Origin of the sequence: Desulfovibrio piger (genome assembly GCF_012843875.1) — a bacterium.
Taxonomy (GTDB): Bacteria; Desulfobacterota; Desulfovibrionia; order Desulfovibrionales; family Desulfovibrionaceae; genus Desulfovibrio.
On record NZ_JABAFY010000018.1, the window covers coordinates 1 to 46748 of the forward strand.

Annotated in this window: 39 protein-coding genes and 1 tRNA gene; 31 read left to right on the plus strand and 9 right to left on the minus strand. The window is 66.0% G+C overall.

Annotated elements, in window-relative coordinates; translation table 11 throughout:
- Nucleotides 1–150: 150 nt before the first annotated feature.
- The 3 genes from HF854_RS06265 to dut form a co-directional block, all read right to left on the minus strand.
- Nucleotides 151–369, minus strand: coding sequence for a TraR/DksA family transcriptional regulator (locus tag HF854_RS06265; RefSeq protein ID WP_040369802.1), 219 nt, complete (start codon nt 367–369; stop codon nt 151–153).
- Between the two features lie 239 nt (nt 370–608).
- Nucleotides 609–1811, minus strand: coding sequence for an aspartate aminotransferase family protein (locus tag HF854_RS06270; RefSeq protein WP_168935526.1), 1203 nt, complete (start codon nt 1809–1811; stop codon nt 609–611).
- A gap of 189 nt (nt 1812–2000) precedes the next feature.
- Nucleotides 2001–2501, minus strand: coding sequence for a dUTP diphosphatase (gene dut / locus HF854_RS06275; protein ID WP_239463900.1), 501 nt, complete (start codon nt 2499–2501; stop codon nt 2001–2003).
- Between the two features lie 846 nt (nt 2502–3347).
- Between dut and trmFO the strand changes: the two genes are divergently transcribed.
- The 14 genes from trmFO to HF854_RS06345 all read left to right on the plus strand — a co-directional run bounded on the left by trmFO (nt 3348) and on the right by HF854_RS06345 (nt 18879).
- Nucleotides 3348–4709, plus strand: coding sequence for a methylenetetrahydrofolate--tRNA-(uracil(54)-C(5))-methyltransferase (FADH(2)-oxidizing) TrmFO (gene trmFO / locus HF854_RS06280; RefSeq protein ID WP_168935527.1), 1362 nt, complete (start codon nt 3348–3350; stop codon nt 4707–4709).
- A gap of 238 nt (nt 4710–4947) precedes the next feature.
- A tRNA-Val gene (locus tag HF854_RS06285) sits at nt 4948–5024 on the plus strand.
- Nucleotides 5025–5183: 159 nt separating this feature from the next.
- Nucleotides 5184–7130 carry a threonine--tRNA ligase gene (thrS, locus tag HF854_RS06290; protein WP_168935528.1) on the plus strand — a complete coding sequence of 649 codons (1947 nt, stop codon included), beginning with the start codon at nt 5184–5186 and terminating at the stop codon, nt 7128–7130.
- Nucleotide 7131: 1 nt separating this feature from the next.
- The gene (gene infC, locus HF854_RS06295) at nt 7132–7662 is read left to right on the plus strand and encodes a translation initiation factor IF-3 (protein WP_006008106.1); all 531 of its coding nucleotides are present in this window, start codon (nt 7132–7134) and stop codon (nt 7660–7662) included.
- A gap of 160 nt (nt 7663–7822) precedes the next feature.
- Nucleotides 7823–8020 (plus strand): 50S ribosomal protein L35, encoded by a 198-nt coding sequence (gene rpmI / locus HF854_RS06300; RefSeq protein WP_006008104.1) that lies wholly within the window; start codon nt 7823–7825, stop codon nt 8018–8020.
- A 272-nt stretch (nt 8021–8292) separates the two neighbouring features.
- Complete coding sequence (gene rplT, locus HF854_RS06305) at nt 8293–8643, plus strand: 50S ribosomal protein L20 (protein WP_006008100.1); 351 nt, start codon at nt 8293–8295, stop codon at nt 8641–8643.
- A 262-nt stretch (nt 8644–8905) separates the two neighbouring features.
- A complete protein-coding gene (gene pheS, locus HF854_RS06310) occupies nt 8906–9949 on the plus strand; it encodes a phenylalanine--tRNA ligase subunit alpha (protein ID WP_168935529.1) in 1044 nt (347 codons plus the stop codon).
- Nucleotides 9950–9959: 10 nt separating this feature from the next.
- Nucleotides 9960–10343 (plus strand): translation initiation factor IF-2, encoded by a 384-nt coding sequence (locus HF854_RS06315; RefSeq protein ID WP_204674539.1) that lies wholly within the window; start codon nt 9960–9962, stop codon nt 10341–10343.
- A 41-nt stretch (nt 10344–10384) separates the two neighbouring features.
- Nucleotides 10385–12787 carry a phenylalanine--tRNA ligase subunit beta gene (gene pheT / locus HF854_RS06320; RefSeq protein ID WP_168935530.1) on the plus strand — a complete coding sequence of 801 codons (2403 nt, stop codon included), beginning with the start codon at nt 10385–10387 and terminating at the stop codon, nt 12785–12787.
- Between the two features lie 156 nt (nt 12788–12943).
- Nucleotides 12944–13285, plus strand: a complete 342-nt coding sequence (locus HF854_RS06325; protein ID WP_168935531.1) for a MerR family transcriptional regulator — start codon at nt 12944–12946, stop codon at nt 13283–13285.
- A 72-nt stretch (nt 13286–13357) separates the two neighbouring features.
- Entirely contained in the window at nt 13358–14089 is a 732-nt protein-coding gene (rpe, locus tag HF854_RS06330) for a ribulose-phosphate 3-epimerase (RefSeq protein ID WP_168935532.1), read from the plus strand.
- Between the two features lie 19 nt (nt 14090–14108).
- Entirely contained in the window at nt 14109–16103 is a 1995-nt protein-coding gene (gene tkt / locus HF854_RS06335) for a transketolase (protein ID WP_168935533.1), read from the plus strand.
- 460 nt (nt 16104–16563) lie between these two features.
- The gene (locus HF854_RS06340) at nt 16564–17736 is read left to right on the plus strand and encodes a phosphoglycerate kinase (RefSeq protein WP_168935534.1); all 1173 of its coding nucleotides are present in this window, start codon (nt 16564–16566) and stop codon (nt 17734–17736) included.
- Between the two features lie 369 nt (nt 17737–18105).
- Nucleotides 18106–18879 carry a class I SAM-dependent methyltransferase gene (locus HF854_RS06345; RefSeq protein ID WP_168935535.1) on the plus strand — a complete coding sequence of 258 codons (774 nt, stop codon included), beginning with the start codon at nt 18106–18108 and terminating at the stop codon, nt 18877–18879.
- 21 nt (nt 18880–18900) lie between these two features.
- On the opposite strand, the gene HF854_RS06350 is transcribed toward HF854_RS06345, so the two are convergent.
- The gene (locus HF854_RS06350) at nt 18901–19605 is read right to left on the minus strand and encodes a hypothetical protein (protein ID WP_168935536.1); all 705 of its coding nucleotides are present in this window, start codon (nt 19603–19605) and stop codon (nt 18901–18903) included.
- A 104-nt stretch (nt 19606–19709) separates the two neighbouring features.
- Between HF854_RS06350 and HF854_RS06355 the strand changes: the two genes are divergently transcribed.
- The 4 genes from HF854_RS06355 to HF854_RS06370 all read left to right on the plus strand — a co-directional run bounded on the left by HF854_RS06355 (nt 19710) and on the right by HF854_RS06370 (nt 27059).
- The gene (locus HF854_RS06355) at nt 19710–21380 is read left to right on the plus strand and encodes an ASKHA domain-containing protein (RefSeq protein WP_168935537.1); all 1671 of its coding nucleotides are present in this window, start codon (nt 19710–19712) and stop codon (nt 21378–21380) included.
- The gene (locus HF854_RS06360; RefSeq protein ID WP_168935538.1) at nt 21381–23423 is read left to right on the plus strand and encodes a small ribosomal subunit Rsm22 family protein; all 2043 of its coding nucleotides are present in this window, start codon (nt 21381–21383) and stop codon (nt 23421–23423) included.
- Between the two features lie 611 nt (nt 23424–24034).
- Complete coding sequence (locus tag HF854_RS06365; RefSeq protein WP_240937677.1) at nt 24035–26293, plus strand: vitamin B12-dependent ribonucleotide reductase; 2259 nt, start codon at nt 24035–24037, stop codon at nt 26291–26293.
- A gap of 265 nt (nt 26294–26558) precedes the next feature.
- Nucleotides 26559–27059: a metal-dependent hydrolase gene (locus HF854_RS06370; RefSeq protein ID WP_006008068.1), complete on the plus strand. Its 501-nt coding sequence runs from the start codon at nt 26559–26561 to the stop codon at nt 27057–27059.
- 123 nt (nt 27060–27182) lie between these two features.
- Here HF854_RS06370 and HF854_RS06375 read toward each other — a convergent pair whose 3' ends face one another.
- The 3 genes from HF854_RS06375 to HF854_RS06385 all read right to left on the minus strand — a co-directional run bounded on the left by HF854_RS06375 (nt 27183) and on the right by HF854_RS06385 (nt 29623).
- Nucleotides 27183–27911: an aspartate/glutamate racemase family protein gene (locus HF854_RS06375; protein WP_168935539.1), complete on the minus strand. Its 729-nt coding sequence runs from the start codon at nt 27909–27911 to the stop codon at nt 27183–27185.
- A 132-nt stretch (nt 27912–28043) separates the two neighbouring features.
- Nucleotides 28044–28736, minus strand: a complete 693-nt coding sequence (locus tag HF854_RS06380) for a hypothetical protein (protein ID WP_168935540.1) — start codon at nt 28734–28736, stop codon at nt 28044–28046.
- Between the two features lie 77 nt (nt 28737–28813).
- Complete coding sequence (locus HF854_RS06385; protein ID WP_168935541.1) at nt 28814–29623, minus strand: exodeoxyribonuclease III; 810 nt, start codon at nt 29621–29623, stop codon at nt 28814–28816.
- Between the two features lie 123 nt (nt 29624–29746).
- Here HF854_RS06385 and HF854_RS06390 point away from each other — a divergent pair, with 123 nt between their 5' ends.
- Together HF854_RS06390 and hflX are read left to right on the plus strand one after the other, a co-directional pair.
- Nucleotides 29747–30343: an IMP cyclohydrolase gene (locus HF854_RS06390; protein ID WP_006008060.1), complete on the plus strand. Its 597-nt coding sequence runs from the start codon at nt 29747–29749 to the stop codon at nt 30341–30343.
- A 47-nt stretch (nt 30344–30390) separates the two neighbouring features.
- On the plus strand, nt 30391–32025 hold the full coding sequence (hflX, locus tag HF854_RS06395) for a GTPase HflX (RefSeq protein ID WP_240937678.1): 1635 nt from the start codon (nt 30391–30393) through the stop codon (nt 32023–32025).
- Nucleotides 32026–32291: 266 nt separating this feature from the next.
- Here the strand turns inward: hflX and HF854_RS06400 are convergent, their stop codons facing one another.
- On the minus strand, nt 32292–32957 hold the full coding sequence (locus tag HF854_RS06400; RefSeq protein ID WP_239463887.1) for a hypothetical protein: 666 nt from the start codon (nt 32955–32957) through the stop codon (nt 32292–32294).
- Nucleotides 32958–33181: 224 nt separating this feature from the next.
- Between HF854_RS06400 and rfbF the strand changes: the two genes are divergently transcribed.
- The 4 genes from rfbF to HF854_RS06420 all read left to right on the plus strand — a co-directional run bounded on the left by rfbF (nt 33182) and on the right by HF854_RS06420 (nt 36385).
- The gene (gene rfbF / locus HF854_RS06405) at nt 33182–33946 is read left to right on the plus strand and encodes a glucose-1-phosphate cytidylyltransferase (protein ID WP_168935543.1); all 765 of its coding nucleotides are present in this window, start codon (nt 33182–33184) and stop codon (nt 33944–33946) included.
- A 106-nt stretch (nt 33947–34052) separates the two neighbouring features.
- Nucleotides 34053–35162, plus strand: coding sequence for a CDP-glucose 4,6-dehydratase (rfbG, locus tag HF854_RS06410; RefSeq protein WP_168935544.1), 1110 nt, complete (start codon nt 34053–34055; stop codon nt 35160–35162).
- A gap of 82 nt (nt 35163–35244) precedes the next feature.
- Nucleotides 35245–35715 (plus strand): dTDP-4-dehydrorhamnose 3,5-epimerase family protein, encoded by a 471-nt coding sequence (locus tag HF854_RS06415; RefSeq protein ID WP_168935556.1) that lies wholly within the window; start codon nt 35245–35247, stop codon nt 35713–35715.
- A gap of 280 nt (nt 35716–35995) precedes the next feature.
- A complete protein-coding gene (locus HF854_RS06420) occupies nt 35996–36385 on the plus strand; it encodes a YbjN domain-containing protein (RefSeq protein ID WP_168935545.1) in 390 nt (129 codons plus the stop codon).
- 472 nt (nt 36386–36857) lie between these two features.
- Here the strand turns inward: HF854_RS06420 and HF854_RS06425 are convergent, their stop codons facing one another.
- Nucleotides 36858–37679, minus strand: coding sequence for a TatD family hydrolase (locus HF854_RS06425; protein WP_168935546.1), 822 nt, complete (start codon nt 37677–37679; stop codon nt 36858–36860).
- A 227-nt stretch (nt 37680–37906) separates the two neighbouring features.
- On the opposite strand from HF854_RS06425, the gene HF854_RS06430 reads away from it, so the two are divergent.
- The 7 genes from HF854_RS06430 to HF854_RS06460 all read left to right on the plus strand — a co-directional run bounded on the left by HF854_RS06430 (nt 37907) and on the right by HF854_RS06460 (nt 46677).
- Complete coding sequence (locus HF854_RS06430; RefSeq protein WP_168935547.1) at nt 37907–38863, plus strand: UDP-glucuronic acid decarboxylase family protein; 957 nt, start codon at nt 37907–37909, stop codon at nt 38861–38863.
- 325 nt (nt 38864–39188) lie between these two features.
- The gene (locus HF854_RS06435) at nt 39189–41201 is read left to right on the plus strand and encodes a proton-conducting transporter transmembrane domain-containing protein (protein WP_168935548.1); all 2013 of its coding nucleotides are present in this window, start codon (nt 39189–39191) and stop codon (nt 41199–41201) included.
- On the plus strand, nt 41198–42130 hold the full coding sequence (locus HF854_RS06440) for a respiratory chain complex I subunit 1 family protein (protein ID WP_006008038.1): 933 nt from the start codon (nt 41198–41200) through the stop codon (nt 42128–42130). Before HF854_RS06435 ends, HF854_RS06440 begins: the two co-directional genes overlap by 4 nt.
- Nucleotides 42131–42133: 3 nt before the next feature.
- Nucleotides 42134–42754, plus strand: a complete 621-nt coding sequence (locus HF854_RS06445) for a hydrogenase-4 component E (RefSeq protein WP_168935549.1) — start codon at nt 42134–42136, stop codon at nt 42752–42754.
- Between the two features lie 9 nt (nt 42755–42763).
- Nucleotides 42764–44299, plus strand: a complete 1536-nt coding sequence (locus tag HF854_RS06450) for a proton-conducting transporter transmembrane domain-containing protein (protein WP_168935550.1) — start codon at nt 42764–42766, stop codon at nt 44297–44299.
- Between the two features lie 3 nt (nt 44300–44302).
- On the plus strand, nt 44303–45865 hold the full coding sequence (locus HF854_RS06455; protein WP_168935551.1) for a hydrogenase large subunit: 1563 nt from the start codon (nt 44303–44305) through the stop codon (nt 45863–45865).
- Between the two features lie 14 nt (nt 45866–45879).
- A complete protein-coding gene (locus HF854_RS06460; RefSeq protein ID WP_168935552.1) occupies nt 45880–46677 on the plus strand; it encodes an NADH-quinone oxidoreductase subunit B family protein in 798 nt (265 codons plus the stop codon).
- The last annotated feature ends 71 nt before the right edge of the window (nt 46678–46748 follow it).

Consider the following 46748-nt stretch of genomic DNA (forward strand, 5'->3'; position numbering starts at 1 on the left):
ATTGTCTCCACCCGCATAGCGGGTGGTTTTTTGTTTCGCGCCTGTCAGGCGCTCAACAGGCTAAAGCCCATAAAAAAGAGGCCGCGGGCATAAACAAAAAGGCCGGAGCCTCAAGGGCCCCGGCCTCCGGTTGTCCGTTATCAAAAAATGCTAGCGTCCGCTTTCGCGTTCTTCCTGGCAGGCACGGCACAGGCCGACACCGGGCAGGGCCTCCAGACGCTTCTGGGGGATGGGCTCGCCGCATTCGCGGCAGCAGGCCACGCCGTCGATCCAGTCGGGACCGCCCTGGTCCATGGCAGCGCGGGCGCGGGAGAGGGCAGCTTCACGGTCCAGACGTTCAAGTTCAGTGGCCTGGTCAAAAACATCCATGCATCTGTCTCCTTAAAGCAAGCGGCAATCCCGTATGAGCCGGGATTGCCGTAGTGGATTGGTGCGGGCCTGTGTAGCACAGGCGCCCCATCCTGTAAAGAGTCCGCCCGCAGCCACCAGGAAAAAATCAGGGCCGGCAGGCTCCTGGGCGACCGTGATGGCCGCCCTGAAAAACGCTAAAAAGAGGCTCCCGCACCGGAGCGGCACGGGAGCCTGGATATGTACCGGGAAACGCCGCCTTACTTCGCCGTACGCAGGATGTCTTCCAGCGTATCGATGAAGGCGTCGAGGTCGGCCTTGTCGATGGTCAGGGCAGGCAGCAGGCGCAGGGTCACGCCGTGGCTCAGGTTGCAGATGAAGCCGCGGGCGATGAGTTCGCGCCACACGGCGGCGGCATCCACAGCCAGCTCGATGCCGATCATCAGGCCCAGGCCGCGCACTTCACGCACGGTACCGGGCAGCTTGTCCTGGATGGCACGGACGCGATCCATCACATGTTTGCCCAGCTCGGCGGCACGGTCGGCCAGCTTGTCGCGGAGCATGATCTCCACGCACTTGGCCGCCACACCGGAGGCCAGCGCGCCGCCGCCAAAGGTGGTGGCGTGGCTGCCGGCCTCGAAGCCCTTGGCCATCTCGTCGGTGGCCAGCATGGCGCCCATGGGCAGGCCGTTGGCCAGGGACTTGGCCATGCTGATGGCGTCCGGGGTCAGGCCGTGCTGCTGGAAGGCCCAGAAGGTACCGGTGCGGCACAGACCGGCCTGCACTTCGTCACAGATGAAGAGGATGTCGTGCTTGCGGCACAAGTCTTCCACACCGCGCAGGTAATCGCCCGGCAGGGGCACGATGCCGCCTTCGCCCTGCACCACTTCCACCAGCACCGCCGCCGTGGCGGGCGTGATGGCGGCTTCCAGCGCGGCCAGGTCATTGGCGGGCACCTGCTTGAAGCCTTCGGGCAGCGGCGTGAAACCGTCGCTCAGGCTCTCGCGGCCCGTGGCGGCCAGCGCGCCGAACGTGCGGCCGTGGAAGCAGCCGCCCAGGGTGATGATCTCGTAGGCGTCGCGCTGCTTGACCTTGCGCATGTAGCGGCGGGCCAGCTTGATGCAGGCCTCGTTGGCCTCGGCGCCGGAATTGCAGAAGAAGGCCTTGCCGTGATGGCTGGTGCTCAGCAGCAGGCGGGCCAGTTCCAGCTGTTCTTCCTGATAGAAAAGGTTGCTGACGTGCCAGAGCTTGTGGGCCTGGGCTTCCAGGGCGGCACAGACCTCGTCGTTGCAGTGGCCCAGGGCGGTCACCGCGATGCCGGCCAGCAGGTCCACATATTCCTTACCGTCCACGTCCCACAACCGCGAGCCCTTGCCTCGGACCACAGCCACGGGATATCGGCTGTAGGAACGGCAAAGCAGTGCTTCTTCCTGGGCTTTGACGGCGGAAAATGTGTCGGACATGGTCAACTCCTTTGCTGGGAGGCCTTGCGCCATCCCACGGGGCACGCGCCCCGGCAATCGTGAAACAGAAAAGGCTTTGGAAAAAACGGGAGACCTGCCGGGAAAACAGACGTCCCGGCCCGACGGCGGATATGCCCGCGGCACACGCGGCAACGCACGGCCCCGGCCGGCGGCATCCCCTGGCGGAGACTAGCGCCCCGTATGTCCGAAGCCGCCCGCACCGCGCTCCGTGGCAGAAAGGCTCTCCACCTCCTGCCAGACAGGGCGGACAAAGGGCTGGAAAACAAGCTGGGCCATGCGCTCCCCACGCTTGAGGATGCGCTCCTCGCCCGAGGTGTTGAGCAGCATGACGAGGATCTCGCCCGTATAGTCGGGGTCGATGACCCCCACTCCCTGGGCCACGGTCAGGCCCTCACGCGCACCAAGGCCGCTGCGGGAATAGAGGAAACCCGCGAAACCGGCCTCGCAAGGCTGCACGCTGATGCCCGCAGGCACGCAAAAGCGGCCTCCGGCAGGGATGCGCACACAGTCCTCGTCCAGACAGGCGCGCAGGTCGATACCGGCCGAGAAAGCCGTGGCCGGTTCAAGCTGACCGGCGTACAGGGAACGGGCCCCTTCGCGCACGAAAGCGAGGCGCACGGGGCAGGTGGGTACGGAAAAATTGCTCATGGCGTGAGATGTAGCGCACATGCGGACAGCGGGCAAGAGGCTCAAAGCCTTGCGGGCCCGCAGGATACGGCCACAGGACCGCCGCTTTGTGCCCGTGCTCATGGACAGGTCCCCGCCGGCCCGGCAGCCAGCTCCACGCAGTGGTCTTCCCCTTCCTCCATCAGCGAGCGTACAGGCCAGTTGCGGGGATTTTCAGGAAACATTGCCAGCAAGTTCCCAGCCGGGACATCTGCAAAAAATTTTTTTCAATCCCTCCGGACATTCCCTTGCCCGGCATACGCCCCTCCACCCCTGCAAGAGAAGAGTACAGGCCACCAGCAAACGTGCCTTCCCTTCCCGTCCGGATACGGCGGCCCGTCCTCCGCGCATCGAGCCCCGTCTCCCCCTCTCATCTCCTCTAGTAAAACAGCGTGGCGCTGCCCCGCCCGCCTCCTGCAGACAAACCCCTCATGAGCTGAGGCCCCTGCCCCAACGACAGATTCCACAAAACGCCCTCCCCCTCCGGCAATACCCAAGCCCGCAGCACAATCCCCGCCAATATCAAGACCTCATCCGCATCACGACCGGCAATGGAGCCACGCGAGGGCCCCCATGCGCTCCGGGATGCCCGGGTATGGTCGACGAACGGGAGCAGCAGCTCCTCCGGGGACCGTCGCGCTCGGGAGGCTCACCGCCCGCAAATTCCCTGGCACTGACCAGAACAAAAGTTTTCGCGGGGATGGGGGCACGGGGGAAGGGGAGCCTTTTCCAAAAGGCATCCCTTCCCCCGGACGGCCCACTTTCCTCCAATAACAAAACGGGGCCCTCTTCCCTTCCGCCGCCTCCGCTCCTGCGCCCCCTTGCCTTCCGGGCCCAGATTGGGCAAAGATGCGGCCAACAAAAGGAGATGGCGTGACTGAACACAGCTATGCGGTTATTGGTGGCGGCCTGGCCGGTTGCGAATGTGCCCTGCGTCTGGCGCGGGCCGGTCTGCAAGTGACCCTGTTCGAACAGAAGCCGGAGTTCCGTTCCCCGGCCCATGTCAATGACGGGCTGGCGGAGCTGGTCTGTTCCAATTCCCTGCGCTCGGACGAGCTGACCTCCGGCATCGGCCTGCTCAAGGCCGAGATGCGCGAACTGGGCAGCGACTTCATGGAGCTGGCCGACGCCCACCGCGTGCCTGCGGGCAAGGCCCTGGCCGTGGACCGCGAGGCCTTCTCGGCGGCCATGACGCAGCGCGTCATGTCCACGCCCGGCATCACGCTGGTGCACCGGCAGATCACGTCCCTGGACGATCCCGCGCTGGACGGCTTCGAGACCGTGGTGCTGGCGGCCGGGCCCATGGCTTCGGAGAATCTTTCCGCCTCGCTGGCCGAAGTGGTGGGCGGCGACCACTGCTATTTTTATGATGCCATCGCGCCCATCGTCTGGACGCATTCCCTGAATATGGACATCGTGTTCCGTGCCTCGCGCTACGGGCAGGAAAAGGGCGAAACGGGCGGCGACTATCTCAACTGCCCCATGAACAAGGAAGAATACGAAGCCTTCTATAATGCCCTGCTGGAAGCGCAAAAGGTGGGCGCACGGGAATTCGAGAAGGAAAAGCATTTCGAAGGCTGCATGCCGGTGGAGGCCCTGGCCGAACGCGGCCCGCGCACCCTGACCTTCGGCCCGCTGAAGCCCGTGGGCTTCGTGGACCCGCGTACCGGCCGCCGCCCCTGGGCCATCCTGCAGCTGCGGGCCGAGACCCTCAACGGCGAGACCTGCAATCTGGTGGGCTGCCAGACCAAGCTGACCTACGGCGAGCAGGCGCGCGTGTTCCGCATGGTGCCCGGTCTGGAAAAGGCGGAATTCGCCCGCTTCGGCAGCATGCACCGCAACACCTATGTGAACGCGCCCGTGGCCCTGAACGAGGACCTGTCGCTCAAGGCGCGGCCCCGCGTCTTCCTGGCCGGACAGATCACCGGTGTGGAAGGCTATCTGGAATCCGCCGCCTGCGGCATGTGGCTGGGCATGCTGCTGGCCGCCCGCGCCCAGGGCAGGGAGCTGGCCCTGCCGCCGCTGGAATGCGCGCTGGGTGCCCTGCTCAACCATCTGCGCACCCCGGTGAAGCACTTCCAGCCGTCCAACGCCCATTTCGGCCTCATGCCGGAGCTGGACGAAAAAGCCAAGAAGAAGGACCGCAAGGCCCTCTACTCGGCCCGGGCGCGCGAACGTTTCGCCGCCTGGCGTGCGGAACAGGGGCTGTAGCAGCCTCGACTTTCGGCTCTGTTGCAAAAAAAGCGCATTTTTTTCGAAAAAAATGCGCTTTTTTTGTTCCCTTCTTCCAGAGCGTCTTGCCCATTTTTGACGGCCACCGGAAAAAACGGGCAAAAAGAGAGGCAAAAATAAGGCTGCAACCTGTTGAAAATAAAAAATAAAAAAAAATTAAAAAAAATTGTTGACTCAGGGGGTGGTTTTCGCTAGATAAGACTTCGCCTCTTGGAGTAGGAGCGTAGCTCAGGTGGCTAGAGCACTTCCTTGACACGGAAGGGGTCAGCAGTTCAAGTCTGCTCGTTCCTACCAAATAAAATAATAAGGGCATGAGCCCGTGGCGACAGGGGCGGTGCCCGCCAGATAGCTGCACGAAAGCAGCACGTTTTTTTGAAGATGGGGAGGTTTTTCAGCCTCCCCATTCCTTTTTTGTACCATACGCCCGACAAGGGCGCCTGAAGGAGTATAAGCATGGATGTCCGCGTGGAAGGACAGGTGGTGGACGCCCCCGAACAGGGTGATGTGGCCGCTGTTCTGCAGAAAGCGCTGAGCGGCAAAAAATTCAAATCCGTGGTGGCTGCGCGTGTGACCGCAGAGGGCACGGAGACTTTGTGCGATCTTTCCGCCACCGTTCCCGCCCAGTGTACCGACATCACTCCCGTGTACGCCGATTCTCCCGAAGGCCTGAGCATGATCCGCCATTCCACGGCCCATGTCATGGCCGCCGCGGTGAAAAAGCTTTACCCCTCGGCCAAGGTGACCATCGGTCCCGCTGTGGAAAACGGCTTCTACTACGACTTCGACGTGGAAAAGCCCTTCTCCAGCGAAGACTTCCCGGCCATCGAAGCCGAGATGCAGCGCATCGTCAACGAACGCCTGCCCTTCGTGCGCACCACCATGAGCAAGGCCGACGCCATCGAGAAGTTCAGCAAGATGGGCGAGAACTTCAAGGTGGAGATCATCGAAGGCATCGAGGGCGACACGGTCTCCCTGTACACCTGCGGTGATTTCACCGACCTGTGCCGCGGCCCCCACGTGCCGCACACCGGCTTCTCCAAGGCCAGCAAGATCCTTTCCGCTGCCGGCGCCTACTGGCGCGGCGACGAAAAGAATCCCATGCTCTCCCGCCTGTACGGCACCGCCTTTGCCGACGAGAAGGCCCTCAACGCCTACCTGAAGCAGCTGGAAGAAGCCAAGCGCCGCGACCACCGCAAGCTGGGCCGTGAACTGGGCTTCTTCACCTTCCATGAAGACGTGGCCCCCGGCATGGTCTTCTGGCTGCCCAAGGGCATGCTGATGCGCACCATCCTGGAAGATTTCTGGCGTCGCGAGCACATCAAGCGCAACTACGACCTGGTGCAGGGCCCGCAGCTGCTGCGCGTGGAGACCTGGCAGCGTTCCGGTCACTACGACCACTATCGCCAGAACATGTATTTCACCCAGATCGAGGACGATCAGTACGGCATCAAGCCCATGAACTGCATCTCGCACATGCTGATCTACCGCAACGATCTGCGCAGCTACCGTGACCTGCCCCAGCGCTACTTCGAGCTGGGCGTGGTGCACCGCCACGAAAAGAGCGGCACCCTGCACGGCCTGCTGCGTGTGCGTCAGTTCACCCAGGACGATGCCCACATCCTGTGCACGCCCGAACAGCTGGAAGGCGAGATCCTCGGTGTCATCCACCTGATCCGCGACCTGATGCATCTGTTCGGCTTCGACTACAAGGTGGGCATCTCCACCCGTCCCAAGGACAGCATCGGTACCGACGAAGCCTGGGAACTGGCGACCAATGCCCTGATCGAGGCCGTGAAGAAGGCCGACATGCCCTACGAGATCAACGAGGGCGACGGCGCTTTCTACGGTCCCAAGATCGACGTGCGCCTGCTGGACTGCATCGGTCGCGAATGGCAGTGCTCCACCATCCAGGTGGACTTCACCCTGCCCGAACGTTTCGACCTGACCTATGTGGGCCAGGACGGCGAACGTCATCGTCCTGTCATGGTGCACCGGGCCATCATGGGCTCGCTGGAGCGCTTCATCGGTGTGCTCATCGAGCAGTACGCCGGTGCCATGCCCACCTGGCTGGCGCCCGAACAGGCCCGGATCCTGACGGTCACCGATGCCCACAACGAAGCCGCGCTCAAGGCCTGCGAGGAGCTGAAAGCTCTGGGGATCCGCGTGACGGCCGATACGCGCAACGAGAAGCTGGGCTTCAAGGTGCGCGAGGCGCAGCTGGCCAAGGTGCCGTATATTCTGGTGGTTGGAGAAAAGGAAGCGCAGGCGGGCGGCGTCAATGTGCGTCTGCGCAATGGGGACAACCTGGGGCTCAAGTCCGTGGCGGAAGTGGCTGCCCTGATCCGTACGGACAGCGAAGAGCCTTTCAAGAATGGAGGGATGCGCTATAGCTTCTCCTAACATGAGACCCCGGCGCGACGTGCCGCAGGACGGCGTGCGTCGCAACGAGATGATCCGCGCCCGCGAAGTGCGCGTCATCGGCGCCGATGGGGAACAACTGGGTATTTTGCAGCGCAACGAGGCTATTGCCCTTGCCAAGGAAGCCGGTATGGACCTGGTGGAAGTCGCTTCCACCTCCGAACCGCCTGTCTGCCGCATCATGGACTACGGCAAGTTCAAGTACGAGCAGCAGAAAAAGAAGCAGGAAGCCAAAAAGCGCCAGAGCGTGGTGCAGATCAAGGAAATCAAGGTCCGTCCCAAGACCGACGACCATGACTACGAGACCAAGCTGCGCCACATCCGCCGCTTTCTGGAAGACGGCGACCGCTGCAAGGTGACGGTGTTCTTCCGTGGCCGCGAGATCGTCCACAAGGACCGTGGCATCAGCATCCTCGAACGCGTCGTGCAGGACCTGGCCGATGTGGCCAAGGTGGACCAGGAGCCCCGTGCCGAAGGCCGCACCCTGCAGATGCTGCTGGTGCCCAAGAAGTAGTCCTTCGCCAGAGCCTTTTTTCCTGACGTCACAGGTGGCCTGTGCCGTCAGGACTGCCTGCGCGCCCCTGCATTTTTGCACTTGCGCCGCACGGCTTTTTCAGGCAATATGCCGTTCCTGCCCGTAGTGTACGGGCAGGTTATTCGCTAAGGAGTATATCATGCCCAAGATCAAAACCCGGCGTTCCGCGGCCAAGCGTTTCGAGCTCACCGGCAGCGGCAAGTTCAAGCGTCGTCGTCAGAATCTGCGCCACATCCTCACCAAGAAGGCTCCCGGCCGCAAGATGCGCCTGGGCCAGGCCGCCATCGTTGACCGCACCAACGAGAAGGCCGTGCGCCGGATGCTGCCCAACGGCTAGTCATCCGAGCCTTGCGGAAGCTCCGTGCGCGGAGCGTCCGTGCCGGAACGCGAGAGCGTGACGGCGTGAATTCTGATCCGTCCGGATTGCGCGCCCGCATGCGGGAGGCGGCATGACCGCCGCAGCACCGCCGCGCGGCGCAGCGCCCCACAGGGGCGACGGCCAGCGCAAAGCCATTCTTTTCAAGCAATTTGCGCCCCATCTGGGATCAATTTTTTTCCCCGGCAGGCACAATACCTCCGCCTTGGCCGGGCGAAAGGAGGGTACCCCCCATGCGTGTGAAGAGAGGTCTCGCCGCTCATCGTCGGCACAAAAAGTACCTGAGCGCGGCCAAGGGTTTCCGTGGTGGCCGCAGCCGTCTGTATCGTACCGCCCGTGAGGCTGTGGAGCGTTCGCTCCAGTATTCCTTCATCGGCCGCAAGCACCGCAAACGCGACTTCCGCACCCTGTGGATCCTGCGTATCAACGCCGGCGCGCGCCTGAACGGCCTGTCCTACAGCCGCCTCATGCACGGCCTGAACAAGGCCGGCATCGCCCTGAACCGCAAGGTTCTGGCCGACCTCGCCGTCTACCACAAGGACGACTTCGCCAAGGTGGTGGAAATGGCCAAGGCTGCCCTGTAGTCGGCACGCCACAGCTTTTTTGAGTGCGCGGCATGTCTTGGCGTGAGGTTTTTCCTCGTGCGGGATATGCCGCGCTCTTTTTTTCCGCCGGAGATTCCGGTAAGATCGGGCGCGCCCCGGATGCCGCGGCATGCGGCCCCGGCGGCATGCGCCCTGTTGTCGTGTGGCGGCGGGACATGGTGTCCCTCCGCCGCTGTTGTGTGCGGCCGTCAGGGCCGTCCCTTTGACCGTAACGCCGCCTGCGGCGGCTCCGGGAATTCGCATGGATTTGATGACTGTATTGGAAAGCCTGGTTACAGACCTCGAAGCTGGTCTTGACCGGGCTTCTTCGTTGGATGAACTGGAAGAACTGCGGGTGGACTTTCTGGGCCGCAAGGGCAAACTGGCCCAGGCCATGAGCTCCATGGCCAAGCTGCCCCCCGCGGAACGCCCCGCCGCGGGTCAGAAGGCCAACAGCGTCAAGGAGCGCCTCACCGCCCTGTTCGACGCCCGCAAGACCGCCCTGGAAGCGGCCCGCGAAGCCGAGGCCCTCAAGCGCTTCGACCCCTCCCTGCCCGGCCGCGCCCCCTGGCGCGGTTCGCTGCACCCCACCACCCTGGTGATGGAAGAGATCTGCGGCATCTTCAGCAAGCTGGGCTTCGACATCGCTTCCGGCCCGGAAGTGGAAAACGACTTCTACAATTTCGAGTCCCTCAACATGCCGCCGGAACATCCCGCCCGCGACATGCAGGACACCCTCTACATCACCGAGCGCGTGCTCATGCGCACCCACACCTCTCCCGTGCAGGTGCGTACCATGCTGGGCCGCAAGCCTCCCCTGGCCATCGTGGCTCCCGGCAAGGTCTACCGCCGCGACTCCGACCTGACCCACACCCCCATGTTCCATCAGGTGGAAGGCCTGGTGGTGGGCCAGAACATCAGCATGGCCCATCTGCGCGGCACCCTCACCGCCTTCGTGCGCTCCGTGTTCGGCGGCCATACCGAAGTGCGCTTCCGCCCCAGCTTCTTCCCCTTCACGGAACCCTCCGCCGAAGTGGACATCAGCTGTTGCATGTGCGGCGGCAAGGGCCACATCAACGGCGAACCCTGCCGCGTGTGCAAGACCACCGGCTGGGTGGAGATCCTGGGCTGCGGCATGGTGGACCCCGCCGTGTTCGCCTCCGTGGGCTACCCCGCCGATGTGAGCGGCTTCGCCTTCGGCCTGGGCGTGGAACGTGTGGCCATGCTCAAGTACGGCATCGGCGACCTGCGCATGTTCTTCGAGAACGACGTGCGCTTCCTCGGCCAGTTCGGCCTGCACGCCTAGGGTGGGTCCCGTGCCTCTGTCCGTCCGTCTCCGCCGTGCCTGTGTCCCCGTGCTGCTGGCCCTGCTCTGCGCCGCCGGCAGCGCCGCGCTGGATGCCGGTGATGCCTGGGCCGCCTCGGCCCTGAGCCCCCGCCACAGCGGCCTCGAACCGCCCGGCGGGCCCAAGCCCATGGAAGGCCTGCCCGCCATGGGCAATGCCGGCAACACCACCGAGCGCGGCATGGGCTATACCGATGCCTACGGCCGCCCGCTCAAGGACTACGGCCCCGAGGAAGTGAAACCCCGCAAGCGCCCCCGCGGCGGCGCCTACGGCACTTACGGACGCAAACAGAGCCGCCCCCTGCCGGATCCCGACGCCGACACGCCGGGCAAACCGGCTTGGGACTTCAACTGAATCAACTGCTAACCGGCCCTGCGGGGCCAGTGAGATGACATATGCTGCTTTCTCTTTCGTGGCTGCGCGAATTCGTCCCGTATGAAGGCACGGCACAGGAGCTGGGCGACCGGCTGACCATGCTGGGCCTGGAACTGGAAGAAATCGTGCGCCCCTATGACGCCATCGCCCCCATCGTGGTGGGCCATGTGGTGGAATGCGTCGACCATCCCGAATCCGACCACCTGCACATCTGCAAGGTGGACGCCGGCCAGGGCGAACTGCTGGACATCGTCTGCGGCGCCCCCAACGTGGCCGCCGGCCAGAAAGTCCCCGTGGCCCTGGTGGGCACCACCATGCCCGGCGGCCTGGTCATCAAGAAGGCCAAGCTGCGCGGCGCTCCCTCCTTCGGCATGATCTGCTCCGAACGCGAGCTGGGCCTCACCGAAGACCACAGCGGCATCATGGTCCTGCCCGACAGCGCCGTGCCCGGCACCCGTCTGGTGGACACCCTGGAGCTGGACCGCGAGGTGCTGGACATCTCCATCACCCCCAACCGCGCCGACTGTCTCTCCGTGCTGGGCCTGGCCCGCGAGACCGCCCTGGCCTTCAACCTGCCCCTGACCATCCCCGAACTGCCCCTGTGCGAGGACGGCCCGGCCCGCGACCTGCCCAGCGTGGAAGTCAGCGATCCCGAGCTGTGCAACCTTTACGCCGGCCGCGTCATCGCCGGCGTCAAGATCGCTCCCTCGCCCATGCGCATCCGTCACCGTCTGCATGCCGTGGGCGTGCGTCCCATCTCCAACATCGTGGACGTGACCAACTACATCCTCTTCGAATGCGGCCAGCCCCTGCATTCCTTCGACCTGGACAAGCTGCGCGGCAACCGCATCATCGTCAGCCCCGCCGCCCAGGGCGAGAAGATCGTCACCCTGGACGGCCAGGAACGCACCCTCGATCCCCGTGACCTCTGCATCCGCGACGCCGAACGCGCCGTGGCCCTGGCCGGTGTCATGGGTGGCCAGGCCACCGAGATCGACGATGCCAGCACCAACGTCTTCCTGGAAAGCGCCGTGTTCCGTCCCGGCACCATCCGCAAGACCTCGCGCCGTCTGGGCCTGTCGTCCGAATCCTCCTACCGCTTCGAACGCGGCATCGACCACAAGCGCTCCATCTGGGCCCTGGACCGTGCCTGCGCCATTATGGTGGCCGCTGCCGGCGGCAAGGTCTGTCCCGGCTACCCCCTGGCCGAGCCCAAGCCCTTCGTGCCCGTGCAGATCGAGTTCCGTCCCGCCCGCGCCAACGCCCTGCTGGGCGTGGAGCTGAGCCGCGACTTCGACGAGAAGGTGCTCTCCGGCATGGGCTGCGCCATCGAGAAGACCAGCGACGACAGCTGGCAGGTCACCCAGCCCAGCTGGCGCCCCGACCTGACCCGCGAAGCCGACCTCATCGAAGAAGTGGGCCGTGTGCACGGTCTGGACACCATCGCCCCCGAACTGCCCGCCTTCCTGCAGGATCTGGGCCGCGCCGGCGAACCCATGTCCACCTTCCAGTTCTGGTCCCGCCTGCGCCACTGGGGCGCCGGTCTGGGCCTCAACGAAGCCGTCAACTACAGCTTCGTGGGCCACAAGGATCTGGACCTGCTGGGCCTGCCCGCCGAAGGCCGCATCTCCATCATGAACCCGCTCTCCGCCGAACAGGATGCCCTGCGCACCGTGCTGGCCCCCGGCCTGCTGCATGACCTGCGCAACAACCTGGCCCAGGGCGCCGCGGGCGTGCGCCTGTTCGAGCTGGCCAACACCTTCACGGCCGCTCCCAGCGACGATCCCCACGCCACCGGCGCCAGCGAGACCGGCATGCTGGGCGTGCTCCTCTACGGCCAGCGCCACGACAGCGCCTGGCCGCATGTGGAAGCCGACATGGATTACAGCGACCTCAAGGGCATCGTGGAGCACCTGCTGCACTTCCTCAACCTGTCCGCCCCCGTGTGCGAACTGGCCGAGAGCCACCCCTACCTGCTGCCCTGCGTGCGCCTGAGCGTGGACGGCACCGAGGTGGGCGTCATGGGCCGCGTGCGTCCCGAGATGGCCGACAGCTTCCACGCCCGCAAGGACGTCTGGCTGGCCGAGCTCAACCTCGACGTGCTGCGCCGCCTGCATGATGCCGCCCAGGTGCGCTTCCAGAGCCTGGCCGTCTTCCCGCCGGTGCGCCGCGACATCACCGTGGCCGCCCCTGTGGGCGTGACCGTGGGCGCCATCCTGGACCAGATCATGGGCCAGAAGCAGCCCCTGCTGGAAGGCGCCGTGCTGGTGGACAGCTTCAGCCCCGAAGGCAGCGACGAACGCAACCTCACCTTCCGCCTGACCTTCCGTCACGCCGAGCGCACCCTCAAGGATGCGGAAGTGGACAAAGTGCGGGAAAAGGTGGCACAATCCCTGGTGCAGGAGCTGGGAGTACGCATCTAGCCCCCTGCCCCTTCCGTACCGGGCGAGCCGTGCCCGCCCCGTGACGGAAGTGCTGCTGATACGGTATTCCACGGGCTGCGGCCCCCTTGCGGGGCCGCGGTCCGTGGCGCTGCGTGCGGCCCCGGCCCGCGCGGTGAAACCCGCAAGAGAGGGAGCATGTCGGAAAAACTCTACAAGATCGGCCAAGCCGCCGCCCTGCTCAACCTCAATACTTCCGTGCTGCGTTTCTGGGAAACGGTGTTCCCCCAGCTGACTCCCCGGCGTACGGACTCGGGCCAGCGTTTCTACACCGAAGAGGACATGGCCCTGCTGCGCCGCATCCAGCAGCTGCTGCACCAGAAGGGCATGACCATAGAAGGCGCGCGCCGCATCCTGGACGGCAGCGCCACCCTGGACGAGGTCCTGCCGGAACGCGCCGCCAGCAAGCGCGATCCGGCCCTGATGCTGAAGCTGAAAAACGAGCTGACCGAGCTGCGCCGCGTTCTGGCCGGCCGGTGATCCCCTGTCCTGCCGCTCCGGCAGTACGCCGCGGCGGTCCTGCACGACAGGCAGCGCACCACAGGATGCCGCATGATCCTTTCTCCTTCCCTGCTCTCCGCCGATTTCTCCCGTCTGGCCGACGAGCTCGCCGCCCTTGAGGCCGCGGGCATCTCCTGGCTGCACCTGGACATCATGGACGGGGCCTTCGTGCCCAATATCACCTTTGGCCAGCCCGTCATCAAAAGCCTGCGCAAACGCAGCAGCAAACTTTTCTTCGACGTGCACCTCATGATCGAGGAGCCCGCCCGCTATCTGGAATCCTTCCGTGATGCCGGGGCCGACATGCTGGTCATCCATGCCGAGGCCGACCGCCACCCCCAGCGCACCCTCAGCGAGATCCGCCGCCTGGGCATGAAAGCCGGTCTGGCCTTCAACCCCGGTACGGACATCGCCTCCCTGCGCTGGCTGGCCCCCGATCTGGACATGGTGCTGGTCATGAGCGTGAACCCCGGCTTCTCCGGCCAGAAGTTCATCCCCCAGAGCTTCGACAAGATCCGCGCCACCCGCGCCATGCTCAACGCCGCCGGTGCCGGGGACGTGCTCATCCAGGTGGACGGCGGAGCCTGCCCCGAGAACACCGCACAGCTGGTGGCCGCCGGTGCCGACGTGCTGGTCTCGGGCTCGGCCTTCTTCGGCCATCCGCCCTATGACCAGTGCCATCAGAAATTCCAGGCCGCCGCCCAGGCTGCGGCCGATAATGCCCACAATGCCCGTTGCGCTGCGGCCGCCCTGTGGCAGCCCGGCCGCGCCCTGAAAAAATAACTCAACAAAGGACCGCATCATGCCTACCCGCAGACAGTGTGCCAACGCCATCCGCGCCCTTGCCATCGACGCCATCGAGAAGTCCCGTTCCGGTCATCCCGGCGCCCCCCTGGGCATGGCCGACATGGCCGAAGCCCTCTGGCGCCACGGCTTCAAACACAATCCCGCCAATCCCGGCTGGATGGATCGTGACCGCTTCGTGCTGTCCAACGGTCACGCCTCCATGCTGCTCTATGCCGTGCTGCACCTCACCGGCTACGACCTGAGCATGGACGACATCCGCAACTTCCGCCAGCTGGGCTCCCGCACCCCCGGCCATCCCGAATGCGACGTGACCCCCGGCGTGGAAATGACCACCGGTCCCCTGGGTCAGGGCATCTCGTCCGCCGTGGGCATGGCCCTGGCCGAAAAGATGCTGGCCACCCGCTTCAACACCCCCGAGCACACGGTCATCGACCACCACACCTACGTGTTCCTCGGTGACGGCTGCCTCATGGAAGGCGTGTCCCACGAAGCCTGTTCCCTGGCCGGCGTGTGGGGCCTGGGCAAGCTCATCGCCCTGTACGACTCCAACGGCATCTCCATCGACGGCAAGATCGACGGCTGGTTCACCGAAGACGTGGCCGCCCGCTACAAAGCCTACGGCTGGCAGGTCATCGGTCCCGTGGACGGCCATGACGCCGAGGCCCTGGACGCCGCCCTGGCCGAAGCCCGCGCCGACGCCGAGCATCCCAGCCTCATCATCTGCAAGACCCACATCGGTTTCGGTTCCTCCAAGGCCGACTCCGCCTCCTGCCACGGCTCGCCCCTGGGCGTGGACGTGGCCGCCGCCACCTGTGCCGCTCTGGAATGGCATCAGCCCGCTTTCTCCGTGCCGGACGACATCGCCGCCGCCTGGGACGCCCGTGAAGCCGGCAAGAAGGCCGAAGCCGAATGGCAGGCCCGTTTCGACGCCTACCGCGCCGCCTGTCCCGAGCTGGCCGCCGAACTGGAACGCCGCATGAAGGGCGACCTGCCCGCTGACTGGGCCGACATCGCCGCCGCCATGGTCAAGAAGGCCGTGGAAGCCGGTGAGAGCATCGCCACCCGCGTGGCCTCCAAGAAGGCCCTGGAAGAACTGGTGGGCAACCTGCCCGAGATGCTGGGCGGTTCCGCCGACCTGACCGGTTCCGTGGGCACCAAGACCAGCCATTCCGTGAACTTCGATCCCGCCACCTGCACCGGCAACTATCTGGCCTACGGTGTGCGAGAGTTCGGCATGAGCGCCATCATGAACGGTCTGGCCCTGCACGGCGGCTTCATCCCCTACGCCGGCACCTTCATGGTCTTCTCCGATTACGCCAAGAACGCCCTGCGTCTGGCGGCCCTCATGGGCACCCGTGCGGTCTGGGTCTTCACCCACGACTCCATCGGTGTGGGCGAGGACGGCCCCACCCACCAGCCCATCGAACAGGTGCCCGGTCTGCGCCTCATGCCCGGTCTGGATGTCTGGCGTCCCTGCGATACCGTGGAGACCGCCGTTGCCTGGCAGTGCGCCCTGGAGAACGCCCACCGTCCCACCTGCCTCTCGCTCTCGCGCCAGAACCTGCCCTTCGTCAGCCGCGACGAGGCCCAGGTGCAGGCCATCGCCCGCGGCGGCTACGTGCTGCGTGACTGCGACGGCACCCCCGAGCTCATCCTCATGGTCACCGGCTCCGAAGTGGGCATCACCCTTGAGGCCGCCGAGGCCCTGACCGCCGAAGGCCGCAAGGTGCGCGTGGTCTCCATGCCCTGCTGCGAGCGCTTCGACGCCCAGGATGCCGCCTATCGCGAAAGCGTGCTGCCCGCCGCCGTGCGCGCCCGCGTGGCCGTGGAAGCCGCTGCCGCCGATTACTGGCGCAAGTATGTGGGCCTGGACGGCGCCGTGCTCGGCATGACCACCTTCGGTGCTTCCGGCCCGGGCAAGGCCCTGGCCGAACACTTCGGCTTCACCTCCGCCCACCTGGCCGACATGGCCCGCCAGCTGCTGGGCTAACGCGGGACTGACATGAGCTGCTGCGGAGAGAGGCCTGTGCTTTAGGGCCCCTCCCCCAAACGCGTGAAACCAAGGCCCGGGATCGCGGGATGGCATATCCCCAGGTCCCGGGCCTTTTTGCGTCCTGCCCAAAGAGGACAAATTCCATGCTGGCGGGCGTGGACGGGATCGGGCCGCAGCCATGTCCCTGCCGCCAAGAGCGGGACGAACAGGACATTGCTGGCCGTACCCTACAGAGATGCCGGGCCGTATCCCCTGACGGGCCCGACATACAGAACAAACAGCCATCCTCCCGTCCGGAGGCGGGACAGCGGTTGCCGGATATTCCGCTACCGGCATTCCCTTTGACCTTTGGGGCCGGGCTGGACTTTCCTCTTCGGGGAACATATCTTTTTGACAAACCGGACGCCGTGCCCCGGCCCTTCCCGGTGATCCCTTCCCTGACAAAAAGGAGGCAGACATGCCCATCAGACTGTTGCAGGACATGGAGTGCAGCGGCAAGACCGTTGTCATCCGCCAGGATCTCAACGTGCCCATGAAGGATGGCCGCATCACCAACGACAAACGTATCCGTGCGGCCCTGCCCGGCATCCGCATGGCGCTGGACAAGGGCGCGGGCGTGGTCCTGCTCTCGCATCTGGGCCGTCCCACCGAAGGCGTGGTGGAAGAAAAATTCTCCCTGGCGCCGGTGGCTGCCCACCTTTCCGGCCTGCTGGGCCGTCCCGTGAAGCTGGCCGCCGACTTCGACGCCGCCAAGGCCGCTCCCGGTGAAGTGGTGCTGCTGGAGAACATCCGCTTCTTCAAGGGCGAAAAGAAGAACGATCCCGAACTGGCCGCCAAACTGGCCGCTCTGGGCGACATCTATGTCATGGACGCCTTCGGGGCCGCCCACCGCGCCCATTCCTCCACCGAAGGGGCCGTGCGCGCCGCCAAGGTGGCCTGCGCCGGGCCGCTCATGGCCGCCGAACTGGACGCCTTCGCCAAGGTGCTGGATGCTCCCGCCCGTCCGCTGATGGCCATCATCGGCGGTTCCAAGGTCTCCACCAAGCTGGGCCTGCTGGACAACCTGCTGGGCAAGGTGGATACCCTCATCGTGGGCGGCGGCATCGCCAACACCTTCCTGGCCGCTGCCGGTTACAGCGTGGGCACCTCTCTGTATGAGCCCGAGCTGGTGGACGATGCCAAGAATGTCATGGCCAAGGCCAAGGAACTGGGCAAGACCCTGCCCCTGCCCGTGGACGTGGTCACGGCCAGGGAACTGGCCCCCGGCCAGACCGCCACGGTCTGCGACGTGGACAAGGTGCCCGCTGACGAGATGATCCTGGACGTGGGTCCCAAGACCGTGGAACTGTACGCCGGTCTGTTGCAGAAGGCTGCCACCGTGGTCTGGAACGGCCCCGTGGGCGCCTTTGAGACCGATCCCTTCGGCGCGGGCACCAAGGCCCTGGCCGAAGCCCTGGCGGCTTCCCCCGCCTTCGTGGTGGTGGGCGGCGGCGACTCCGTGGCCGCTGTGGAAAGCTACGGCCTGGCCGACAAGATGGGCTACATCTCCACCGGCGGCGGCGCCTCCCTGGAGCTGCTGGAAGGCAAACTGCTGCCCTCCGTGGCCGCCCTGCAGGATCGCGGCGAATAACTGACGCTCTTCCCGGAGGGGCCCGTCCCCTCCGGGATTTTTTTGTCTCCGGCCCGGGACTCGGGCGCTGACCAGTCCGCGAGTCCGGCGAGTCCGGCCCGCAGAACGCCACAGGGCTGTTGCCCTGCCGCCTCTCCCCCGGCAAGTTTCCCTGCCCTGGAATGGTGAGGGAAAGCTTTCCCGGCCTGTTCTTTCTCTGCCCTGAACGAGTTTTTTTCGTCTTCCGGCCCCGTCAATGCCTCCGGCACGTTGCGCGGACGGCCCGGCTGGGGTATCATCGCGCTGCGTCCGGCAGGGGGAGCCCCTTTGCCGTACCACCGTCCGCGGGCCCCGGGCCCGCCCCCTCTTTTGTCTTTTATGGAGGAAAATGTGCGGCGTTTTTATCAGGAAAGCTGGCAGGGAATCCCGTTTACGTCATTCTCGCACATTTCTTTTTTCCATCTGGCGGAACCCAAGTTTTACGCCACCTTCTATGAAGAGCTGTTCCGGCGCTTCAAGGACTGGGACGATCTGCCCGCCGTCTGGCGGCAGAACAAGCGCAAGGACGCCCAGTGGCTGGCCGCCCGCCTGCGCGAACAGGCCGCCCTGCGTCCTGAAGGTTCCGGCCCGCTGCGTGTGCTCTCCATCGGCAGCGGCGTAGGCTATATGGAACATTGTCTGGTGGAGGAGATGTCGGCCGACGAGCTGGAGCTGCACGTCAACGAGCCCAGCACCGTCAGCATGCGCTGGCTGCGCCGTCATGTGCCCAACGAGCGCATGTATATCGGCATGCCCCCGGCCTGCCTGCCGCCGGACGTCTTTTATGACGTCATCTATCTTTCGGCCGTGGACTACAGCATCCCCACCCGCGAGCTCCAGCACCTGCTGGGCGAATTGCGGGCACAGCTCGTGCCCGGCGGCCAGCTCATCTGCCTTTCGGCCTCGCTGCTGCAGGAAGACAGCTTCATCGGCAGTTTCGTCAACGCCCTCAAGATCGTCATCCGCGGCTTCCTGCACTTCCTGGGCATCCGCCGCCAGCAGTTCTGGGGCTGGCGCCGTACCCGCGACGAATACCGCGAGCTGCTGCGCAAGGCGGATTTCCGTCATCTGGAAGACGGCTGGCTGGAAGACGGTTTCGAGACCTACTGGATACGCGGCTGTTAGCCCGGCCCGAAGATATCCCTGCTAGATGATCCCGGATGCGCCTGCCGCGTCCGGGATATTTTTTTCCCGGCCGGGACCGGGCAAGGCCGAGCGTACGGCAAGATGGGTGCTGAAATCCTCGGGCAGGCACAGGCACAGGGCCCCGGCACGGCCGCCCAGCAGGCTGCGGAAGGCCAGATGCCAGACAGGCTGCTCATCGGGGGTCAAGACGGCCAGACGCGGCAGGGAGGAGCTGTGGCCGCAGCGGGGATGCCAGGACGACGGTTTGCTGGCCAGATCGAAGGCGGCCAGGAAGCGGTCCGCGAACTTGCGGGCCAGCATGGTCTCCAGCGCGGTCAGGGGACGCCGGTCGGGGCGCTCGAAGCCCCCCGCGCCGAAAAATTCTTCCAGCAGGCTGAAGACGAAGGCCCTGTCCAGCACGAGCAGCGCGGGCTCTTCCAGGCCCTCCAGCTCCACGGCACAGCAACAGGAAGCCTCGCGTATGCTGTCCGCCACGCTGCCGAAAGGACGACGGCGCACGGGCTGCGGCGTCAGCTCCAGCAGGCGCCCCCGCTGCTCCTCCATGCTGGCGGCGCACAGGCGGGCGCAGCGCGCAGCCAGGGCATCCAGCCGGGCTTCGTCGTCCGCAGGGGCGGCCGCTCCGGCCGGCGGAGCGTCATTCCCTCCGGCGGCAGGCAGGCCGTGCAACAGGGCGGCGATCTCTTCCTGTGAAAGTATGCTGCTCATGACTGTCGATTTCCCGTAGTTTGCGACAAAGAATGCAAGAACGAGGCCAAACGCCCGGGCCTCCGAGGCTTGCCTTGCCCGTCGCCTTGAGGCAGTGTGGCGGCATGAAACTTTGTGTCCATGAACTGCCCCGCACGAGCGCCGGGCAGGATGAAGTCTCTGCCGCGCCCCCGCGTTGCGGCCATGCGGCCCCCGGCGACGATCTGGCCCGGGCCGTCTGGCTGGGCGGGCTGGCGGCGCCCGTGCCCCTTTGTTCCGGTCTGGGCCGTTGCGGCCGCTGCCGGGTCCGCTTCCATGACCTGTCCGTGGCGCCCGATCCCCTGCCGGAAGAAGAGGAGATCCTGGGCCCCGACCTGCTGGCCCGGGGCTGGCGTCTGGCCTGCCGTCGTCAGATAACTGACGCCATGGGCCCGGAGCTGCATCTCGATGTGCCCGCACCGGAAAAAATGACGGTCATGACCACGGCCGCGCCCTCTCTCCCGAAACAGGACCATCTGGCCCTGGCCGTGGACCTGGGCACCACGTCGCTGTACTGGCGCCTGATCGCCGTCCCCGATGTCCGGGAAGAACCGGCCCCTGACGATTTTTCCCTGCTCTGCCGTCCGCCCCTGCCGGTGTCCGTGGTGGCCGAAGGGCACGACCTCAACCCGCAGGCCGGGGCAGGCGCGGACGTCATGTCCCGTCTGGCCGTGGCCTGTGCGCCCGAAGGCCGGGCCCGGCTCGCCCGGCTGGTACGTGACCATCTGGCGGCCCTGCTGCGGCAGCAGACGGCCTCCCTGCCCGGCATCCCTGTGGAGCGGCTGGTACTGGCGGCCAATACGGCCATGACCGACATTTTTCTGGACAGGGACATCAGCGGCCTGTGCGCCGCGCCCTACCGGCGCAGCCATGCGGGCGGCTGCGGCCTGACCGTGGAAGGGCTGCCGCCGCTGCTGATCCCGCCCCTGCCCGCGCCCTTCGTAGGCGGCGACATCAGCGCCGGGCTGCTCCGTTTGCTGGCCGACGGCCTGCCGCGTCCGCTGCTGCTGGCCGACCTGGGCACCAACGGCGAGCTGGCCCTCGTGGACGCCCGGGGCCGTCTGTGGCTTGCCAGCGTCCCGCTGGGCCCCGCCCTGGAAGGCATCGGGCCCCAGTGCGGCCGCATGGCCGGGCCGGGGAGCATCACCCGTTTCGAGGTCTCGCCCCTGGGACTGGCCTGCCACAGTGTGGACGGCCCTCTGGCGGCCGGGGCCGATGTGCAGGGCATCAGCGCCACGGGCTATCTTTCCCTGCTGGCCCTGCTGCTGCGTCTGGGCTGTCTGGATGCGGACGGGCATTTCCGCACGCCCGCCTCGCCGCTGGCCCGGCGTGTGGCCCCGCCGCCCCAACAGGCCCGGACGGGGCTGCGCCTGCCCCTGCCGTACGGGCAATGGCTGGCCGCCGCCGACGTGGAGGAGCTGCTCAAGGTCAAGGCCGCCTTCTCCCAGGCTCTGGAGGCCCTGCTGCGGGCCGCAGGGCTGGCCGCCGCCGATGTGGCCTGTCTGGCCCTGGCCGGTGCTCTGGGCGAACATTGTCCGCCCGCCTGTCTGGAAGAGCTGGGCTTTTTGCCCTACGGCATGGGGCGGCGTGTGCGTGCCGTGGGCAACAGCTCGCTGGATGGCGCCGCCCTGCTGGCCGCCGAGCCCTGGCGCCTGCCCGCACTGGTACGCTGGTGCGCCGCGGCCACGCTCGTCCCTGTTGCTGAAGATCCCGGCTTCCATGCCGATTACCTGCGCCATATGCGCTTTGGAGTATAAATGTCCGATACCCGACAGAAAAAATACGGCGAAGCTCCGGCCCCCCGCGGTCCGCGCCCCGCAGGCCGCGCGACGGAACGCCGTTCTTTCCATGAAGAATCCCGTAACGACCGCGAGCGTGGCCGCCGTTCCGAAGCACCGCGCCGCCAGTACTCCTCCTTTACCGGTGAGCAGGCCGAGCGCCCCTCACGGCGTCAGGAAGAGTTCTCCGGCTGGAGCCGCCCCGGCCAGCGGGAGGCCCGTGCGCCCCGTGACGCCCGTCCGTCCCCGTGGCAGATGGAGTCCGAGCTCCTGCCCGCCCTGCCCGACGTGGTCCGGCGGGAACTGGATGCCCTGGGCCAGGCCCTGCGCACGGTGCGCCCGCTGCGCAGCGCCCATTACCGCAACCTGCCTGCGGACATCGAGGCCCTTTCCCGTCTGCTGACCTGCGAACGCTCCGGCCTCTACAGGCCCTACTGGAGTTCCCCGGCCAGCACCAGCGCCTATCTGTATTATTTCCTGCCCTGGAACGTGCTGCGTCTGGCGCGCCTGTTCCGTTCCCTGCCCCTGCCCGATCCCCGCCTCTGGCTGGAAAAAGGCCAGACGCCCCTGCTGCTGGACGGCGGTTCCGGCCCCCTGAGCGTGCCGCTGGCCCTGTGGCTGGCCCGTCCCGAATGGCGCGCCCTGCCCATCCAGGTGCTGGCCGTGGACAATGCCGTGCAGCCCATGGAACTGGGCCGCGACGTCATGTCCGCCTGGGGCGACATCCTGGGCCAGCCCGTCTGGCAGGTGCGTGTGGAGCGGGGCTCGCTGGAGCACATGCCGCGCCTGGAACGCAAACTGGCCGATACGCTGGAGCGTCAGGAACGCCATCTGCGCCCCTGGCTGCTCACGGCGGCCAACGTGCTCAACGAACTGAGCGCCGAGAGCCGCCAGATGAACCGCGAAGACGACGAGGACGAGGAAGGCTCCGGCGGCGTGCGTCGTCTGGAGAACCTCCTGGACGAGCTGGAGCCCCTGTGCTGGCCCGCGCCCCTGAACGAGGACGAGACCGGCAGCGCCGACGAGGCCCTGCTGCCCGCGGCCCTCTTCGTGGAGCCCGGCACCCGTCTGGGCGGCAAGACCATCAGCCGCCTGCGGGATGCCGCGCTGGAGCGTGACCTGATGCCCCTGGCCCCCTGCACGCACCGGGCCCCCTGCCCGCTGGCCCACGCCCATGCCGGACGCGGCTGGTGCCACTTCACTTTCGACTGCGAAGGCGCGCCGCAATGGCTGCAGGAGCTGTCCTCCGCCGCCGGTCTGGCCAAGAGCGCCCTGAGCCTGGCCCCGCTGTTGCTGCGGGCCGACCCGGCCGCCGGGGAGAGCCTGTTCGACGATCTGGACGACCTTGATGACGAGGCCCCGGACAACAGCCGCGAAGCTGCGGCCATGCTGCGCCAGCCCCGGCCCGTGCGTGTGCTCTCCTCGCCCTTCGTAGTGCCCGGCCTGCGCGGCCAGGCCCGTTATGCGTGCTGTGCCGCCGGTCTGGCCGTGGTGCCCGATGCCGCCGCCCTGCCCTCGGGCGCGCAGCTCACGGCCCGGGCCCAGGCGGACGAACGGCCCGGCACGCCCCGCCGTGACCGCAAGAGCGGAGCCCTGCTGCTGGCCCTGCCCGCCGTCCCCGGCGGCAACCGCGGCCCGGGACGTTTCGCGGGCTCCGAAGAACCGCGCCGGAACTTCCGTGACCGGCAGGAGGACAGATACGGGGACAAGCGCTTCGGCAGGCGCTCCGACGAACGCGACACTGCCGACGGCGCCTTCCGCGACCGCCGCAACGGCAACGACCACCAGCCCCGCCGTGACGACCGGCGCGGGGCCCCGGAACGACCGGCCCATCCTCAGGACCGGCGTCCCGGACGGTATGAAGACGGCCGCCGTCCTGACCGGAACGACGATCTCCGTGCCTTCCCCCGGAACGACCGCAGGCCCGATGGCCGCCGCCCTGATCAGCGCTCTGACCGGCGCTCCGGCGACAGGCGTCACGGCGATGCCCCCAGGCGAGGCCGTGGCCGCGGGGAGGACTAGCCACCCTTCCTGCGAAGGGCCCGCAACGGGCAAACGTGTTTTCATACACATGTCCGCAGGCCTGCCGCACGGGCGTTCCGTCTGACCGGCAGCGGCCGCGCCGCTGCTGCCTGTGATCTGGCGGATGCCCATGAAATAAAAGATATGGGGAAGGGGTCCCGGCCCCTTCCCCTTCGTTTTGCCCGGCGCCCGATCCCGCCACCGGCAGCAGCACGGCACCTGCGGGCAAGCCCGGCAGGCTCTGCCGGAGGGCTTTTCCGGCGCTCTGTGACAAAAATCTTTTTCCGGGCCCGGAAAAATTTTTCTTTCCCCGCCTTTTTCTTTGCAGGTCAAGGCCCTGCGGGGGTTTTTCCCCCGTGGGCCCTCCGCGGGTGACAAGAGCCGTTTTCTTCAAAAAACATCCTGATTTTATTGAACAAGATCAAAGCGGGCTTTTCTTCTCCACTGGAAGAGGCCCTTTATTTTCCCCAGGGGAACGCGTATAAAGGGCTTTCGCCGCGCGGTTCCAGACCGCCCGGCCTGTGAAGCCGATCGATCCAGCGTGCCGACTTTCCCCCAGCGGGAGGCCAGCCGCTTTTCTTTTTACCCAAAGGTCTGCCATGATCCCTCCCATGCCTCACGATCTGCCCGAGCCGCAGCTCAAGCCCAACACGGAAGTGGTGCTGCAGAAACGCTATCTGCACAAAAAAGCAGATGGCAGCACCGAGACGCCCCGTGACCTCTTCTGGCGTGTGGCCAGTGCCATCGCCGCTGAAGAAGCCAAATACGAGCGTTCCCCCTTCACCGCCGACGACCTGGCCCGCCAGTTCTACGACCTGATGACCAGCTGGCGCTTCCTGCCCAACTCCCCCACCCTGATGAACGCCGCCAGCGAGCTGGGCCAGCTCTCCGCCTGCTTCGTCCTGCCGGTGGGCGACTCCATCGAAGAGATCTTCGATGCCGTCAAGTTCGCCGCCATGATCCACAAGTCCGGCGGCGGCACGGGCTTCTCCTTCTCCCGCCTGCGCCCCAAGGCCAGCCGCGTGGGCTCCACCGGCGGCGTGGCTTCCGGCCCGGTCTCCTTCCTGCGCATCTTCAATACCGCCACGGAACAGATCAAGCAGGGCGGTACCCGGCGCGGCGCCAACATGGGCATCCTGCGCGTGGACCATCCCGACATCGTGGAATTCATCCGGGCCAAGGAAAAGGAAGGGGAATTCAACAACTTCAACCTTTCCGTGGGCCTGACCGAAGCCTTCATGCAGGCCGTGGAGCGCGACGAGAACTACGAGCTGACCGATCCCCACACCGGCAAGGTCACCGGCAGCCTGCGCGCCCGCGAGATCTTCGACCTGCTGGTCTGCCGCGCCTGGCAGACGGGCGACCCCGGCATCGTCTTCCTGGACCGCATCAACCGCGACAACCCCACGCCCGCCCAGGGCGAGATCGAATCCACCAACCCCTGCGGCGAACAACCCCTGCTGCCCTACGAGGCCTGCAACCTGGGCTCCATCAATCTGGCCTGCTTCTTTGTGCCCGGCCACGAGCATGACGAAGATCCCGCCGCGGCCGGTATCGACTGGGACGGCCTGAAGCAGGTGGTGCATCTGGCCGTGCGCTTCCTGGACAACGTCATCGACGCCTCGCGCTTCCCGCTGGAACGCATCGACGAGACCGTGCGCCGCAACCGCAAGATCGGCCTGGGCGTCATGGGCTTTGCCGACCTGCTCTTCCAGCTGGGCATCCCCTATGATTCCGAGGCGGGCATCGCCCTGGCCGAGCGCATCATGGGCTTCATCAATGCCGAAGGCCACGCCGCCTCGGCCCGTCTGGCCGAAGAGCGCGGGCCCTTCCCGGCCTATGCGGAATCCGTCTTCCCCCAGCGCGGCGAAGGCCCCTACCGTAATGCCACCGTCACCACCATCGCGCCCACGGGCACCCTGTCCATCATCGGCGGCTGCTCCTCGGGCGTGGAACCCCTGTTCGCCCTTTGCTTCACCCGCAACATCCTGGACGGCGAACGCCTGGTGGAAGTGAACCCCTATTTCGAGGCCGCCCTCAAGGAAGCCGGTCTGGGCACGCCCGAACTCATGGAGCAGGTGGTGGAAAAAGGCTCCATCCAGTCCCTGGATGCCCTGCCCGCCGCCATGCGCAAGGTCTTCGTCACGGCCATGGACATCGATCCCGTCTGGCACCTGCGCATGCAGGCCGCTTTCCAGCGCCATACGGACAATGCCGTGTCCAAGACCGTGAACCTGCCCCACAGCGCCACCGAACAGGACATCCACGACATCTACTGGCTGGCCTACAAGGAAGGCTGCAAGGGCGTCACCGTGTACCGTGACGGCTGCAAGAGCCTGCAGGTGCTGGCCACCGGCGAAGGCCAGAAGAAGATGGACGGCGAAGCCCCCGCGCCTGCGGAAAAGCCCCGCTTGGGCGTGGTGCGTAAGCGTCCCGAAGTGGTGCAGGGCTTCACCCAGAAGATCCAGACCGGTCTGGGCGCCATGTACCTGACCGTCAACGAGATCGACGGCAAGCCCTTCGAGGTCTTCGCCACCATCGGCAAGTCCGGCCGTTCCATCACGGCCAAGGCCGAAGCCATCGGGCGTCTGGTGTCCCTGGCCCTGCGTTCCGGCGTGGAGGTGCGCGACATCGTGGCCCAGATCAAGGGCATCGGCGGCGAACATCCCGTGTTCCGCGGCAAGGGCCTGCTGCTCTCCATCCCGGACGCCATCGCCTGGGTGCTGGAACGCCGCTACCTCAAGGACGAGCATCTGGGCGCCGGTGTGGCCGACATCGAGGAACACCGCTGCCCCGAATGCGACGAGCCCCTGGTCTTCCAGGAAGGCTGCCTGATCTGCCCCGCCTGCGGCTTCTCCCGCTGCGGCTAGAACGATCCGTACGGAGGGGGCTGCCGGACGCCTCTGTCGCCCTGCGCGACGGAAAGGCCTGCCGGTGGCCCCTTCTTTTCGCTGCCTGCCGTTTGCACGGCAAGGGCGGATGCCGCGCCGCACAGCCTGCATCCTCTGCCCGCATGTGCCCGGCAGGTGCGCCCGCTACCGGAACAGGACAAGCGGAGACAGCCTCCGCCCGCCCCTTTGACCGCAGCCCGCGCCCGGCCTTCCGGGACGGTATCCCCAGTCTTACGGAGCTCCCATGAAATGGATCACCCACCAGACGGCGGGCGTCGGCGCCGCCCTGGCCCTGCACCTGCCGCTGGAAGGCGTGGTCGCCGCCTGTCTCGGCGCCATCCTGCCCGACAAGCTCGACCAGGCCATCGCCAAGCGCTCCCGCAACCCGCAGCGCACCTTCAACCAGATCCACCGCGGCACCACCCACTGGTTCGGCTGGTGGGTCGCCATCCTGCTGGTGGCCTGCAGCCATCTGGTGCCCCCGCACTGGCAGCCCGCCCTGCTGGGCATCGGTCTGGGCGGCATCAGCCATGTGGTGCTGGACATGCTGACCCCTTCGGGCATCCCCCTGCATCCCTTTTCCCGCAAGAACAAGCTCTCGTTCAAGGTCTGCTCCACGGGCAGCGTGGGCGAATATGTCTTTCTGGGCGTGATGCTCGTCCTGCTGGGCTTTTTGCTGGGCCCGGAAATGAAGGAGCTCATCCGTCACGTTCGCCAGCTGGGCATGCCCGTGCTGCATTTCTAGGTGTGGATAGAAGGGACGCGACTCTTTTTTCCTTCCTCTGTGCGGCGTATGCGCAACAAAAAAGCCTCCCATGACGGGAGGCTTTTTTGTTTGCTCTCAAAAGGGCAACGTCCAGAGCGGCCGCTACTTCTTCACCTTCACCGGCTCGGTATCCACCGGCGTCTCGTTGATGGCCACCAGCGCGGCCGTGCGGGCATGGATAAGCGTGGTATCGAACAGGGGCACGGCGATGTTCTCCTGCTGTACCAGCATGCCGATCTCGGTGCAGCCCAGGATCACGCCCTGGGCGCCCCGGGCGGCCAGATCCCGGATGGCCCGCAAGAAGGTCTCGCGCGAGCTGTCCTTGATGACGCCCCGGCAAAGCTCCTCGAAGATGACGCGGTTGATCTCGGCCCGGTCGTCCGCTTCGGGCACCAGCACCTGCAGGCCGTTGGCTTCCAGACGGCCGGTGTAGAAATCCTCTTCCATGGTGTAGCGGGTGCCCAGCAGGCCCACGCGCTGCACGCCCGCCATGTGCAGCTGCCGGGCCGTCACGTCGGCGATGTGCATCAGCGGGATGCCTACGGCGGCGGCGATCTGCGGGGCCACCTTGTGCATGGTGTTGGTGCAGATGACCAGAAAATCCGCCCCGCCCCGCTCCAGGGCCTGTGCGGCATCGGCCAGGATGCGGGCGCTCCTGTCCCAGTCCCCGGCCTGCTGGCAGCGTTCGATCTCGTCAAAGTCCACGCTGTAGAGCAGGCAGCGGGCCGAATGCAGACCGCCCAGGGTCTGGGCCGTCACCATGTTGATGATCTGATAATAGGTCAGCGTGCTTTCCCAGCTCATGCCGCCCAGAAGACCGATGGTTTTCATGTGTTCTCCCTGTAGTGCAACGGGGGCCTTACCCAAGCCCCCCTTAAAAAAGTCCGCATACGGCGGGACAAGGGAAGGACGGACAGACACTGCCATGCTTTTTCCCGTTCAATCCCCCGGGATGCGCGTGGCTTAGGCCTGTGTCAGCGGGCTGCTGTTGTCGTAGGCAAAGACATCGAGCAAGGCCGCACGGGCCCGCCACAAGCTGGCCTCGCCCGCATCCGCAGGCACGGGCGACTGATACCAGCGCTGCGCGTAGACCCAGCGCAGCAGCATCCCGTAGTTCCGGGGCTCGCTTATCCAGTACTGGGTGCGGCCCGTCAGACGCGCCAGCCCGGCTTTGGAGGCGCCGTTGATGGAGACGGCTCGGTCCGGGCGCGCCAGTGTCAGCAAACGCGTGGCTGTAGCCATGCTGAAACGGGGCAGACGCACGATGGTGTCCACCGCCGTCTGGGCACAGCGGATGAAGTCCATAATTGTCTCCGCTTCACGGGCCGCCAGGATGGCATCACGGATACGGATACGTATATGCCGGTATTCTGGAATGTCCTGCATAAACGTGGCCTTGACGATGCCCGCCCCGCGCAGAGAGCCCAGCAGGCCGTGCGGGCCATACTGCGTGCCCAGCCCCAGTAATATGGTGGCCTCCCGGTGACTCAGCTCATCCCACGAAGGCAGGGACAACACGGCTCGGGCGTCCTCCAGGCAACGCAGGTAGGAAGACAGGGAGATATTATCCCTGTGGCGTGCCCACAGGGCGTCCTGCTGTCGCAGCAGTGTGATATAAGCGTTCCAGTCACAGGAAGCGATGTTCAGCTCAGGCATGAGCCCTCTCCCAATACGGGAGGGACGACGCGACCTCCCCGGCAAAAGTCCCACCGGGAGCCACGAGGCCCTGTCCGTTAGATGTCCAGCTCCAGGCCCACGGGGCAGTGGTCCGAACCGTAGACGTCGTCCTCGATCCAGGCGTCACGGATGTACGGTTTCAGCTCTTCCGAAACGAAGAAATAGTCGATACGCCAGCCCACGTTCTTCTCGCGGGCGCGCATCTTGTACGACCACCAGGAATAGCGGCCTTCCACGTCGCCGTGCACATGGCGGAAGGTGTCCACATAGCCCAGGGCCGTAAAACGGTCCAGAAAGGCGCGTTCTTCGGGCAAAAAGCCGGTGTTCTTCTCGTTCTGCTTGGGACGCGCCAGGTCGATGGCCTTGTGGGCGATGTTGAAGTCCCCGCAGACCACGATGGGCTTGCTTTTGCGGCATTCTTCCGCATAGGCCGTGAAGGCGTCGAAAAAGCCCATCTTGTAGGGCACGCGCTTGAAACGGCCGGGGATGGGCTTGCCGTTCTCGTCCAGTTCCTCGGCGCCGCCGTTGGGGAAATAGCCGTTGAAGAAGTGGAACTTTTCAAATTCCAGATGCAGGATGCGCCCTTCGCCCTGCCATTCCGGCTGGGGCAGTTCGCAGCGCACGGCCAGCGGTTTGATGCGGCTGAACACGGCCACGCCGGAATAGCCTTTTTTCACCACGCTGGACGCCCAGTGGGCCTCCCAGCCTTCGGGGTTGGCCACTTCGGGCTTGAGCTGCTCGGGCATGGCCTTGGTCTCCTGCAGGCCGATGACATCGCAGGTGTTCTCGGCGAACCAGCGCCATTCGGGTTTGGCGGACACGGCACGCAGGCCGTTGACGTTCCAGGATACGAGTCTGATGGACATAGGACCTCCGCCGCCAGCATAGCGGCAGGTGGTGCCGGCCGCAAGCGCGGCATTGCGAACGGACCGTTTTTCTGGCAAAATCGCCTGCGGCAATAATGCCAACATGAGCCAAGGAGAATCCGTATGGATATGCTTCCTATCCGCCGCGCCATCCTGAGCGTGACGGACAAAACCGGACTGGTGGAATTTGCCACCTTCCTGTCGCAGAACGGCGTGGAGCTGGTCTCCACCGGCGGGACCATGAAGGCCCTGCAGGCCGCCGGTCTGCCCGTGACGGCCGTCAGTGACGTCACCGGCTTCCCCGAAATCCTGGGCGGCCGCGTGAAGACGCTGCATCCCAAGATCCACGGGGGCATCCTTGCCAACAAGGACATCCCCGAGCACATGGCCACGCTGGAAGAAAAGGAGATCAAGCCTTTCGACCTGGTCTGCGTGAACCTGTACGACTTTGCCGGTGCCGTGGAGCGCAAGCTCTCGCTCGAACAGGCCGTGGAGGAAATCGACATCGGCGGTCCCTGCATGATCCGCGCCGCTGCCAAGAACTTCCACAGCATCCTGGTGCTGCCCGGAACCAAATGGTACGCCACCGCCATGCAGGAGATGAAGGAACACGACATGAAGGTCAGCCTGGACTTCCGTCAGGCCATGGCCTCGCGTGCGTTTGAAGCCACCTCGCGCTACGACGCCCTCATCACCTCCTACCTGCGTCCGGGGGCCTAGCCATTTCCAGGCTCGAAGGCAACCTGCAGGGGCTCAAGCCCAGCCAGTTGAAGGCCCTCAACCGGCTGACCACTCGACGTTTCCCGGCCACTGATGTCTATACCATCGACCAGGCCCGGGAACTGTCGCTGTTGTCGCGCGCCCTGGGGCGTCAACTGGGCATGCTCATCGACCGTAAAGGCCGCGTGGACATGGTACTGGTGGGCGAGGCAGGCGGGATCCTGATCCCGGAACTGCCCCGCGCCCGCTCCGGTGCCGACCGTCTGCGCGGCCTTCGTCTGCTCCACACCCACCTCACGCCCGACGGCCTCAGCCAGGAAGACCTCATGGACCTGCTCTTCCTGCGCCTGGACGCCATCATCGTGCTGACCGTCAATCCTGACGGCGCCCCCGTGCAATGGCAGGAGGCCCATCTGCTGCCCACGCCCGTGGCCGGGCAGCCCTACCGTGTGGAGCAGCTCCGCCCCTGGGACCAGACCAGCGCCCATTTCGCCGCCACCGCCGAAGCTCTGGAAGAAGAGCTGGCCCGCAGGAGCGACGACACGCTCGAGGCCTCGGACGCGCCCCGCGCCCTGCTGGTCTCCGTGGCGGCCCAGCCCCGCATCATCCAGGAGCGCAACCTCGACGAGCTGGCCGAGCTGGCCCGCACCGCCGGTCTGGCCGTGGCCGGGCGCATGGTGCAGCGCGTGGCCCAGGTCAATCCCAAGTTCATCCTGGGCAAGGGCAAGATGGCCGAGCTGGAAGTGCTGGCCTTGGAGGGCCGCGCCGGGACCCTGGTCTTCGACGGTGAGCTTTCCCCGGCCCAGCTCCACAACCTGGCCGACATCACCGAGCGCAAGGTGCTGGACCGTACCCAGCTCATCCTGGACATCTTTGCCCAGCATGCCGTGACCCGCGCGGGCAAGCTCCAGGTGGAACTGGCCCAGCTGCGCTATACCCAGCCTCGCCTTACGGGCAAGAACCGCGCCATGGATCGCCTTATGGGCGGCATCGGCGGACGCGGCCCCGGCGAGACCAAGCTGGAGACCGACCGCCGCCGCAGCCGCGAACGCATGGCCCACCTGCGCAAGGAACTGGACCAGTTGCGCCGCCAGCGGGCCTTCACCCGCTCCCGCCGCGCCCGTCGCGGCATCCCCATGGCCGCGCTGGTGGGCTACACCAACGCGGGCAAGTCCACCCTGCTCAACAACCTGACCCGCTCCGAGGTGCTGGCCGAGAACAAACTCTTCGCCACCCTCGACCCCACCACCCGCCGACTGCGCTTCCCGGCCGAACGCGAGATCATCCTGGCCGACACCGTGGGCTTCATCCGCAACCTGCCCAAGGAGCTCATGGATGCCTTCCGCGCCACGCTGGAAGAGCTGGAGTCCGCCGACCTGCTGGTGCATGTGGCCGACGCCTCGCATCCCGACCTGCTGCAGCAGATCACCTCTGTGGAGACCATCCTCGAGGAGCTGGAGCTGCAGCATATGCCGCGCATCCTGCTGCTCAACAAGTGGGACCTGCTGGACGTGCCCGCCCGCGCCGAACTGGCCGATGCCTTCCCGCACGCCATCCCAGTCTCCGCCCGTACCGGCGACGGCCTCAAGCGCCTACTGGAAGTGCTGGAGAACATGCTGCTCAGCACCCAGCAGAGCCAGCTGCTCATCCCCTTTGAAGAGGATGGCCCTGTCCTGCAGTAGCCCGCCCGGGATACCGACCGGACGTTGTGCCCCTTCGCTGGATCGGCCGTCGCATGGGCTGCCGTTACGGTTCTTTCCGCCGTCTTTCCGAGATCGGCCATTTTTCCTGACAGGCAACGCTCAACGCGCTGCCGCTGCACGGCATTTTTGTTTTTTTCGCGCGTGGCGCCAATGTGCCGACGCCATAAAAAAGGGCCGCTCCTGGAGCGGCCCTCATGGCATCATAACGACGTTCTGCCGTCACACGACGGCAACCTTATCGTTGTCTACAAGGTGACGGCCCCATCGCCCTTGGGAGCGGGCTTGGGAGCAGGCTTGGCTGCGGGCTGCTGCGCCTTGGCCGGAGCGGCGGGCGCGGCCTTGGTCTGCGATCCCGCCTGGGCAAAGGCGCGAGCCATGTTCTCCATGACGGCCCGGCCCACCACGCGCCAGGTCTCGCCCTGCTTCCGCAGAGCCAGCCAGGAGGTCATGCCGGCAGGCGTGGTCACGGAAGCCACGGCCGCATCGGGGCCCAGCTCCACCACCTTGGCGTTCCTGAGCGATTCCGGCACCCACGGGCAGTCGGGGCGCTCGGCCTTGCGGCAATGGGCCATGAGCTCACCGGTGGAGACACCGCGGGTCAGGCTCTTGCGGAGTTTGTCCTCCATGTTCAGGGCGCTGCCCAGCAGCTGGTCCATACCGCCCAGCCCCAGATCCTGGCCCAGGGAATCCAGCATGTTCAGGGCCTCGTTCTCATTGGTCATGTTCCGCGCCTCGTTGGCGGCGAACAGGGGCATGTCCATCTGGGCCAGAAAGGCCGCGCTGTCGTTCTTTTCCATGGCGTCGGCCATGGCGCCGAGCGGTTTTTCCGGGCCGGACGAAAGGCAGGACGCCAGCAGGCCGCAGGTCAGGGCGAGCGACGCCAGCAACAGGGATCTGCAATTTTTGCGCATAGGATCCTCCATGCAGGAAATGACTTTTGGGCGACATACAAGATAGCGCAGACGCCGGTGGTTGCCAAGCGTTCGCCCCGCCGCAATGGCCGGGAAACAGGGGCTTTTTTTCCGTCACGCCTTTTGCTAGCATCGCCGCCGGCTGACCGTGCCATCCCGGCCGGTCGGGATACGAAACCTTTGGCAACTGCTGTCCCGCTCCGTGGCGGACAGGCGGAGGCTGTATGAAAGTTATCATCATGTGCGGCGGCAAGGGCACCCGGCTGCGGGAAGAGACCGTCATCAAACCCAAGCCCATGGTCGAGATCGGCGGGCGGCCCGTACTCTGGCACATCATGAACATCTATGCCCGTTTCGGCTTCAAGGACTTCATCCTGCCCCTGGGCTACAAGGGCGAATACATCAAGCAGTATTTCCACGACTACAACATCCGCAACACGGATTTCACCGTGGACCTGCGCAGCGGCGCCATCACCCCCCATCCCCGCGAGATCGAGGACTGGCGCGTGACCCTGTGCGATACCGGCCAGGAGACCCTCAAAGGCGGCCGCCTGAAGCGCGTGGCCCGCTACATCGATACCGACCGCTTCATGGTCACCTATGGTGACGGCGTGGCCGACATCGACATCGACAAGCTCATCGACTTCCACATGAAGTCCGGCACCATCGGGACCTTCACCGGCGTGCGCATGCCCTCGCGTTTCGGCACCGTGCGCACCGACGAGAACGGCAAGATCCTGTCTTGGGAAGAGAAACCCGTGCTCAACGAGTACATCAACTGCGGCTTCTTCGTCTTCAAGCGCGAGTTCCTGGACTATCTGGACGAAGACGAATCCTGCGATCTGGAAAAAGAGCCCCTGCAGCGCCTGGCCGCCGAAGGCCAGCTCTCCATGTACCCGCATCCCGGACAGTGGCAGTGCATGGACACCCTGCGCGACTCCATCAAGCTCAACGAGCTGTGGGACAGCGGCAAGGCCTTCTGGAAATAGATCCTCCCGGCGGGGCTGCGGCCCCGCCTTCCTTCCGGGCGCCGTCCGGCGACCCTCCCTTTTCCCGTCATGACGCCGGCGCGAACACGACCGGCAGGAGAAGACCATGTTTGCCAACTGCTATAAAGGCCGCCGTGTGTTCATCACCGGCCATACCGGTTTCAAGGGCTCCTGGCTGGCCGCGTGGCTGAGCCAGATGGGCGCCACCGTCTGCGGCTTTGCCGACTGCGTGCCCACCAGCCCGTCCCATTTCGAGGCCATGCATCTGGAACAGCACGTGCAGGACATGCGCGGCGACATCCGCGACCGTAATGCCGTGGTCCGCGCCATGAAGGAATTCCGCCCCGATGTGGTCTTCCATCTGGCCGCCCAGGCCCTGGTGCGCAAATCGTACGAAGACGCGCCCCTGACCTTCGAAGCCAACATGCTGGGCACCCTCAACATGCTGGAGGCCGTGCGCCAGTGCCCCAGCGTGGAAGCCGCGGTCTTCATCACCTCGGACAAGTGCTACCGCAACGACGAGTGGGTCTGGGGCTACCGCGAGACCGACCATCTGGGCGGCGACGACCCCTACTCCGCTTCCAAGGGCTGCGCCGAGATCATCGCCCATTCCTATTTCAAGAGCTTTTTCAAGGACGGCCCGGCCTGCGCCACCGTGCGTGCCGGCAACGTCATCGGCGGCGGTGACTGGGCCGCCGACCGCATCGTGCCCGACTGCGCCCGCGCCTGGGCCGCCGGTCAGGCCGTGCAGATCCGCAGCCCCTGGGCCACCCGCCCCTGGCAGCTGGTGCTGGAGCCCCTGTCCGGCTATCTGTGGCTGGGCGCCCATCTGCTGGGTGCGCGCAAGGGGCCCTTCGAGACCCGCGGCGAGGCCTACAACTTCGGCCCTGCCGCCAACGTCAACAATACCGTGGCGGAAGTGGTGGAGGCCCTGGCCCTGCACTGGCCCGGCTTCCGCAGCGAGATGGACAAGGCCGGACAGGCGGGCATGAAGGAATGCACCCTGCTCAAGCTCTGCTGCGACAAGGCCCTGGCCCATCTGGGCTGGAAAGCCACCCTGACCTTTGAGGAGACCATCCGCTTCACCGCCGAATGGTACCATCGTTTCTATCGCGGCGACGGCGCCAAGCAGGGCTCCATGCTGGACTTCAGCCTGGGGCAGATCGCGGCCTATGTGAACGCCGCCGAACAGCGCGAGCAGCTCTGGACGAAATAAGGCCGCCCGCCCGGTCTTCCGGGCGAGTCCGCCGTCCAGAAAGGACATCCCCATGGAACGTTCCGAACATCCGTGCCCGGACATGGGCATCGACGGTGTCAGCTTCCAGCCCCTGAAGGTCATCACTACCCCCGGCGGCCCGGTGATGCACATGCTGCGCCCCGACTCTCCCCTGCGCCCCCACGCCGAGACGGCGGACGGGGAACTGCATCTGGGCGAGGTCTATTTCTCCGAGGTCCTGCCCGGGGCCATCAAGGCCTGGAAACGCCACCGCCGCCAGACCCAGTACTACACCGTGCCCCACGGCCTGCTGAAACTCGTGCTCTATGACGCCCGCCCCGATTCGCCCACCTGCGGCGTGCTGCGGGAACTGTATCTGGGCCGCCCCGACCATTACGGCCTTTTGCGCATCCCCACGGGGGTCTGGTACGGCTTTACCGCCGCCACGGACGAACCGGCCCTGATCTGCAACTGCGCCGACCTGCCCCACGATCCCGAAGAAGGCGAACGCCTGCCCGCCGATACGAAGGACATCCCCTACAGCTGGGACTAGCAGGGATTTTTGAGGGGAGGGGGATCCATGCCTGCGCCAGGAGGGTGCTCCCTCCCCTCTTCACAAAACATCCTTGTTCCGCAATAATAGTACGCTGGTCAGATATGACGACGAGGGCAACAGTACGCGGCCAACTCCCCCGCAACAGGCGGAGCTCCGGCGATGTGCCCTTCCTGCCTGCAACAAGGCCGTGTCTTACGGCGGCAGGCACCACCGGGAGACGCTCCCGCAACGTCTGCTCCCCTGCCCCGCACGGGAGCTGCCAGCCCCCGAGGTACCCATGACGACAGAAGAACTGCAAAAGATACTTCAGACCGAAGGTTACATCGCCCATGTGGATGATGACGGCGACCTGACCTTCAAGGCCCAGGGCCGCACCCTTTATATGACCCTTTCGGAAGACGATCCCACTTATCTCCGTATCTTCACGGACCTGACCGTCCCGGCCGACAAGGCTGACGAGCTCGCTGTACTCAGGGAGGGGAACCGCCTTGAATGCAAGCTGAAATGCGTGAAGTGCATGCTCCTCGACCAGGATGAGGAAAGATACTTCATCCGTGTCGCTATCGAGTGCTTCAGCGATACCGAGATCCTCGAGGAGGAGATCACGCGCTATATCGACATCGTATGTGCCGCCCATTTCGAGCTTGGGCAGACCCTGCTGATGTGACCTCTCTGACGTGATCCTTTCACTCCCATGACGTACGGCGGCTGGCAGGAAGACTGCCAGCCGCTTCCGGTCTGTATGACGGAAAAGGCACGACCTTCGACCGCACCGGCGAAGCTCCCCTTTTCCGGCCCGCATCACCCGGACATCAAAAAAGACGGACGGCCGCCAGTTGAGCGACCGTCCGTCCTTTCTTTGCAAATACCGTCTTTACGTAACGCCGGGGAACAGCATCATGTCCCAACCGTCCACGGCACGATGCTCCAGCCTCCCCGCCAAAGTGCACCGGGAAGGGAGCCGGGCCGGGAAAGGCCTTTCCTCATGAACGTGCGACCGCAAGGCAGCCCGCAGGGCTGTGCCCGTTGGCGACGGAGGAGCCTTACGGGCATCGACAGCAACGCGCGACCGCAAGGCAGCCCGCAGGGCTGTGCCCGTTGGCGACGCCCAGCGCTGCGGCCCCGGCAACAGAGGCTGGCTATAGCCCGAAGAACCTTCGGGCATTGTCGCCGCAGAGCTGCCAGAGCTCTTCGGGCTCCATGCCGCGGGCGGCCGCCATATGGCGTACGGTGAAGACCATGAAGGCGGGCTCGTTGCGCTTGCCGCGCCAGGGCACGGGCGAAAGGTAGGGGCTGTCGGTCTCCAGCAGCAGGCGGTCGTCAGGGATGACGGCCAGGGCCTCACGCACGGCCTTGTTGGCCGGGTAGCTGACCGGTCCGGGGATGGAGATGTGCCAGCCGTTGCGGATGATGCGCCGGGCCATGTCGGCATCGCCGCCAAAACAGTGCCAGAGCAGCGGATAGCCGACAAAACCGCGGGCTTCGAGAGTCATGAGGGTCTCGGCCTCGGCGTTGCGGCAATGGATGACCACAGGCTTTTCCAGCTCGCGGGCCAGTTGCAGCTGATCGTGCAGGACCTGGTACTGGATCTCCTTGGGGCAGTCGTCCCAGTAGAAATCGAGCCCGATCTCGCCCACGGCGCGCAGGCGGTCATCCACGGCAAAGGCTTCACGGATGTCCGCAAGGACTTCGGGCGTGCACTGCTGTCCGTCACAGGGGTGGATGCCCAGCACGAAAAAGACCTCGGGATGTGCATCGAAATAGCCGCGGCGACGGCGCCAGCGGTCAGGATCGAGGAAAATGTTTCCGATGGTGGCCACACCGGCGGCACGGGCGCGGGCCAGCACCTCTTCGCGGTCGGCGTCGAATTCCTCGCCGTCCAGATGGGCGTGGCTGTCGCAGCCCACGCAGGGCAGGGCTTGGGTCAGGGGATCGATACGTTCAACTTTCTTGTGGCTCATGGCGGATCCGGGATGGAGAGGATGCGGGATGCGGGCAGCACTGCCCCGTGGACGGGCACCGCCCCATCCCCGGCAGGGCGTCCGTCTGGCATGGCTTCTAGCAGGGGCAGACACGGGACGCAAGCCCCTGCCCCGCCGCGAAAAAGCCCCGTTTCAGGCATTGCCAGTCCCGGGACAAGGGCGTACACTCTCTGCGCCTATTGGTCATTTTACGTTGAGAGGCTATCATGCATTTGCGAAAACGGGTTCTTGTCACTGGTGGTTCGGGTTTTCTGGGCTCGCATCTGTGCGCGCGTCTGCTGGACGAGGGGCACGAAGTCCTGTGCGTGGACAATTTCTTTTCCAGCGCCCGCTCCAATGTGGAAGAGCTCATGGACAACAAGCGCTTCGAACTGCTGCGCCATGACGTGACCTTCCCCCTGTTCGTGGAAGTGGACGAGATCTACAACCTGGCCTGCCCGGCCTCGCCCGTCCACTACCAGCACGACCCCGTGCAGACCATCAAGACCTGCGTCCACGGTGCCATCAACATGCTGGGTCTGGCCAAGCGCCTGAAAGCGCGCATCTTCCAGGCCTCCACCAGCGAGGTCTACGGCGACCCCGACGTGCATCCGCAGCCCGAGAGCTACTGGGGCCATGTGAACCCCAACGGCATCCGCTCCTGCTATGACGAAGGCAAGCGCTGCGCCGAGGCCCTGTTCTTCTCCTACCGCCGCCAGAACAATGTGAACATCAAGGTGGGCCGTATCTTCAACACCTACGGTCCCAAGATGCATCCCAACGACGGCCGTGTGGTCTCCAACTTCATCGTGCAGGCCCTGAAGGGCGAACCCATCACCATCTACGGCGACGGCAGCCAGACCCGCTCCTTCTGCTATGTGGATGACCTGGTGGAATGCATGTGCCGCCTCATGGCCACGCCCGACGACTTCACCGGCCCCGTGAACATGGGCAATCCCGGCGAGTTCACCATCCGCGAGCTTGCCGAAAAGGTCATCGAACTCACCAACAGCAGCTCCAGGCTGATCTGCGAGCCCCTGCCCGGCGACGACCCCAAACAGCGCCGTCCCGACATCAGCCTGGCCCGCGAGGTCCTGGGCTGGGAGCCCAAGGTCCAGCTGGAAGAAGGCCTGAAAAAGACCATCGCCTATTTCGACGAGCAGATCCGCAAGGGTCTGGCCTAGATGTCCGTGTCCGGAACAGGGGATAGCGGCGAGCACGCAGCCGCCTTTGTGCATGCAGCGCGCCGCCGCCCCCGCTCCGGTCGAATTCATATATGGATGCGCCGCCCGGGGAAGGCGACGCAGGGGGATCCGTACCGGCCGGTACGGACGCGCAACCATAACCCTTGACGGACAGGGAGTCCGTCTGTCCGTCCGGCATGGGCGCTGCAAGTCTCCGGGGAAGGAGCGCTCGGACCATGCCGCCAGAAAAGTTTTCACAGATGCGGTCCTGCCCACGGCAGGGCCGCATCGTGTACTTTGACGGTCTGAATGTCGGAGTGTGCTCATGTTTCTGATTTTACTGGCTCTGTGTGTACTGGCGGTCAGCGCCGCCGGTCTGGGGCTGCTGGCCTTTGCCCGCCCCACGCCCGCCACGACCCGGCTGGCCGATCTGTTCGGCCCTCTGGGGGCCGCCTGCGGCTGTGCCCTGGGCATGGCGGGCCTGTTCACGGACAGCTGGACAGGCAGCCTGCTGTGGACCCAGGCCTGGGGCCTGCCTGTGGGCGGTCTGAGTCTGGGGCTGGACGCCCTTTCCCGCGTCTTCCTGCTGCCGGTCTTCGGCCTGGGCTTCGTCTGTGCCTGTGCCGGGGGCATCTCGCTGCGCCATACCCGCGCCAGCGAACATAACCTGGCCGCCCACTGGCTCTTCTATCTGCTGCTGGTGCTGGGCATGGCCGTGGTCATGATGGCCCGTGACGCCGTGCTCTTCCTGCTGGCCTGGGAAGTCATGTCCCTGTCGCCCTTCTTCCTCATCGACTTCAACGACAGCGACCGCAACGTACGCGACGCTTCGTGGGTCTATCTGGTGGCCGCCCACCTGGGTGCCGTGCTGCTGCTGGCCTTCTTCGGCCTGCTCTGGCAGAACTCGGGCGATACGGCCTTTGCGACCCTGGCCCTCAAGGAAGGCCCCGTGGTGCCGCTGGCCTCGGTCCTGTTCGTGCTGTCCCTGCTGGGCTTCGGCGCCAAGGCCGGCATCGCGCCCATGCACGTCTGGCTGCCCGAGGCCCACCCGGCCGCGCCCAGCCACATCTCGGCCCTGCTCTCCGGCGCCATGATCAACGCCGGTCTGTACGGCATCATCCGCAGCTGCGAATTCGTGGCCCCCCTGAGCGCCGCCCCGGCCTGGTGGGGCTGGCTGACCCTGTTCCTGGGGCTGGGCACGGCGCTGATGGGCATCCTCAAGGCTCTGGCCCAGAGCAACCTCAAGCGCCTGCTGGCCTACTCCAGCGTGGAGAACATGGGCCTCATGCTCATGGGCGTGGGCGCCTGGCTCATCGGCAGCCACAGCGGCAACAGCTGGATCGGGACCCTGGGTCTGGCCGGTGCCATGTTCCACATGCTCAACCACTCGGCTTTCAAGGGCCTGCTCTTCCTCACCGCCGGTGAAGTGCTGCACGCCACCGGCACCGTGCGCATGGAACTGCTGGGCGGCCTGCAGCAGCGCATGCCCATGGTGGGCGCGGCCTTCGGCATCGGCGCGGTCTCCATCGCCTGCTTCCCGCCCTTCAACGGCTTTGCCGGTGAGTTCGTACTGGCCCTTTCCCTGCTGGACGGCTCCAGCCTGCCCGGCGTGGAACAGCAGCTGGGTCTGCTCATGGCGCTGGTGGTGCTGGGCCTGGTCTCCGGGCTGGCCGCCGCCACCTATGCCAAGGCCTACGGCATCACCTTCCTGGGCGCGCCGCGCAGCCGCTGTGTGGAAGAGGCCCACCGCCCCCGTCCCCGCGATCTCTGGCCCCTGGCCATCCCGGCCTTCCTCTGCGTGGCCGGCGGCCTGGCTTCCGGCCACTGCTTCCGCTGGCTCATCAGCACGGTCAACGCGCCCCTGCCCGATCCGGTAGCCGGGCAGCAGGTCATGCTGCGTGTGGCCGACATGCTGGGCACGGTCTCGCTGGTGGGCATGGTGCTGCTGGCCTTGGTGGCCGCCCTGTGGCTGCTGCGCAAGGTCTGCATCGCCGGCCGCCTGCGCCGTGAGGAGACCTGGGGCTGCGGCTACCAGTACGGGACCCCGCGCGTGCAGTACACGGACGCTTCCTTCTCCGAGCCGCTGGGCCGCATCTTCGGCGGCGCCATGGGCCTGAAGGTGCATCAGGAGCTGGATGCCCATTACTTCCCCGGCAAGGCGTCCGTGGCCATCTCCGCCCCTGACCGTCTGCGTACGGGCCTGTTCACGCCGCTGTTCGAAGGCGTGGAAAAGCTCTGCAACATGTGCAAGATCCTGCAACACGGCAAGATCCATCTCTATATACTTTACATCCTCGCCACGCTGGTGGCGTTGCTGGCCTGGGGGCTGCACGCATGAGCGATCTCGCCTTCTACTGTTTCCAGTATGCGCTGGCCCTGCTGCTGGCGCCGCTGCTGCCGGGCATCATAGCCCGTATCAAGGCCAAGGTGGCAGGCAGGCACGGCAAGCCTGTGCTGCAATTGTACTTTGACATCTTCAAGGGCCTGCGCAAGGGCGAGGTCATCAGCCAGGTGACCACGCCTGTCTTCACCCTGGGTCCGGTGGTGGGCCTGGCCACGGTGCTCTGCGCCCTTGCCCTGCTGCCCCTGGGCGGCATGGCCTCGCCGCTGCGTTTTTCCGGCGACTTTTTGCTGGCCGCCTACCTGCTGGGCCTGGGCCGCTTTTTGACCATGCTGGCCGCCCTGGATACCGGTTCGTCCTTTGAAGGCATGGGCGCCAGCCGCGAGGCCGCCTTCTCGGCCCTGTCCGAGCCGGTGCTCTTCCTCTGCCTGCTGACCCTGGTGGGCGTGGGTTCCACCCTGGGCATGCACGATGCGCTTTCCCTGTCCGGCATGCTGGGCGGCCGTCCGGCCCACGAATGGCTGCTGGGACGTGCCGAGCTGCTGCTGGTGCCGGTGGTCTTCTTCGTGCTGCTGCTGGTGGAGAACAGCCGCATCCCCGTGGATGACCCCACCACCCATCTGGAACTGACCATGATCCACGAGGTCATGATCCTGGACCACTCCGGCCCCAGCCTCTCCTTCATCGAGTACGGCGCGGCCCTCAAGCTGTGGTTCTTCGCGGCCCTGCCCGCGGGCATCCTGGTGCCCGACCTGCCCCTGTGGCAGCAGAGCCTGTGCTGGCTGGCCTGCATCTTTGCCGTGGCCGTGCTGGTGGGCATCGTGGAATCCGTCATGGCCCGTCTGCGCATGCAGAAGGTGCCCGTGCTGCTGGGCGGCGCGGCCGTGCTTTCGGCCCTGGCCCTGATCCTGACCCAGGTGAGGTAAATCATGAGCGCTCTTTTCCAGTTCTTCCTCTTCCTGCTGACGCTCAACAACCTGGCCCTGCTGGGCATGGGCCGCCTGCGCACGCTCATCAATCTGGTGACCGCGCAGGGCATCCTGCTGGGCGGCCTGCTGCTCATCCATGACCATGCCCTGCTGGCCGTGGCCGTGCTGCTCATCAAGGGCGGCCTGCTGCCCTGGCTGCTGCACCGCACCCGGCGCCAGATCGGTGCCAATCCGCACATCAAGCCCCGTCTGGGCTTTGGCCTGGCCGTGCTCACCGGTCTGGCCTGCCTGGTCTTCTCGCTCTGGCTGGAAGGCCGCCTGCCCATGACGCCCGGCCTTTTCCCGCCCCTGCTCCTGCCCGCCGGCCTGACCACGCTGTTCTGCGGCCTTCTGCTGGTGGTGGGCCGTGCCACGGCGCTCTCGCAGGTCATGGGCTATCTGGTGGCCGAAAACGGCATCTTCCTGCTGGGCATCCCGCTCATGACGGCCGGTGCCGTCTGGTTCGAGCTGACCCTGCTGCTGGATATCTTCGTGGCGGTCTTCGTCATGGGCATCGCCATCAACCACATCAGCCACACGTTCGAATCCATCGACGTGGGCTTCCACGACCTGCGCGACTAGGGGGCGACCATGCTGGAATGTCTGCTGTTTGCGCCCCTGTGCGCCGGACTGCTCATGCTGCTGCTGGGCAATACCACCGTCTGCCGCGGCCTGCTCTTGCTCACGGCCGTGCTGCACACGGCCCTTTCCGTCAAACTGGCTGCCGACGTGAGCGGCGGCCTGCATCCGCAGGCCCTGGCCGGTCTGCTGGCGCCTGACGCGCTGGGCACGCTCTTCCTCGTGCTGGCCAGCGTGCTCTTCCTGGTGGCCTCGGTCTACGGCGTGGGCTATCTGCGCGACGAGGCCCTGATCACCGAACGCACCAGCATCCTGGACGGCCGGGCCTTCACCAATGCTCCGGAACGCCGCTTCACGGCCTGCCTGTGCTTCTTCCTCTCGGCCATGACGCTGGTCACCACCACGCGCCATCTGGGCGCCCTGTGGGTGGGCATCGAGATCACCACCCTGTCCAGCGCGCCCCTGATCTACTTCCACCGCCACAAGCAGTCGCTGGAAGCCACCTGGAAATACCTCATCATCTGTTCCGTGGGCATCGCCCTGGCCCTGCTGGGCAACATCCTGCTTTCCGTGGCCTTCTACGAGCCCGGCGTGCCGCCGGTGGAGAGCATGGATCAGGTGGAGGCCTTCCGCCATCTGGCCCGGCAGCGCGCCGAAGCCCTGGCCGTGCTGGATGCGCCCCAGAGCGCGGCGACCTATCTGCCCTGGCTCAAGGCGGCCTTCATCTTCCTGCTGGTGGGCTACGGCACCAAAATGGGCCTGGCGCCCCTGCACAACTGGCTGCCCGACGCCCACAGCCAGGCCCCCTCGCTGGTCTCGGCCCTGCTGTCCGGCGCCCTGCTCAACTGTGCCTTCCTGGGCATCCTCCGCGGACATCAGATCATGCTGGGCGCGGGCCTGGGCGGGTTCAGCGGCACGCTGCTGGTCTTCTTCGGCCTGGTCTCCATGTTCGTGGCCGCCATCTTCATCGTGGGACAGGGCCACTACAAGCGCATGCTGGCCTACTCCAGCGTGGAGCACATGGGCATCCTGGCCCTGGCCGTGGGCCTGGGCGGCGCCGCGGCCTTCGGCGGCATGCTGCACGCCATGTGCCATTCGCTGACCAAGTGCATGCTCTTCCTGCTGGCCGGCAACATCCTGGCCCGCTACCACACCTATTCCAGCTACGACGTGCACGGCCTGCGCTGGACCATGCCCGTCACCGGCGCCCTGTGGATGGGCGGCTTCCTGGCCATCGTGGGCTCGCCGCCGTTCGGCCTGTTCGTCAGCGAGTTCCTGATCCTCAAGGGCATCCTGCAGCAGGGCCAGTGGCTGGTGGCCGCCCTGTACATGCTGGCCCTGGCCATCATCTTCGTGGGCATGTCCGTGGCCGTGCTGCGCATGTTCCAGGGCACCCGCCCCACCGACATGCCCGAGTGCCCGCGTGAGTCCGCCCTGAGCGTGCTGCCGCCCATGGCCCTGGGCCTGTGCGTGCTGCTGCTGGGTTTCTGGATGCCCGACGGCGTCGAAAAGCTGCTGCGCGCCAGCGCGGCCCTCATTGGAGGCTAGACCATGCGTTTTTCCTATGCTTCCCCGGCCAGACTGGCCGACATCCCCTGTCTTGACGCGGCCTCCCTGCGGGCCGCCATCCTGACGCAGGTGGCGCACGGCTGGCGCGTGCTGGCCTTCTTTGGCCTGCCCCGGGCCCTGTACGCCCAGGGCGAACTGGCGCTGGTGGCGGGCAATACGGCCGCCGCCGGCCTATGCTGCGTCATGGCCCATGACCAGCGGCAGGAACTGTGGGCCTCCCGCTGCCTGCCGCTGGAACGCTATGCGTCCATGAGCCAGGAATGCCCGCAGCTCCAGCGCTTCGAGCGTGAAGTCTGCGAGGCCTGGGGCATCGTGCCCGAGGGCCACCCCTGGCTCAAGCCCGTGCGCTACACCACGCCCGCCTCGGGCGCGGAACGTCCCGGCCCGGCCCAGTGCGACCACTACCGCGTGGAAGGCGGCCAGGTCCACGAAGTGGCCGTGGGCCCCGTGCATGCGGGCATCATCGAACCCGGTCACTTCCGCTTCCAGTGCTACGGCGAGAACGTGCTCAATCTGGAGATCAGCCTGGGCTTCCAGCACCGCGGCGTGGAAAAGATGCTGGCCGGCGGCCCGCACCTGCGTGATGCCGCGCTCATGGAATGCGTGGCCGGGGACACCAGCGTGGGCCACTGCACGGCCTACAGCGTGGTGCTGGAGCGTCTGGCGGGCGTCAGCGTACCGCTGCGCGCCCAGCTGCTGCGGCGCATGGGCCTGGAGTTCGAACGCCTGGCCAACCACACCGGCGACCTGGGCGCCATCGCGGGCGATACGGGCTTTTTGCCCACCTCGTCCTGGAACGGCCGCATCCGCGGCGACTTCCTCAACATGACCGCCGAGATCTGCGGCAACCGCTTCGGGCGCGTCCTGGTCTGCCCCGGCGGCGTCAACTGGGATCTGGACCCCGCTGCCTGCCGCGGCCTGCTGGATCGCCTGCGTGCGGGCTGGCGTGACGTCAAGGGCGCCGTGGACGTGATGTTCGCCTCGCCCAGCGTGCTGGACCGTCTGACCGGCACGGGCTGTGTCAGCCTGCGCACCGCCGAGGACTTCGGCATGGTGGGCGTGGCCGCGCGTGCCTGCGGCCTGCCGCGCGATGCCCGGCGCCATGCGCCCCTTTCCCGCCTGCCGCTGGAAGATACCGACATCCGCATCGCCCAGGGCGGCGACGTGCTGGGCCGCGCCACGGTGCGCCGTCTGGAAGTGGCCGATTCCGTGCGTCTGGTGGAAGCCGACCTCCAGCATCTGGCCCGTCTGGGCGAGGAGGAGAAGCTCCGCGAGGGCGAAAGCGATACCGCCCTCTGGCGTGCGCCCATGCCCGATACCCTGCCCGGCGGCATGCTGGCCGTGGCCCAGGTGGAAGGCTGGCGCGGCGAGCTGTGCCATGTGGCCGTCACGGATGCGGAAGGCCGCTTCGGCGTCTACAAGATCTATGATCCTTCGTGGCACAACTGGAGCGGTCTGGAGATGGCCCTGCGCGGCGAACAGATCTCCGACTTCCCGCTCTGCAACAAGAGCTTCAACCTTTCCTATTGCGGCCACGACCTGTAGGCAGGAGGACTGACATGCTGGACATCTTCAAGGAACGCCTGCACCAGAAATACAGGACGCTGGATTTCCCCCGCAAGGCGCCGGGCCTTTCGCCCCGCTACATGGGACGCCCCGAGATCGCGGCCGGGGACTGCGGCTCCTGCCGCGCCTGCCTCGACGTCTGCCCCACCGGGGCCCTGCGCAAGCTCTCGCCCGCCGAACCCGGCCCCGCCGGAGAGACCGACGGCATCGCCCTGGATATGGGGCGCTGCCTGTTCTGCGGTGCCTGTGCCCGTGCCTGTACCGCGGCACGCGGCGATGGCCTGATCCGCTTCACCAAGGACTATCGCGTAGCCGCCTTTGCCCGTGAAGACCTCATCGTCACGGCCCAGCCCCGGCCCCTGCACAAGCCCAAGGCCTGCAACGGCCTGTTCTCCCGCTCGCTCAAGCTGCGCGAGATCAGCGCCGCTGGCTGCAACGCCTGTGAAGCCGACACCAACGTGCTGGGCACCCTGGTCTACGACCTGGGCAAGTTCGGCATCAACTTCGTGGCCTCGCCCCGTCATGCCGACGGCATCCTGGTCACCGGCCCCGTGAGCCGCAACATGCGCGAAGCCGTGCTGGCCACTTGGGCCGCCGTGCCCGAGCCGCGCATCGCCATCGCCGTGGGCTCCTGCGCCATCTCCGGCGGCCTCTTCGCCGACAGCGACGAATGCTGCGGCGGTCTGCCGCCCCTGTGCGACGTGCAGCTCTTCGTGCCCGGCTGCCCGCCCAGCCCCTGGAGCATCCTCGACGGCCTGCTGCGCCTCAAGTCGGAAAAAGACGTGCTATAAAAGATAGGTGAGGGGAGGGGGACCCCCTCTGCCGACGCGAGAGGGGCTTCCCCCTCCCCTCAAACTCCCCT

What these genes read in the sequence shown, in the direction of transcription:
- HF854_RS06265 (WP_040369802.1), bottom strand. Translation starts at nt 369, where the DNA reads ATGGATGTTTTTGACCAGGCCACTGAACTTGAACGTCTGGACCGTGAA.
- HF854_RS06270 (WP_168935526.1), bottom strand. Translation starts at nt 1,811, where the DNA reads ATGTCCGACACATTTTCCGCCGTCAAAGCCCAGGAAGAAGCACTGCTT.
- dut (WP_239463900.1), bottom strand. Translation starts at nt 2,501, where the DNA reads ATGTGCGCTACATCTCACGCCATGAGCAATTTTTCCGTACCCACCTGC.
- trmFO (WP_168935527.1), top strand. Translation starts at nt 3,348, where the DNA reads ATGCGGCCAACAAAAGGAGATGGCGTGACTGAACACAGCTATGCGGTT.
- thrS (WP_168935528.1), top strand. Translation starts at nt 5,184, where the DNA reads ATGGATGTCCGCGTGGAAGGACAGGTGGTGGACGCCCCCGAACAGGGT.
- infC (WP_006008106.1), top strand. Translation starts at nt 7,132, where the DNA reads ATGAGACCCCGGCGCGACGTGCCGCAGGACGGCGTGCGTCGCAACGAG.
- rpmI (WP_006008104.1), top strand. Translation starts at nt 7,823, where the DNA reads ATGCCCAAGATCAAAACCCGGCGTTCCGCGGCCAAGCGTTTCGAGCTC.
- rplT (WP_006008100.1), top strand. Translation starts at nt 8,293, where the DNA reads ATGCGTGTGAAGAGAGGTCTCGCCGCTCATCGTCGGCACAAAAAGTAC.
- pheS (WP_168935529.1), top strand. Translation starts at nt 8,906, where the DNA reads ATGGATTTGATGACTGTATTGGAAAGCCTGGTTACAGACCTCGAAGCT.
- pheT (WP_168935530.1), top strand. Translation starts at nt 10,385, where the DNA reads ATGCTGCTTTCTCTTTCGTGGCTGCGCGAATTCGTCCCGTATGAAGGC.
- HF854_RS06325 (WP_168935531.1), top strand. Translation starts at nt 12,944, where the DNA reads ATGTCGGAAAAACTCTACAAGATCGGCCAAGCCGCCGCCCTGCTCAAC.
- rpe (WP_168935532.1), top strand. Translation starts at nt 13,358, where the DNA reads ATGATCCTTTCTCCTTCCCTGCTCTCCGCCGATTTCTCCCGTCTGGCC.
- tkt (WP_168935533.1), top strand. Translation starts at nt 14,109, where the DNA reads ATGCCTACCCGCAGACAGTGTGCCAACGCCATCCGCGCCCTTGCCATC.
- HF854_RS06340 (WP_168935534.1), top strand. Translation starts at nt 16,564, where the DNA reads ATGCCCATCAGACTGTTGCAGGACATGGAGTGCAGCGGCAAGACCGTT.
- HF854_RS06350 (WP_168935536.1), bottom strand. Translation starts at nt 19,605, where the DNA reads ATGAGCAGCATACTTTCACAGGAAGAGATCGCCGCCCTGTTGCACGGC.
- HF854_RS06355 (WP_168935537.1), top strand. Translation starts at nt 19,710, where the DNA reads ATGAAACTTTGTGTCCATGAACTGCCCCGCACGAGCGCCGGGCAGGAT.
- HF854_RS06360 (WP_168935538.1), top strand. Translation starts at nt 21,381, where the DNA reads ATGTCCGATACCCGACAGAAAAAATACGGCGAAGCTCCGGCCCCCCGC.
- HF854_RS06365 (WP_240937677.1), top strand. Translation starts at nt 24,035, where the DNA reads ATGCCTCACGATCTGCCCGAGCCGCAGCTCAAGCCCAACACGGAAGTG.
- HF854_RS06370 (WP_006008068.1), top strand. Translation starts at nt 26,559, where the DNA reads ATGAAATGGATCACCCACCAGACGGCGGGCGTCGGCGCCGCCCTGGCC.
- HF854_RS06375 (WP_168935539.1), bottom strand. Translation starts at nt 27,911, where the DNA reads ATGAAAACCATCGGTCTTCTGGGCGGCATGAGCTGGGAAAGCACGCTG.
- HF854_RS06380 (WP_168935540.1), bottom strand. Translation starts at nt 28,736, where the DNA reads ATGCCTGAGCTGAACATCGCTTCCTGTGACTGGAACGCTTATATCACA.
- HF854_RS06385 (WP_168935541.1), bottom strand. Translation starts at nt 29,623, where the DNA reads ATGTCCATCAGACTCGTATCCTGGAACGTCAACGGCCTGCGTGCCGTG.
- HF854_RS06390 (WP_006008060.1), top strand. Translation starts at nt 29,747, where the DNA reads ATGGATATGCTTCCTATCCGCCGCGCCATCCTGAGCGTGACGGACAAA.
- HF854_RS06400 (WP_239463887.1), bottom strand. Translation starts at nt 32,957, where the DNA reads ATGCGCAAAAATTGCAGATCCCTGTTGCTGGCGTCGCTCGCCCTGACC.
- rfbF (WP_168935543.1), top strand. Translation starts at nt 33,182, where the DNA reads ATGAAAGTTATCATCATGTGCGGCGGCAAGGGCACCCGGCTGCGGGAA.
- rfbG (WP_168935544.1), top strand. Translation starts at nt 34,053, where the DNA reads ATGTTTGCCAACTGCTATAAAGGCCGCCGTGTGTTCATCACCGGCCAT.
- HF854_RS06415 (WP_168935556.1), top strand. Translation starts at nt 35,245, where the DNA reads ATGGGCATCGACGGTGTCAGCTTCCAGCCCCTGAAGGTCATCACTACC.
- HF854_RS06420 (WP_168935545.1), top strand. Translation starts at nt 35,996, where the DNA reads ATGACGACAGAAGAACTGCAAAAGATACTTCAGACCGAAGGTTACATC.
- HF854_RS06425 (WP_168935546.1), bottom strand. Translation starts at nt 37,679, where the DNA reads ATGAGCCACAAGAAAGTTGAACGTATCGATCCCCTGACCCAAGCCCTG.
- HF854_RS06430 (WP_168935547.1), top strand. Translation starts at nt 37,907, where the DNA reads ATGCATTTGCGAAAACGGGTTCTTGTCACTGGTGGTTCGGGTTTTCTG.
- HF854_RS06435 (WP_168935548.1), top strand. Translation starts at nt 39,189, where the DNA reads ATGTTTCTGATTTTACTGGCTCTGTGTGTACTGGCGGTCAGCGCCGCC.
- HF854_RS06440 (WP_006008038.1), top strand. Translation starts at nt 41,198, where the DNA reads ATGAGCGATCTCGCCTTCTACTGTTTCCAGTATGCGCTGGCCCTGCTG.
- HF854_RS06445 (WP_168935549.1), top strand. Translation starts at nt 42,134, where the DNA reads ATGAGCGCTCTTTTCCAGTTCTTCCTCTTCCTGCTGACGCTCAACAAC.
- HF854_RS06450 (WP_168935550.1), top strand. Translation starts at nt 42,764, where the DNA reads ATGCTGGAATGTCTGCTGTTTGCGCCCCTGTGCGCCGGACTGCTCATG.
- HF854_RS06455 (WP_168935551.1), top strand. Translation starts at nt 44,303, where the DNA reads ATGCGTTTTTCCTATGCTTCCCCGGCCAGACTGGCCGACATCCCCTGT.
- HF854_RS06460 (WP_168935552.1), top strand. Translation starts at nt 45,880, where the DNA reads ATGCTGGACATCTTCAAGGAACGCCTGCACCAGAAATACAGGACGCTG.